Genomic DNA, 56775 nt, shown 5'->3' on the forward strand with positions numbered 1-56775 from the left:
TTTTAGGAGAAGCGAGATGGATGCCAAGAAAGTTCTTGAACGTGTGAAGGCGATCGCCGAAACCTTTGCGGCCGATCGGCCGGCTCGCCAGCAGCGCCGGTCGCTTGATCCGGCTGATTTCGCCGCGCTTCGCGAGGCGGGGTTCCTCCTGACCGGAGTTCCGGCTGAGTTCGGGGGTCTGTGGACGAACGCAGTCGGGTCGGCTCGGTCCGTCTGCGAGATTTTGCGCGCTCTGGCCCACGGCGATTCTTCGGTCGCGTTGGTCTCATCGATGCATCCGGCCGTGCTGTCCTTCTGGCTGTCTACGCCCAAGGTCCCGCCGGAATTTGCGGCCGCCTGGGCCGCTCAGAGGCGGGCCGTATTCGAATCCGCGGCTCACGAGCTGTGGGGAACGATCACCTCCGAGCCGGGCTCCGGCGGAGACGTGGGGCGGACGAAGGTGGCAGCCGTTCGCGGGAATGGGGCCAGTTACCTGACCGGCACGAAACACTTCGGATCAGGATCAGGAATCAGCTCGTTCATGGTGACCACGGCTGTTCCAGAAGGGGAGACCGACCCTGATTGGTTCTTCGTTGACATGCGCGGCGTTCCGTGGGACGGATCCCGGGGATTGCGGCTCGTCGCCGAATGGGACGGCCACGGGATGGCCGCGACGCAGAGCCACTCGATGGCCTTCGAGCGCTTTCCGGCCACCCGAATGGCCTGGCCGGGTCACTGGCGTGCGATCGCGGACGCGGCCGGCCCTGTCATCGGTTGCCTCTTCGCCGCGGTCGTTCTCGGCGTGGTCGAGACCGCGATGGAGGCGGCTCGTGCGTTGATTACAAAACGCCCGAACGATCTTCGTCCGTACGAACAGGTCGAGTGGATACGCGCGGAGTCCGAGGCATGGCTGGCCAAGCAGGCCTACGAGGGGATGCTCCGGGCCGTGGAGACAAGTCCGTCGCCTGGCCGCGAGGTTCTCCTGGGAAAGGAGTCGATGGCCGATCTTGCCGAATCTTGCCTGTTGCGGATCTGTCGTGTGCTCGGAGGCGGAACGTTTTCCCGCCGGTCCCCGTTCGGCCATTGGTTCGAGGACGTGCGCGCCCTCGGCTTCCTGCGTCCCCCTTGGGGCCTTGCGTACGACAATCTGTTCAGCGCGGTGCAAAGTCCGTTGGGTCTAAAACCCACCCGGCTTCAACCGTGAACAGTACGAAAAGGGGTCACCCTGATCTCGCCCTAGTTTGAACGGACACACCCAAAGGAGATTAACCCCAGCCTTAAGGATCCAGTGAGAATCAGGGGGGTCACATCTTTAATCTTTAGTTTTGTTTATTTGTAGAATGGGTTTGAAAGATCTCCAGTCTGAATTTTCTGTATTCCCGAAAAGGGAAGGTTGTTCCTCTCCAGATTTTTTCTCGGTTCCTGAAATTTAATTTATTTAAGAGAAAGGTCAAGTCCCGTTTTGACTCATTGTGTAGAGAGCGGCGTAGAGTTTTTTAAACAGCCTGTTTTTCGGTCAGTTCATCTACTTTGTCAATGACCCAGTTTTTTATCACGGATTGTCGGGTCATTCCACGTCTGGCTGCTTCCTGGTCAATTTTCTTTACCGCCCAAATGGGAAGATCAAAGGGAATTCGTTTGGTCGCATTTTCCCAATCAAGGTGTTCGGACAGATCCTCCCCCTTATCAAATTTGTCATCAAATTCATTGGCTGTGATCTTTTTATGAATTTCTGTAAATTTCTTCTTCTTCATTTCTTGCCCTCCTTACCGATATAATCCTGATTTGATCATTCCTGATGGTATAGCAAACCGTCCAGACTTTTTCTTTTAAAGTTCCGATTTGTAAGAATCTGGTTTCTCCTCCAATAACCTTAGCCGGAACAGAAATGGAATCAGAATCACTCCAAATCTTCCTGGCTTCCATGAAATCTACACCCCTGTTCTCTTTTGTCCATTCACTTTTGTTTTTATCAAAGGTATTGTCAAAGTCCATTGTTATAAGTATGTCAAAATAGCACTATTATGTCAACATTTTATTGTTATAAATATTTAAAAAACGGGGAAAAAGGGATCGAGTCTATTCTTGATTCATGTTTTAAAAAATACAAGATATGAAGAATTCTTAAAAGTTATCGGGGTAAGATCCGGTCTATTTTCTTGTTTTTGTCAGATCATTCTCTTTAACTGTACACAGGTTTACTTCCCGTGAACCGGACGGAATAAAAAGCTTTTTGAATTACAACCTCATCATCTATCCCATGTGGGGGTCCGGAAACGATTCGTGTAAAAACGTGATAAGGGGAATTGTCATTTCCTAAGCCACTGATTTTTTTCTATTTTTGAAATTCTCAGTTTTGAATCTAATACTTACTCCGATCGTATCTAGAAGAGTTAACAGCGTTTCTACCGTCGGATTACCTGTTTCTGAGAAAGCTTTATACAAAATCCGGCGACTTATTCCAGATTTTCGGGACAAAACAGTAAATCCCTGGGCTTCTATGACGTTCTTAATTCCCAGCAAAAGGTGTTTAAAATGTTGTCGAATTGAGTCACAGGTTAAAATCAGAGGACAAAAATGCTACATTGGTCCGGGTCAATTGACATATAAAATTTTTGTGTGTATTCTCACCAGAAAATCAGCCTTTTTGAATTTTAGTGAAGCAACCGGCTTAGCCGGTGCGTAACGCGGGGTTCGGGGGCATTGAGAGTATATTTCTCGAAGGCCCCTGAATATATGAGAGGAATGGATGTTTTTAATAAGTAAAAAAAGAGGAATGTTTCTTTTTCTTGGGCTTGTTTTTGTTTTTTTTGGGATTTTCGGTGGATGTCAAAAAAAAGAAGATACGATCAAAATCGGGATTGCCGGGCCGATGACCGGAGACCAGAGTAAGATGGGGATCGATGAGAAAAATGGAGCGGAATTGGCGGTTTCTGAATGGAATGAAAAAGGAGGGATTTTAGGGAAGAAAATCGGATTATTGGTTGAAGATGACCAGCATGACCCCAAACAGGCGGTGCTGGTCGCCAATAAATTGGTTAACTCCGGGGTCGTGGGAGTCATTGGTCATTGGAACAGCGGTTCATCCATTCCCGCATCGGATGTTTACCATCAGGCGGGAATCCCGATGATTACCCCCGCGTCGACCAACCCTCAATTAACCGAACGCGGGCATGACAATATCTTTCGTGTCTGCGGCCGGGATGACCAGCAGGGGAAAGTCGCCGCAGAATTTGTTTTAAACCATAAGGAATTTAAGAGAATCGGCATTCTCCACGATAAAACCACCTACGGTCAGGGCCTTGCGGATGAATTTAAGAAAAACTTAAAGGATCAGGCAGAAGTTGTTTATTTTACCGGTTTAACGCAGGGCGAAAAAGATTTTCGGGGGATTTTAACGACCCTTAAAGGGAAGAATCCGGATATGATCTTCTTTGGAGGAATTTACCCGGAAGCCGGGCAATTGGTGATGCAGGCAAAAGAATTGGGAATAAAAGCGCCATTTTTGAGCGGTGACGGCACCTTTGACCCCACCTTTCTCAAAATTGCCGGACCGGCGGCAGAGGGAACTTTCTTAACGTTTTCCGCGGACCCTTCGAAACAAAAAGAGGCCGCCGATGTCCTGGAAAAATACCATCGGAAATACGGAGAGCATGGTCCGTATTCCCTTTACGCCTATGACGCGACGAACGTTCTTCTCGAGTCGATTGCCAAAGGGGGTTCTACCGATGGGAAGTCTTTGGCGGCTCAATTGCACCAAATTCAATGGAAAGGGACAACAGGCCAGATTCAGTTTGATTCTAAGGGAGATCTTTTAATCTCTCCTTATGTGGTGTGGATCGTTAAAGAAGGAAAGTTTGTTGAATACTGGAAACCATAACAGACTGCTCAAAAAGCTCCAGGTGCTAGGCCGCAGAGTCGAGGTGATCGAGGCCATAAAAGTGAGAATCATAGCTTCGCTGCGGAATCGCTTGCGAGCAAGCTTTGTGGTACATCTCGGAAGCCGAGATTCGAGAACGCAGCAGATGGGCTTTTTCAGCGGTCTGCTGATTAAATGTTAGTTCAGCAGTTGATTAACGGCCTGACCCTTGGAGCCATCTATGCCCTGGTGGCCCTGGGATACACCATGGTGTATGGTATCCTGGAACTCATCAATTTCGCCCACGGTGAGATTTATATGATCGGGGCCTACCTCTCTATTATTTTTCTGGGTTTTTTTACCACGATTGGAATGACCCGTCATTTCCTGTTTCTTTCTCTCTTTTTGTCTTTTATTTTGAGCGCGGTTTTCTGCGGAGCCTATGGTTACACCATGGAAAAAGTGGCCTATCGCCCGTTGAGAAGCGCTCATCGCCTGTCTCCTTTAATTTCCGCCATTGGAATGTCAATCTTTCTCCAAAATTACGTGATGCTGACGCAAGGGTCAGGAGACGTGGTTTTCCCTCATCTTTTTCCAAATTCTGAAATCCTGTTTTCTGGAATCAGGCTTACATCGCTTCAGGTCGTGATTTTAAGTTCTTCTTTTATTTTGATGGGAGTTCTCTATTTTTTGGTTAAAAAAACTTTAATTGGAAAAGCAATGCGGGCAACGGCGCAGGATAAAAAAATGGCAAGCCTCGTGGGAATTAATATTGATTTTATCATTTCATTTACCTTTGTCATTGGATCATTTCTCGCGGCCGCGGCGGGAATGATGGTGGCCATGTATTATGGAACCGTTAATTTTTTTATTGGCTACATTGCCGGAATAAAAGCCTTTACCGCGGCCGTTTTAGGGGGAATTGGAAATATTCCCGGAGCGATGGCGGGGGGGCTTTTGCTGGGGATGGTGGAAAGTCTGGGGGCAAGTTATATTTCCAGTGAATATAAAGATCTGTTTGCCTTTCTCATTTTAACCCTGGTGTTGCTGTTAAAACCATCGGGTTTGTTGGGTGAAGCGTCTAAAGAAAAAGTTTAGGAAAAATTGATTAATAAACCTGTTTTGACTCTAATGATGGTTTCGCTTTGGTTTGGTCTTTTAGGCCTTCCTTTTATGGGGTGGATCAACGCGTTAAAATTGTCCGGGGTTCTCTTTGGCGGGGGGCTGATTCTTCGGCATGCGGCGAGGCTAAAACCGTTCTATTCAAAACTTGAAGAGGCTTTTGAAAGACTCCCCTATCGGAAGTCGCCCCGCTTTTTAAAGATCGCAAAAGGCGCAGGGGTCGTTATTCTGCTGGGACTCCCTCTCGGGCTCGATAACTATCAGCTTGATGTCCTCACCATGGCGGGCCTGTATATTGTCCTGGCTCTGGGTTTGAATATTGTCGTCGGTTTTGCGGGACTGCTCGATTTAGGGTATGCGGCTTTTTATGCGGTTGGAGCCTATAGCTATGCCCTGATTTCGACCCATTTTCATCTTTCTTTTTGGTTGGCTCTGCCGGTGGGGGCCTTTTTTTCAGGCTGTTTTGGATTTGCCTTGGGCGTGATCACTCTGCGGCTGAAAGGGGATTACCTGGCCATCACAACCCTTGGTTTTATCCAGATTTTACATTTGGTTTTAAACAACTGGGATTCGGTCACCCACGGCCCGAAGGGGATATTAGGCGTTTCCCATCCTCAAATTGGAGGGTTTAGCTTCACCCAGCCGGTCCATTACTATTATTTGATTCTGGTCATTGTTTTTATCGCCATCGTGTCTATTCAACGCATTAATTATTCCAGAATCGGGCGGGCATGGATCGCCATCCGCGAAGATGAAATTGCCGCTGAGTCAATGGGATTAAATACGACAAAACTTAAAGTTTTTGCCTTTGTGTTGGGAGCGTCCTGGGCAGGGATTGCCGGAACGTTTTTTGCCGGTAAGTTCGGATTTGTTTCTCCCGAAAGCTTTACCTTTTTTGAATCGATTTTAATTTTATCTATGGTAGTATTGGGAGGAATTGGCAGTATTCCGGGGGTGGTATTGGGCGCCCTGATTTTAATCATTCTTCCGGAGGCGCTGAGACAGGTCTCAGAATACCGGATGCTGGTGTTTGGTCTTGCAATGATTTTGATGATGGTTCTTCGGCCTCAGGGGATGATTGGAAATATCAGAAGAAAACTGGAAGGGGTTTAAAGGATGAACCTTAAAATTATTCATGGTGGAACGTGGACCGGTTAACCGGCACCGCCCCTTTGCTGGAAAAAGGAAACTCCTGTTTAATTAGAAACTTCGATAAGATGACGGTTCCATTTAATTCGTAATTGATTTCATCATTACCTAACAAAAGGGTCAGCGTTTTTGACATTCCCATAAAGGAAGATGAAAAGGGGAGCGTTACGATTTGAGAATCAGACGCGTTTATAAAAACGGGTTTTAAAAGTTCCCCGGAGCCTAATTCGGTATGATTTAGATCAAGGTGGTAAGAAAGTTTTTCTATCTTGACCCCTGCTCGATTTGGATTTGTGACTTTAACCTTGAACGCAAGGTCCATGGCGGAAAATGATACGCCGGTTAATTCTATTTCCTGGACCGAAAAATCAGGTTTAACCAGGGCTGGTGCGCACGACCCGGAAGAAAATGAAATCAAGAGCGCCATGCTGTAAAATAAAGCTTTCATAAGGCAACAGATTAGCAGATCAGCTTAAGCAAGTAAATAGTCCCAAGAACAGCGATAGGATTTGTAACTCCTTGTTTTGCCTGTCATCGCGAGCGCCCGCAGGGTGCGTGGCGATCTCGGTTCACGATGGCGAGATTGCTTCGCTTCGCTCGCAATGACAACTTTCTATCGCTGTTCTTGGGACAAACAGATCAAGCAGGCCATGCAATACGCGATGGCCGAACATTGGGACGAGGCGAAGCATCTCATCCGGCAGGTTATCGAATCCAGCCCTGAAGATCTTTGGGCAAAGGTGGTGCAGGCGGATATTGAAAATATTTCCGGAAATGAAAAAGAGGCCTTTCAGCAGTTGAGAATCTTAATGAGAAATTATCCTGAATTTGCGCCGGCTTACTATAGTATGGGAATTCTCCATAGCCGCCAGGGAAGGTGGGACCAGGCTAAAAATTTTTTCGAACAGTCGATTTCCCTTTTTGATCCCGGTCAAAAAGAAAGCCTTTCCGATGCCTATCTTCAATTGGGGATTGCCTGGTGGGAACAGCGCCATCCGGGAGATGCCCTGGAATGCTGGCAGAAATCCCTTGCCTGCAACCCGGCCCAATGGAAGGCCAGGGAGTATCTCGAAGATTTCACGTCGGATTACAGTAAGCCCAAAATTTTAGGAGACCCTCGCTTTTTTCAGCAATTTCAAGAGATTCATGTAAAAGCGTATCTTTCGGAGCATGGAAAATCTCAATTTGACAGTCTGGAAGAAACGGATGAAGTGATTCAAAAGATTGCCGCTTCGTGGAACGCGATTCCAGAAAAGTGGAAGATGGAAGACTTAACGGAGGAAGAGAGGTTCAACACCTTTAAATCAATCAAGCCTTTTCAATAATAAAAAAGGGAAAAGGTTGCCGTTGTGGGCTATTTACTTGAAATTAAAAAATTATCAAAGTCTTTTGGAGGGCTTTCCGCATTGGATGGAATTGAGGCTCACCTGGAAGAAGGCCAGATTGCCAGCCTCATTGGTCCAAATGGCGCCGGAAAAACGACTTTTTTCAATTGTATCACCGGATTAATCCCCCCTGGCGGGGGAGAAATTGTTTTTAAAGAAAAAAATTTAAAAGGGTTGCAGGCCAACGAAATCACCGGTCGGGGAATCGCCAGGACGTTTCAAAACATTCGCCTTTTTGGAGGGATGACCGCGCTTGAAAACGTTATGGTCGGGGGACACCTTCGATACCGTTACGGATTTCTGGGCGCTCTGGTCAGATCTCCAAAAGTCCGGCAATTTGAAAAAGAGCTGATCCAGAAGAGCTTTAGCCTTTTAAAGTTTGTCGGACTTGAATCCCAACACTCAAAATGGGCAAGAGAGCTTTCGTACGGCGATCAAAGGCGGCTGGAAATTGTTAGAGCGCTCGCCACGGAACCGACTCTATTGCTTTTGGATGAGCCCGCCGCGGGGATGAACCCAAAAGAAACCGCCGGCCTGATGGAATTGATGGTAAAAATTAAAGAGACCGGCGTGACCGTGCTGTTGATTGAACATGATATGAGGGTGGTCATGGGCATTTCCGAAAAAATTATTGTTTTAGATCATGGCGTCAAGATTGCCGAAGGAAAACCTCGCGAAATTCAGCAAAATCGGAAAGTGATCGAGGCCTATCTGGGCGCCGGATCTGTTTAATGCTTCGGATAGAAAAGATTCGTTCCGGTTACGGGTCGATTGAAATTCTAAAGGGAACTTCAATCGAGGTGAATGAAGGCGAGATTGTTTCGTTAATCGGCGCCAACGGGGCGGGCAAAACGACAACCCTGATGGCGATTTCCGGAATGCTCCCTTTAAAATCCGGAAAAATTTTTTTTAAAAATAAAGAAATTTCTGGGCTTTCTCCCCATAAAATTGTATTATTGGGAATTTCTCAAGTGCCGGAAGGGAGAAGAATTTTCCCCAGGCTGACTGTTTTAGAAAATCTCGAATTAGGCGCGTTCTCCCTTAAAAAAAATCTTCAAAAGGGCGCGATGGAAAATGTATTTGAATATTTTCCGGTTCTTTATGAAAGAAAATATCAGTTAGGGGGGACCTTAGCGGCGGGGAACAGCAGATGTTAGCCATTGGGAGAGCCTTAATGGCAAAACCCAAACTTTTAATGATGGACGAACCTTCCCTGGGCCTGGCTCCTATTATTGTTGAGAAAATTTTCGAATTGATTAAAAAATTAGGAGATGCCGGCTTAACCTTATTGTTAGTTGAGCAAAACGCAAGAATGGCCCTTTCGATCGCGAACCGGGGTTATGTAATGGAAACCGGCCAGATCATCATGCAGGGACATGCTTCTCAATTGCTATGTGACTCAAGAGTTAAATCCGCCTATCTTGGAGAAAGATCTGAATGAAAAGAACGCCCCTTTATGAAACGCACAGAAAATTAAAAGGAAAGCTCGTTGAATTTGGCGGCTGGGAAATGCCGCTGTTTTATCATGGCGTGGTTTCCGAACATAAGGCGGTCAGGGAAAATGCAGGTCTATTTGATATTTGCCATATGGGCCGGCTTAGCGTAAAAGGTCCCGATGCCGGGCCGTTTTTACAGGGTGTTACCGTCAACAACGTTGACATGTTAGTTCCGGGAAAAGCTCAGTATTCTCTGGTCTGCAACCCTCAAGGCGGAGTCAAAGATGATATCTTTATCTATAAAAAGGGGGACACGGACTTTTTTATTTGCGTGAATGCTTCAAACCGGGAAAAAATCTATCAGTGGTTTTTAAACCAAAAAGGAAAATTCATAGTCGAAATTAGGGATATCAGCGATCAGGTCGGGATGATCGCTTTGCAGGGGCCAAAAGCGCCCCGGGTTTTAGAAAAAATCCTCGGCAAGAGGTTTAAATCGTTAAAACATGCTGAATTTTACGAAGAAGAAATTTCAGGCGTTCCGGCGATGATTGCCCGAACGGGATATACCGGAGAAAGGGGATATGAGTTTTACTTTCCGGTCCAGTTTTCCGAAAATTTATGGAATCTGTTTTATGAGACCGGTCAGGATGAACAACTCGTTCCCGTCGGATTGGGCGCGCGCGATACGCTTAGGCTTGAAATGGGCTATGCCCTTTATGGTCATGAACTCACGGAGGAGATTTCTCCGCTCGAAGCCGATTTAGCGAGGTTTGTCTATTTTGGAAAAGAAAATTTCATCGGGAAAGAGGCGCTGTCGGCCCAGAATAAAAAAGGGGTGTCCCGTATTTTGGTCGGTTTTGAATTAAAATTTAAAAATGTGCCCCGCCAGCATTGTAAAGTTTTCCATGATGATCATGAGATTGGGGAAGTGACCAGCGGCAATCTCACTCCGTCGGTCCAGAAAGGGATTGGAATGGCCCTGATCCAATCGGATTTCAACAAACCAGGGGATGAAATCTTAATTGGCGTAAGGGATAAGAAGATCCCCGCGTTGATAAGAGATAAAAATTTCTATAAGAAAAAATAAAATTTAAAGGATTTAAAGATGCCGTATACTCCCCACACTCCCGAAGACATACAGTCGATGCTTCAAACCATAGGGGTTGATTCATTGGAGGCTCTCCTTGACGATATTCCAAAGACGGTTCGATTTAATGGAAGGTTGAAAATCGGACGGGCCCTGTCGGAATTAGAGGTTCGGTCCGAAATTAAACAGCTCAATGAAAAAAACGCCGATCTCGAACAATTCACCTGTTTCCTGGGAGCAGGTTCTTATGATCATTATATCCCCGCCGTCATCGGGCCTCTCCTGTTTCGTTCTGAGTTTTATACCGCCTATACGCCCTACCAGGCGGAATTAAGCCAGGGGATGCTTCAAGCGATTTATGAATTTCAAACCGGAATTTCCGAGCTGACCGGAATGGAAGTGGCCAACGCCTCGTTATACGATGGCGCCTCGGCTCTCGCGGAAGCTGTTTTAATGATGATTAGAATTTCAAAGAAAAAATCCGAGATCCTGCTTCCCAGGACCATTCATCCCTTTTACCGGGAAGTTATCCGGACCTATTGCCATGGGCTTGATTTAAAATTTGTCGAAATTCCTTATGTCAACGGCGTGACACCTCCCGGTGAAGTTCGCAGATTGATTACAGAAGATACGGCCGGACTTCTTCTCCAGTTTCCTAATTTTTTTGGAAACCTCGAAGAAGTGGACGAATTGATTCAAGCGGCCCATGAAAAGGGAGCAAAGGTGGCCGTTTCGATTGACCCGATTGCGATGGGGTTGTTTAAATCTCCCGGAGAAATGGGAGCCGATATTGTGGTTGGAGAAGGCCAGGCAATGGGAAATGCGATGAGCTACGGAGGTCCTTACGTCGGTTTTTTTGCTACGAAATTGGAGTATGCCAGACAACTTCCGGGAAGGATCGTCGGGGCGACCCATGACAAAAAGGGCCGCAAAGGATATTGTCTGACGCTTCAAACCCGGGAACAACATATCAAACGGGAGAGAGCCACGTCCAATATCTGTACGAATGAATCTTTAAACGCCCTTGCGATGCTTTTTTACATGGCGACGATAGGAAAGCAAGGGTTGGGAGAAGTGGCCGTCCAATCGACACAAAAGGCCCATTACCTCCAAAAAGAGTTAAGCCGACTGAAGGGGATCTCCGTTCCCTGGCCGGCTCCTTTTTTTAAAGAGTTTACTTTGAAAACGAGTAAGAGGCCCAAAGAGATCAACCAGCATTTATTGAAAGAGAAAATCGTCGGCGGCCTGGATCTTGGAGATTATTATCCGGAACTGGAAAACCACGTTTTGTTTTGCGTCACGGAAAAGCGGACAAAAGTCGAGATGGATCGTTTAGTTGAAACAATATCCAAAGTAAATTAAACTTAAAAAACCGAGTTTCGTTTCGGAGGCCTTCTTGACCCAAAAGAAGGGTCGGATACCTGCGGGCGAGCCCTATTGGAGAACATTTTTGGAAAGCACAGCACCCGGGAAACTTATTTTTGAAAAAAGCGTAAAAGGAAGAACAGCCTATGGTCTTCCTCCTTTAGATGTTCCTCAAACCGAGGTAGAATCCCTTTTTTCCCCTTCATTGTTAAGAAAAGAACCGCCAGGTTTGCCCGAAGTCAGCGAACAGGACATGGTTCGTCATTATGTAAAACTTTCCCAGAAGAACTTTTCAATCGATTCCGGGTTTTACCCGCTGGGATCCTGCACAATGAAATACAACCCAAAAATAAATGATGAAATGGCGAGGTTGCCGGGCATGTCGGCTCTTCACCCGCTTCAGCCTGTGGAAACGGCTCAGGGAGCGCTTCATCTCCTTTATGCCCTGGAAGAGCTGTTAAAGGAAATCCTTGGGGTTGACCGTGTTTCGTTCCAGCCCGTCGCGGGTGCGCAGGGGGAAATGGTCGGCTTAATGATGATCCGGGCCTATTTGCAATCAAAAGGGGAAAATCGACACAGGGTGCTGATCCCTGATTCCGCCCATGGCACCAATCCGGCGAGTGCAATGCTGGCCGGTTTTGAGGTCGAAGAAATCAAGTCAAATTCCCAGGGGTTGATTGACCTTGATGATCTCAAAAAACATCTGGACAGGGATTGTGCCGCCTTGATGCTGACAAACCCCAATACCCTGGGTTTATTTGAAAAAGAGATTTTAAAAGTATCTGAAGCGGTTCATCAGGTCGGAGGGCTCATGTATATGGACGGGGCAAATTTAAACGCTCTCCTGGGTGTGGCTCGTCCCGGCGACATGGGTTTTGATGTTGTTCACTCCAATCTTCACAAAACCTTCTCCACGCCCCACGGAGGCGGAGGGCCCGGAGCCGGCGCTATCGGGGTGAAAGCGGTTCTCGCCCCGTTTTTGCCGCGACCGACGGTTGAAAAGAAGGGAAAAGCTGTCTTTTTAGATGATGACCGGCCCCAATCGATTGGAAGAGTCAGCACCTTTTTTGGAAATTTTGGGAATCTCGTCCGTGCTTATGTTTATATTCGGTCCAATGGCGATGAAGGACTGGCCAATGTCAGCAAAATGGCCATTTTAAACGCAAATTATGTGCGTAAGAAACTGGATAAAACTTACAAAGTCGCTCAAGATCGTCCTTCTATGCATGAGGTGGTCTTTACGGCGAAAAAATTCAAATCAAAAGAGATTCATGCGCGGGATATTTGCAAGCGGCTGATGGATTACGGGTTTCATCCCCCGACGGTTTATTTCCCATTGATCGTCGAAGAAGCCTTAATGGTGGAACCGACTGAAACCGAGTCAAAAGAAACACTGGATTCATTCTGTGACGCCATGATATCGATCGCAAAAGAAATCGAAAAGGATCCCAATCTATTACTAAACGCGCCATTTACGACGCCTGTTGGAAGATTAGATGAAACCGAAGCGGTTAAAAAACTTAACGTCAGGTGGAAGAAAGAGTAAAGGGGAAAGTTTTTAATGAAAGGGATTGGAATTTTATTGAGCTTGATCGTCAGTGGAATCGTCCTTTATTTGACGCTTCAAAACGTCAGGTCTCATTCCAATGAGGGCGGCGATCCCCTGGGATTGATTAAGCCGATTGAAAAAGCAAAAAAAGTTCAGTCGATTATTGATCTTTCCGCGGTTCAGATGGCGGTTCAAACTTATCAAATCCAGCAGGGTGCGTTTCCCAAATCGCTGGATGATCTCGTTAATGCCGGACACCTCGCCGGCAGTCAAATCAAAAACCTGGATTATGATCCTGAATCGGGAAAAGTATCCGCCCATCCAGAGTAACAAACAGGACGGTAGGCCAACAGGGGATTTGTCTTGTAAGGGCACCCTTTGGGTTGCCCGGATTTCAGGCCTAAAAAAACAGTTTAAGGAGAAGTTTTGTTAAATTTCGACCTTATCATCGTTGGAGCGGGTCTGGCCGGAATGAGAGCGGCGCTGGCTGCGGATCGGGAGCTGAATGTTGCCCTGATCTCCAAGGTTCATCCCGTCAGAAGTCATTCTGTCGCCGCACAGGGTGGAATCAACGGAGCGCTCAATCCCAAAGATTCCTGGGAAAATCATGCCTTTGATACGATTAAGGGGAGTGACTATTTAGGGGATCAGGATGCCATTGAATTCATGTGTCAGGAAGCGCCGGGTGAAATTCTTGAAATGGAAAGACTAGGCGTCATTTTCAGCCGGGATGAAGACGGAAGAATTGCTCAAAGGCCGTTTGGGGGGGCGGGATTTCCCCGAACAGCCTATGCGCAGGACAGAACGGGGCACGCCCTTCTGCATGTCCTGTATGAACAGGTCTTAAAAAAGAAAACCAGAGTTTTTGAAGAATGGTACGTGACCTCTTTAATTGTCGAAGCCGGCATTTGCAGGGGAGTCCTTGCGCTTAATGTTTTAACCGGCGAACTGGAAATGATGAGTGCCAAAGCGGTTATTCTGGCGACAGGGGGGTATGGGCGGGTTTATTCCATCAGCACTAACGCGGTCATTAACACCGGCGACGGGATGAGCCTGGCCTATCGCTCGGGAGCGCCGCTGATGGATATGGAATTTGTCCAGTTTCATCCGACAACGCTTAAAAAAAGTGGTATCCTCATTAGCGAAGCGGCACGGGGTGAGGGCGGCTATTTAATAAACGCCCCGGGCGACCGCTTTATGTCCAAATATGCGTCGAAAGCATTGGAACTGGCCAGTCGGGATGTTGTCTCCAGAGCGGCGGGTCAGGAGATCGAAGAAGGAAGAGGCGTTGAAGGGTGCGTTTTTCTCGATCTGCGCCATTTAGGGAGAGAAAAGATTTTAGAGCGGTTACCCCAGATCCGAAGTCTCTCCATCAATTTCGCAGGGGTCGACCCTATTGAAGCGCCGATCCCTGTGCGTCCCGGCGCCCATTACTCGATGGGAGGAATTAAAACCAATGTCTGGGGTGAAACGGAAATTGAAGGACTTTACGCGGCCGGAGAGTGTGCCTGTGTCAGCGTTCATGGGGCAAACCGCCTGGGTGGAAATTCGTTATTGGACACCCTGATTTTCGGCAGGCAAAGCGGCCTGCGCGCTTCGGATTATATTAAAAAATCAACACCGCCTCCCCCCTCCGTCCAGTTTTATGAGCGGGAAAAACAAAGATTGTCGAAGCTGAAGAGTAAAAAAGACGGGGAGAAGATTTGGCCGATCAAGTCTGACCTGGGGAATCTCATGGGGAGTCATGCCGGGGTTTTTCGATTTCGCGGAAAACTGGCGGAGGCTGAAAAAGAGATTCAGCATCTGAAACTCCGATATCAGGATATCTGCATTCAAGATAAGGGAAAGGTGTTTAATACTGAATTTATTGCCGCTCTTGAACTGGGTTCGATTCTCGATCTTGCTGAGGTGATTGTCAAAAGCGCCTGGGCGAGGGAAGAATCACGGGGGGCTCATTATCGGTCTGATTTTCCGACACGAAACGATGAGCAATGGCTCAAGCACACTCTGGCTTACTATCATGAGGACACGCCTCGTCTTGAATATACGCCGGTGACCATATCCAAATACCCTCCCAAAGAGAGGTCTTATTAATGCGCATTCATTTAAAGATTAAAAGATATCATCCGGAATGGGACCGGGAGCCTCAATTAAAAGATTATTATTTGGATATTCGATCCGACTTAACGGTCCTGGAAACGCTGATTCAGTTAAAAGAAGAGGAAGAAGGGGGTCTTGCTCTTCGTTATTCATGCCGGAGCGCCATTTGCGGTTCCTGTACGATGCGGATCAACGGAAGTGAAAAGCTTGCCTGTCAAACTTCCGTGAGAGAAGAATACGAACGGTTTGAAGCCCTGAAAATTGAACCTCTTTCCAATGCCCCGGTGATTAAAGACCTGGTCGTTGACCAGGCCCCCTTTTGGGGAAAATTGGGGGAAGTTTCTCCCTGGCTTCATTCCGAAATCCTTAAAGAAACCCCGGCTGATCAAGCGGGTTTTCCGAAAGAGGCCTTCAATGAATTTCATAATGTGGACGCCTGTATCATGTGCGGAGCCTGCGCCTCGGCCTGCAACAGTCTTGAGGTTTCCTCAGGGTTTATGGGACCCGCGGCTCTTGCGAAAGCTTACCGGTTTGTTGCAGACCCCAGGGAGGCGGGACAGGAAAAGAAAAAACGACTGAGAGCGCTTGTCGAACCCAACGGAATCTGGGATTGCGTCAGGTGTAATTTTTGCGTCGAGGTCTGTCCTAAAGATGTAAAACCGATGGAGGCCATTATCCGGTTGAGAAGAGAAGCGTTGAAAGCCGGTCTGGGAGACTCGCCGGCCGGACGACATATTACAGCTTTTGTCAATATTGTGAAAAAAGAGGGCAGACTCAATGAAGGGCTGCAACCCTTAAAAATGCTCTGGAAGTCTCCGGAGAAACTTCTCCAGGTTTTTCCTCTGGCTTTGAAAATGTGGGTCCGGGGAAAGCTCCCTTTTATTTGGCATTGGCCCATTAAGGGAATCCGTTCCATTCGAAAAATCTTTAAGGTTCGAGGATTTTGACCATGAAATATGCTTTTTATACGGGATGCGCCGCAAAAGGAGCTACTCCTGAACTTTATGTTTCGACCCGTCTCGTCACTCAAAAATTGGAGATGGAACTGGTGGAACTTAAATCCGCGGCTTGTTGCGGCGCCGGTGTGATTACTGAAGCGGACCCTGAACTGGCGATCGCGCTTAACGCCAGAACCTTTGCGCTTGCGGAAGCGGAAGGTTTAGACCTCATGACCATTTGCGGTACCTGTCAGGGGGTCATGGCCCAAATCAACAAACAGCTCAAGGAAGACTCTGAGCTTTTAAAACGGATCAACGTTTATCTTGAAAAAGAAGGCCTCCATTACAAGGGAACGGTGAAGGTTAAGCATTTCCTTTGGATTCTTCTGGATGATATTGGCGTGGACCGGCTGAAAACCTATGTCACCCACCCGCTTCGAAATCTTAAAATCGCGCCGTTTTACGGTTGTTATATTTTAAGACCCTCGAGCGCCCTGGGATATGATGATCCCAATCAACCGACCTCCCTGGAGACCGTTATTGAAGCCCTTGGCGGTGAAGCCGTCGATTATGAAGGGCGGAATAAATGCTGCGGATTTCCGGTCATTTTGGAAAATCCCGATATCGGATTAGCCATGTCCGGAAAACGGCTGGAAGAAGCAAAAACAGCCCGCGCCGATGTGATGGTTACGCCCTGTCCGCTTTGCCATATGAATCTCGATCTTCAGCAGGAAAGGGTTGAAAAGCATATCGGGAAGCCTTTTGAGATGCCGGTTCTTCACCTTCCGCAACTGGCAGGGCTTGCCATGGGCTTTTCTCCGGTCGATATGCAGATGATGCGGCATTTCGTCCCCGTCGCCTCCCTCATTTCGAAACTCCAAACCTGAAGCTCAGTTCCGAATATACAACAGGGAGGTCGTTTTTAATTCGGAATCGGTCTGCTGTTCTGAGGCATTCCACTCGTAGAAGCCCGCTCGAAATACCATAGGAGATTTTGGAAAACTCTTTATCGATGAATCAATGTATGCCAACATTACCGGGATCCACGTTCTTCCAGCAAGAGGCTTAATGAATCAAATTTTGGTTTTATCTTCAGAGGATTTATTGTTATTTTTGCTAATTCGGAAAAACTCTTTTGGGGGAGAATGGACTTCAAGGTTGAGTCGGCCTCAAAAGGAATAATTTTAGCTATCGGTAGTTTGTGATCCAAGACCGTAACTTCTTTCCCGTTTTTTACGACTCTAAGAAATTCAGAAAATCGAGCTTTTAAAGTGGCGATATTAGCCGTGATTTCTTTTTTATTATTTGACCTTTTCATGACTATATGTATGATCATAATTTTTCAAAGAGTCAACTGGTTTTAGTTCTTCTAGGAATCGAGTGCTGAGTCAAAATTAAATTGATCCCACCTTCCAAATGCGATTTCTCAGATATCTGAACAGGATTTTGTTTTAAGACCATTTGATATATAAATAAAAGTATGATAAAGTAGAATACCAATGGAGATGCCTTATGCCGACCACAAAAGTTGCAATAACACTAGATGAAGAAATTCTTGAAGAAGTTGATCGATTGGTAAAAGAGAAGAAATACCCAAACCGCAGCAAAGCCATACAAGAAGCCATTCAATTCAGGTTGGAAAGATGGCACAAAACCCGAATGATTGAAGAGGCCAAGAAGTTTGATATTGAGGAAGAACAAACTATTGCAGAGGAAGGCCTGGTTGCGGAGAATGAAACATGGCCAGAATATTAAGAGGCGATATCTATTGGGCCGATCTCAATCCTACTCGAGGGCATGAGCAATCCGGTAAACGGCCTATATTAATTATCAGCCATAATGTTCTAAATGATCGATCCGGGACTGTCATAGCCCTGGCGTTAACCAGCAAACCTCAAAAAATAGGGTTTCCCTTTTCTTTTCAATTAAACGACTCAGCCCTTCCCAAATCCTCCTGGGTGAAAATCAACCAGATCCGGACCCTTTCAATTGAAAGAATTGAAAAGAAAATAGGTCATATTCAAGAAACTGAACTATCAAAAATCATTGAAGGTCTTTTTGAATTAGTCGGCTAAATGAATTAAGTGATTTTATTGCAAAACCCATAGGACCACTTTTGGATGTAATTCTCCGACGGCTTTTTTGGCAATGAAAAGAATAAGAAAATCGAGTCCTTCCTGAAATCCACAAGCTTGGGCTGTCCGGTCCAATACACGATTATAAATGGAATTCAACGCTCGAAGTTTTATGGGTAGAGCTACTCTTTCCTATACAATTCCAAGAGAAAAGAGTAAAATATTAAACATCGTTGAGCTCTGTCGCAGAGGCATTTTAAAGCAGGCGGAGACTCCAATTACGGTGATCATGATATTATTCGATCGTGTGTTTAATAGATGGAATTTGAGTGGGATGAAAAAAAGGCTACGACGAACGAAAGGAAACACGATATATCGTTCCATGAAGCCGCAACAATTGACCCGGAATGAAAGGAAAATTTATGAAGAAGGTTAAAGGCGAAGAACTTCGCACAGAGTACTTGCGAAAAGATCTTGGGAAGGGTATTCGAGGAAAATATTTGAAGGCATATCGATCTGGAACTAATCTTGTGTTACTTAAACCAGAAGTAGCCTCGGTTTTTCCAACAGAGCAGGCAGTAAACGAGGCTCTTAGCTCTCTTATTAATGTTGCGCAACACGCAGTAGTTCTAAAAAAGCATCCTACCAAAAGAGCAAAAGCAGCTCGCAGTTGAAACCTGTTTTTCCCATTGGTCGTAAATTACAACAAAGCTGAAAGTCTCAAGATATCGGCAATAATTTAGGTGCCGAGTACAATTGGAAATAGAGAACATCTTCTCCCAAGAATGGTGCTTCAACCATATCCAAGTGGGTTTTAGAAAGCAATAATATGAAAAAATCATTGTAACTACTCAGGAGTGTCAGGGAGGAAAAAGCATTTCAGGCAAGTACGGTTGACCTGTCAGGGACTGGGAAATGGATTGCAAGAGGTTCCAGCCGTTTTTACGAGCTGTGGATAGGTAGCTTCTGATGCGGGCAAAGCACATAAAAGTCTATGCTTCAGGGGAGTCCAGTTACAAACTCAAAGTTACATTTAAAGATGGAAACACATTAGAAGGAGGGGGTGGCTATGTAGAATCAGGCTATAAAGTAACGGAGCGAATAAAAGACAATAAAATTGAAACAGATATAAACTTACACTACTAATTTAATTTGCATCCTCATAAATCAATTACGTAATCCGATTACCAAGAGGTCTATTTCTCAAAACATTCAATGTAGTCAGTAGAGCGAATAGTTTCTTCCTCCTACCTACAGATATCTATTTTTAAAAAATCCTGCCCGTTATTGTACTGGATTATTTTAGTAATCCTTAATTTGCTGATTTTCAATTTTTAAGGACTGGTAGGTGAAAGCTTCGGAACATGGGATCAGTGATTTTTTGCAGACTAAGGCTTCCGATCCTTTCTAGGTCAATTGAGGATAGGTCACCTTGAGTGGTACGGCATGCGTTTCTTGATAATGTACTTTTTCTACTCGTCTCAACGCTCGTGTTTTGCGGATTTTACAGTCGGTTACGGCGGTCGAGGTTCCGGTAACCAATGGCTTCGGAAACGTGGTGAGTTTGAATCTTTTCTTGTTTATCCAGGTCGGCGATGGTGCGGGAGACTTTTAAAATCCGGTTATAAGCCCTGGCGGACAATCCCAGTTTTTCCATGGCTGTTTCGATCAGTTGCCGGGAAGCCGCGTCCAGCTCGCAATATTTCTTAAAATGCCTGGGTTTCAGCTGGGAATTGCAGAAAAATCCCTCTTTTTGGTAACGTTCTTTTTGAAGTTCTCTCGCGGCGAAAACCCGGCTCCGGATTTCTTTTGAACTTTCTTTTGCCCGGTCATTTGACAACTCCTTAAACCTGACTGCGGGCACTTCAATGTGAATATCGATTCGGTCAAGAAGGGGGCCTGAAACCCGGCTTCGGTAACGTTGAATCTGGATCGGGGTGCAAATACAGGGGTGCAGCCGGTCCCCCAGGTGGCCGCATTGACAGGGGTTCATAGCGGCAATCAGCATAAACCTCGCCGGATAGGCCAGGGAGGCAGCGGCGCGGGAGATGATGACCTGTCCCTCCTCCAGGGGTTGCCGAAGAACCTCCAGAACATTCCTTTTAAATTCCGGGAGTTCGTCCAGGAAAAGGATCCCGTTGTGGGCCAGACTGACCTCGCCGGGTTTTGGGACCTGTCCTCCACCGATCAGGCCGGCATCTGAAATGGTGTGATGAGGCGATCGAAAAGGACGGTGAATCAACAGGGGCTGGCTTTGAAGAATAAGCCCGGCAATGCTATGAATCCGCGTGGATTCTAGCGCCTCCTCGAAATGGAGGTGAGGAAGAATTCCGGGAATACGTTTGGCCAGCATCGTTTTTCCTGACCCGGGGGGCCCGACCATTAAAACATTATGAGACCCGGCCGCTGAAATTTCCAAAGCCCGTTTGGCAGATTCCTGACCTTTGACATCGATAAAGTCGTCAACCTCATGCTCCTGGTTTAAAAATAAGGAAAGGGGGTCAATTTGAAGGGGCGTTATTTTTTGATTCCCAAGAAGAAATTCTACCACTTCCGGAATGGTGTGAACGCCGAAAACATCAATACCGGAAACAACTGCGGCTTCTCTGGCGTTATCAATGGGAAGAATCAACCCTTTGAATTTCGCCTCTCTCGCCAGAAGGGCAATGGATAAAGCGCCTCGAATGGGCTTAATATTTCCGTCCAGAGAAACCTCGCCGACAATCAGATAATCTTTAATGACCTGAAGAGGAATCAGGCTGTCACTGGTCAGAATTCCAATGGCAATCGGCAGATCAAAAGCCGACCCTTCTTTTTTAAGGTCTGCCGGGGCCAGATTAATCGTGATTTTCTTGACGGGAAAATTAAACCCGGTATTTTTTAGCGCGGCACGGACGCGGTCTTTACTTTCTTTTACGGCGGCATCGGGCAAACCGACAATTGAAAAATTGGGGAGACCTTGGGAAAGATCGACCTCCACCTCAACGAGAAAGGCTTCCAGGCCGAATACTGCGCTGCTTAAGACCTTAGAAATCACGGGAGAGTCCTGTATAAAATTAAATTAAAAAGTACTATATGCCAGCGTGGCATGAAAGTCAATTTGGGATTAAGTGGATCGGAGGGCCTGAACAATATTCCTTCGGGCTGCCTGAACGGCCGGGAGCACGCCTCCCGCAAACCCCATCATAAGGGTAAAAAGGAAAGAAGCCAAAAAAATTGAGGGTGACAGGGAGAAAGAAAAAGCGATTTCAGAAAAGGTGGCAAAATTTGTTGTCGATACGGTGAGGGTTTGAAGGAAAGAAGCAAAAAAGAGCCCGGCTCCGCCTCCCACCAGGGAAAGAAAAAGAGATTCCATTAAAAATGCGGTGAGAATATGTCGTCGTCGAAAACCCAGCGCGCGCAAAGTTCCGATTTCAACGGTCCGGTTTGAGACTGAAGCATACATGGTAATCATCGCGCCGATGGTTGCGCCGAGACTGAAGATAACCGTTACGAAAATCCCGAGAATTCGGATAAACATCGCCAGAACTTTTGACTGCTTGGTGTAATATTCCTTCTCCCGTTCTGCCGTAACGGTCAGTCTGGGGTCGGCTTCGAGCCGGGTCTTGAGCGATGAAAAATCGTTTGGATTTTTGAGCTGGAGCGTGACAGAGGAGAAAATCGTCCGTTTGAAAGCCTGCATCAACTGTTCCGCATCGATCCAAATTTCCGATTCAAAGGCCGCCCCGCCGGATTCAAACAGACCGACAACGGTCCAGTCTCTCATGGCAACATGAATGCTTTCTCCGAGACCAATCCCTTGAAATCGTTTGGCTACAGAAGTCCCGACGATGATTTCCGATGAGCCTGGTTGCCAGAACCTCCCTTTTATCAATTTAACCTGGGACCGGAGGGGAATGGATTCCGGCAAAACTCCCCTCAGCTCAACGTTAGAAGGCCTGTTGGTGGCCCTTTTTGGGAGATTAATCAAAACGAGAACCTCTCCGGTCACCAAAGCCTTGCCGTCGGGCCCGGTCGAGATTTCGGGCTGGCTTTTCAGAATATTGACCTGATCGCGGGTAATCATACTCTGGACCTCGGAGTCCGAGCCTTTCCGGAGAATAATGGCATTCTGATCGGATCCCGTCGAAACCAGGGTCTTTTCCAGGCCGTTAGCCAGCATTAAAACCGCCGAAAAAACGAACACCACCAGGGCCATGCCGCCCGCTGTTAAAAGGGTGGTCATCCGGCGGATCCAGAGGTTTCTAAAACTATAACTCAAGGGGATCATATTTCCTTATCCGATCCTCCGTAGTCCGTCAGCAATTTTCAAGGTAATAGCCCGCCAAATCGGAAAGATGGCGGCGCCAAAGGCGACGCCGACTGCCGTCAACAGGCAGGCCAAATAGGTTGCCGTTTCAACCCTCAGAAGCGGAAAGAAATTTTCAAGTTTTTTCGCAAACACCGCAACGGCTGGCGCAGTCACGGCGATTCCCAATCCTCCTCCGAGGAGGGCGATTAAAAGGGATTCCCCTGCAATGAGGGTCATAAGGTGGCGTGGCCTGAACCCCATGGCCTTTAAAACGGAAAATTCCTTTAATCGTTCACGAACGGTCATCGCCATGGTATTACTTAAGACCACTAAAATGACCCCGATGATTAAAAAAGAGACAATTTTCAAGGCAATGAGAATCGATTCAGTCATGGAGACAAATCCCATCTGAAACGCTTTTTCCGATTCGGTCAAAGTCGCGGCAAGGGAATTCTTAAAACGCTGGTCAATGGCCTGGCTGACCGGTCCCGCCAATTCAGGGTTGGAAACCCGAAGGACATACCAGCCGACATGACCGGCCATGGGAGAATCGTTCTGCCGTTCCCGTTCTTCAACATATTGCCAGTGAAAGAAAAATTGCGTCTCATCCGTGGTCGGTTCGGCGCCCTTGTAGATTCCTCTGATGACAAAATCCCAGTCGCTTGGAAAAAAGGTCCCCCGCAAACGGACGGTATCGCCGATTTTCCATCCGTAACGGGTTGCCAGTTTAACCCCTACGATTGCCGCGTTCCGTTCACGCAAAAAGGCCTGCATCTGTTCGGGCGGGACTTTGAATTCCGGATAGAGATCAAAATAGGTTGGGGCGTCTATCGCAAATTGGGGAAAGAAGTTTTTTTCGTCAATGTAGACGCCGCCAAACCAGTCGCCGTAAGAAACACCGGTGACGCCTGGAATCCCCTGAAGAACACCTTTATAGGCAAGGGGAAGCGGAAACGCAAGGGAAATGGCGTTCCGGGTTATCAGTCGGTTCTGGGAAGAGGCCTCGACGCCTCCATACCAGCCTGAAATGACGGTTCGGAGAAAACTAAAGCCGAGAATAGCGATGGCAATTCCGGCGATGGTTAAAAACGCCCTGAGCTTTTGCCGGAAGGTGTTCTTTAAAATAAGTCTAAATAACGCCATCTAAAACCCTCTTTAACGCCCATTCGGCATTAAACAAGCTCTCCCTTGTCCAACCGTCGGATCTGATGCGCATGTTCCGCCGCACGGGGATCGTGTGTCACCATCAGGATGGTTTTTGAAAATTCTTTATTTAACCGGGAGAGGAGATTGAGAATTTCCTCGGCTGAAACCTTGTCCAGGTCCCCCGTAGGTTCGTCGGCAACTAAAAGGGTGGGATCGGTCACAACGGCCCGCGCAATCGCCACCCTCTGTTCCTGTCCTCCGGAAAGCTGTTTGGGCGTATGATGCATCCGGTCAGCCAGCCCGACAATTTGTAAAACAGCTTCGGCATGCTCCCTCCGCTCTTTTTTGGATAAAGGGGTCAGAAAAAGCGGCAATTCGACGTTTTCCAGGGCCGTTAAAACGGGGATCAGGTTATAGAATTGGAAAACAAATCCGATGTGTCTGGCTCGCCATCGGGCCAGGTCAGATTCTCCAAGCCGATTAATTTCGGTACCGGCCACCCGAATGTATCCTTTCGTCGGGTAATCAATTCCCGCGATCAGGTTGAGCAAAGTCGTTTTCCCCGAACCTGAAGGACCCATGAGGGCCAAAAACTCCCCTTTTGGAACCGTAAAAGAAATATCTTGAAGGACAGGAATCTCAATGCTATTCCGGTGGTAACTCTTAAAAACATTTTGAATCTCAATAAGAGGCGTTTCGTTGTTCATTGTTTTTCTATTCCTTTGATTGGATCATGATTTTTGAGCCGGACGACAATTTTCCGGAAGGATTAACCACCACGAGATCCCCGGGTTGAAGCCCCCTGGTTATTTCAACCCGTCCTCCTACCGGAGAGCCCGTCTCAACCGGTGTTTCAATGACTTTTTTATTTCGGATTAAAAAGACCACTTTTCGGTCATTTTTCGTGACCAGGGCCGCCGGTTCGACCGCAATGACCTGCCTGTCGGATCCGCTGCTTTTAACAGGGGTCAAAAACGAAACTTTCGCGCTCATTTCCGGAAGAATCTTGTCGTCTTGATTTAAAATTGCGATTTTTGTTAAAACGGTTGCTTTGGCTCTATCCGCGGTCGGAACGATTGTCTTGACTTTTCCTTTATACTGGAGCGAGGGATAGGCGTCCAGGACAATTTCACAAAGCTGTCCGGGGAAGACCTTTTCAATGTTGGATTCTGAGACATCCGCATCGACCTCAAGTGAAGAGAGGTCGGCTATCGTCAGGACGGCGGATTTCGCCGAAACCGAAGAAGCAAAAGGCGCCACCACCTCACCGACCTCAGCATTTTTTGCCAGGACCGTTCCATCAAAAGGGGCGCGGATAAAAGTATTTTCAACGTCGATTTCACCGGAACGAATAACGGCCTCCGCCATTCGAATTCCAGCTTCTGCGGAATTAAGGGATGCCTGAGCCCGAAGGTATCGGGCCTCAAAACCATCGAATTCCGATTTTGAAATGAGCCCCCCCTGAAGGAGGCTTTTTCCCCTTTGGAACGAAAGAGAAGCATCATTTATTTCCGCTTCTGCCTGTTTACGAGCGGATTGAGCCACCCCTAAACTGGCACGTGCTTTGGAAAGTTCGGCCATGACGTCCGCATTTTCCAGTTGGGCCAGGACTTCTCCCTTCTTAACCCGATCGCCTTCTTTAACTTTTAAAGAGATTAAACGGCCTGTTCCTTTGGAGGCGATGGCCGCTTTTCGTATGGCAATGACATATCCGCTGGCGTTTAAGACCGAAGAGGCCTGGAACGAAGCCATTGAAACGACCGTAGCGACTTGAACTTGTTGAACCGGCTCCTTGAAAAGAAAAAAAGCGCCAATCACCAGCAAAATGAGAAGGACGATTCCCGAGAGAATCGCTGATTTTTTCCGGCTTTTGGGTTGGGAAAAAATTTCGGAGCCAGGGTTATCCCGGTTAATTTTTAAACGGTTGAGGTCGTGTTGTTCTGCGGTAATTTCAACCCCTCTTGCGGCGCAATCCAGGTTTAGATCATTTTTTGGGTTTGTAAAGCCGATCTTCAGGAGCTGAAGACCAAATTAAGAAATGTGCAAGGGCATTGACAATAGAAACAATCAATGCGCCCATGAAAGCCGACCAATAGTCGGCGATAGCCATTCCTTTAACCACGTTTCCGATGAAGTAAAAAATAAAACCGTTTATGAAAAAAGTAAAAAGTCCCAGGGTTAAAATATTCAAAGGAAGCGTCAGGAAAATAATAACAGGGCGAATAAAAACATTGATGATGCCTAAAACTCCGGCGGCGACCAGTGCCGTGGACAGGTTTTCAATATAAATGCCGCGGACCAGATAACCCGCAAAAAGAATGCCGACGGATATGATGAGCCATCTTACAAATAACCTCAAAAAACCCCCTTAAACCGCGGACCCAAAAATCAACCTTGACTCGCTGTTGATTTCTCCTCATAATAATTTTTGCTGAATTAACCTTCTTTTTGTAAAGGTATACTCTATGCTATTGGGCGCTCACATGTCAATCAGCGGAGGCCTTCATCTGGCCATTGAACGGGGACAGCAGGTGCAATGCGAAGCTCTGCAGATTTTCAGCAAAAACTCCAATCAATGGAAATCCAGGCCGCTCCACGAAAAAGAAATCAGCCAATTTAAAGAATATCGCGAACAATGGGGGCGCTTTACCATTCTTGTCCATGATTCTTATTTAATTAATTTGGGAAGCCCTAAAGAACCCGACCGGAAGAAATCAATGGATGCGTTTTTGGATGAAATGGAGCGTTGCGAAATGCTCGATCTCCCCTATCTGGTCTTTCACCCCGGTGCCCATCTGGGAGTGGGCGAAGAAGAAGGGTGCCGTCTGGTTGCCGACAGTTTAAACCAGGTTTTTGAAAAGTCCTCCGGATTTCGCGTCAAAGTATTGATGGAAACGACCGCAGGCCAGGGAACCAATGTCGGGTACAAGTTTGAGCATCTGCGTCACATTATCGATCAGCTGAAATCCCCGGCCCGGGTTGGGGTATGTGTCGACACCTGTCATATTTTTGCCGCCGGCTATGACATTCGGACGCGGGAGGGATATGACCGGACCTTTGAGACCTTTGACCGCGTCGTTGGGACCGGTTTAATTCAAGCTTTTCATCTGAATGATTCGAAGAAAGAGTTTCTTTCACGGGTTGACCGGCATGAACATATCGGTAAAGGCTTTATTGGATTAGAGGCTTTTCGATTTTTAATGAACGACCGCCGGTTTGAATCCACTCCCATGGTTTTGGAAACTCCCAAAGAGGAGGCCTTAAAACAAGATGCGGAAAACCTGGCTGTATTGCGGCAATTGATCCAGGTTTTGAAAACGACAGGGCCGTAATAAAATAGAGCGAGGAACAGGCTTTGCCTGTGCGAGAGAGGGGTTCGGGGGCATCTGCCGAAAAAGAGTTATCGGTACTGCGGAAACGTGCCGAGAGCAAGCTTTATGGCACAGGCCCCTGAGTATAATAGATGAGTAAAAAGCTGACATGGGCCCTTGCCGGATTGCTTTCAATCGGACTGCTGACCTGGAGTTATTTTAAATGGGTCTATTCACCGATCATTTTTAAAATTTCTGCTCCGTTTGATAAACCCATTCCGCATCAAGTCGTTCCGGCCGGTATTTCCGGGATAAAAGCGAGCGATTGCGGGACCTGCCATACTGAAATCTATCAGGAGTGGCAGGCGTCTATCCATGGAAATGCCTGGAAAGATCCCTTCTTTCAGGCGTACTGGAAAAAAGACAAACAGATCTGGATTTGCCTGAATTGCCATACCCCGGTGGAAAACCAACAGGAATTTCTGATCCGCGGATTCCAAAACGAAGATATTGAAAAACCGGTTAAAGTTAAAAATTCCAACTTTGATCCTGCTTTTCAGGAGGAGGGAATTTCATGCGCCGCCTGCCATGTGCGGAACGGCGTGGTTTATGGTCCCTTTAAAGACATGCAGGCGCCTCATCCAACGGAGGTTGATCCTAAATTCCGGACCGCCCAGATCTGCCTTAATTGTCATCATGTCCCGAAAGAAAAATTTATGTTTTACCGGGGGAATCCGTGTAATACGCAGGTCGAATGGGAGGACGGTCCATATGCTAAAAAAGGAATGATCTGTCAGGACTGTCACATGCCAAAAATCGAAAGGCCTTTAGTGACCGGGGGGCCTGTGAGAGAGGTCCGTCGGCATTTATGGTGGGGCGGCCACCAGCCAGCAATGCTTCACCGGGCGCTTCAGGTTGACCTTAAGGCGTCTCAGGCCGAATACCGGCCGGGGGAGACAGCCCTTTACATTTTAACTTTAAATAATGGCGGGGCAGGACATAAGCTCCCAACCGGTGATCCTGACCGCTATTTTACAATAGAATTTAACGTTATGAATTCAGCAGGAAAAGTTATCCAGCACACATCAAAAACCATCGGCCGCTGGCTGATCTGGAAGCCGGTTATTTTTGAATATTATGACAACCGCTTAAACCCGCTCGAAAAAAGAGATTTCTTTTTTTCTTATCCTGTCCCTTCCGGAGGGGAAAAATTAAACCTTGAAGCTAAAGTGACCTATCACATTATGGCCCCAAAAGCGCATCAAAGGCTGGTCAAAAAATATGGCCTTTCACCCGCTGATCCCACTCCGATTGAAACCGTGCTTTTCGATGAATCCTTTTCGCTTGAAAAAGGGGCGCAGGCGGGGGTGGTTCAGGCAGGAAAAATTCACCCCGCATGCAGTTCATGACAGATTAACGATTATTTTATCGGTTGGAATTCATGTCTTTGTTGAAACTGAGGTCTTTGAGGACTGATTCTTCGCCCTGGATTATTTTTGAAAACTTAAACTGATCCTGAATGATCTGGGCGATCTCGCTTTCAAATTTCTTATCCCCTAAACCGCTTGAAAGAATTTCGCATTTCGCCACATGCCCGTCCGCGGCAATAATGATATTAACCTTCATCTTCCCTTTGAAATCTGGCCGGGTTTGAATGATTTTGTCATAAGTGGCTTTTAGGCGGCCTATGTAAGCATTAAAAGCCCGTTCAACGTCTTCAGGGGTTCTGGTGCTGCCGACCGGTCCGTTTCCGCCGCTTCCGTTTCCACCGCCCCCCCCGGAAAGGAGCTTGGTCTGATGTTCTCCGAGAGTGGCCTTTTTCCCTGTTTCCCCGCCCGGAATCCCTTTTAGAATTTGATCGATTCCTTGAAAATCGTTTGCGGAGATGCCGTCTGGATTTTCCTTCTTAACGAGAGCGGGGGCGCCTTTATTTGTAGTGATGACATTGGCCCCTTTGTTTCGAAGCACCTCTTCCGTTGTGTTTCCAAATACCGAGGCAAATTTATTTCTTGCGATCTCCTTGTTTTTTTCTAATTCCCTCGCCTGCTGGAGAGCCAACTGCGCCTGCCTCTTCCTTTCGATTTCTTCAGGCGATTCGGGAGGGGGCTGAGGTTTTTCTTTTGGTTGGATCATCGGCGGGGAGGATGGTTTTTTAGTTTTTTTAGGAACAATCGGGACAGGGAGAATCTTTTTAATTTCCGGCCGAACGGGAAGTGGTACGGGTTTTGCGGGAGGCGGAGGAATGGCCATGATGATTTTCCGGGGAGTGGAATATTTGGGTGAGGCAGGGCGGAGATTTTCAATGGGAATTTCGTAAATAATAAAAACCAGTAGGGCGTAGAATAAAAAGGACCCGATCAGAAAAAGGTGAAACTCCCGCTCCCCCGCAGAGTAAGAGACGCTTTGGCGGGAATTCAACCTCCCCCTCCTTTTTGGAATACAGCCAGGGAAATGTCGCTGAGGCCGTTTTGGGCACAGGTATAAATAACCTTTTTCAGCAGGTAATAAGGCGTTTTTTTATCTCCCAAAATCGTCACTTTTTTTTCTTTGGGAGGATTGGGGATTTTTTGAAGGAAGGAACTCAAGGCCTCGTTAAACTTTGGAATATCAGCAGTTTCTGGCGACAGAAAAGTCGAATCTTCAATCTTTGAATTTTCAAGAAAAAGGGCCTTTTCGGTTACTGTGACAACGATGGTCATTTCGGAGATCGTGCTGGCAGTCGAAACGGGGAGGTTGACCGGAACCGGTGCGGTTAAGTTACCTTCCGTCGCGTAGCTTTTTAATAAAAAGACGAGGAGGACGGTAAACACATCCACCATCGCCGTCAGATTTAAACGGGGGGGTTCCAGATGGCGCCGGGTTTTATTTCGTATCATGACAAAACCTCATGCCGTTAATTCTCGGCGGGGAGATCGTCTCCCAGGGAAATATTAGAAAATTGAGCTTCGCGGCATTGGTCCATGGCCTGGATGATGACTTCATACGGGATCCGGGACGAGCTTGATAAAGTAATATTTTCTTCTTTTGGATTTCGTTCTTTTAACTCCCGCAAAGCGGACGCCAGGACGTCGTAATCGTATCGGTTGGTTTGATTTGGAATAACCCTTTCCCAGGAAAGGCCCTGGCTTAACGTAAAACTGTTGGTTTTAATTATCAGGCGAATCGGTTCCTTCGGGGGAATTTCCGGCACCTTATTGGCGGGAGCCGCAAGAGAGGGCGAAGGAATCATCAAATTTAAAATGGAAGTTTGCGAAAAAGTCGCGGACAGGAGGAGAAACGGAATTAGAATCAGCATCAAATTCCAGAGGGCCACGATATGAATGGCCTCATCGGTTTGCATTCTTCTTTTTTTTCTTTTTTCACGGTCAATCATTTTAAGCCAGATTTCCTTTATTTCGCAAGCCGCTCGCTTAGCAGGTGGAGAAGTTTTAATGAATATTCATCAATTTCATCCTCCAGGGTAGCGCTTTTGGACTGCATTAAGGAGTAGGAGAGCATTAAAATAATGGCAATAAGCAAGCCAAAGGCCGTGTTATTTAAGGCGAGAGAAATTCCACTGGCTAAAAGCGCTGCTTTTTGATTCGGGTCTGCAATTGAAACCGCCGTAAAGGATTGAATGAGCCCGGTGACGGTTCCCAAAAGCCCAAGCAAAGTCGAGACATTGGAAAGGGCATATAAATAATGAATCCTTTTCTCAAGCGCCGGCTGAACCTCCAGGAGCATTTCTTCGATCGCGCCTTGAATCTCTTTTTCAGATGAGGATTCCATCCTTTTTTGAAGGCCGGAAGCTAAAATGCGGGAAAGGAATGTCCCTTTTTTTTCGCAAATTTCCAATGCTTCTTTTATCCGGTCCTTTTCCACCAGGGCTTTTACGGAAAGCCAGAGGGCCTTCCCACTCCCCCGGTTTCGGTAAAAAAGAGACAAGAGCCTTTCCAATATAATGGCGGTTCCGATTGCCATAACCCCTAAAATGGCATACATAAATATGCCGCCAGCTTTAAAACTTCCGATCAGGAAGGTTAAAATTTCCATAAGGACTCCTAGTTTTGTTTCATTTTTTGAGTTTCGTCTTCCAGGGGAGCCACGGGCCGGAAAATTTCTTTAATAAAACTCCGATGAAGGGGAGCCGCGTTTTCGTTTAAGCCTTCAGGACTTTTCCACGGAAGCTTGGTGGAAAGCTGAGGGTTTTCAAGCGTTCCCAATATTTCTGATTCCCTCAGGGTGGTTTTTCTTTCTTCGGTCTTGTCCCCTGAAGGTTGGGCCAAGTCCCTTTGAAATGCTTCAGCTATTCGGACTATTTCTTCCGCCTTTACGTCTCGAGGTAAAAATACAGCCCCGTTAAAAAAGAGGAGGCTTAAAGCGGTCAATATGAGTGTTTTTTTCATCCGCTATCCTTTTCCTTCGGCCTGCAGGCGGGAAAGCCGATCCGCGCTTTTTTTGATCCAATCATTATCACCTTGAAATTTAAGGGTAACATTTTTTTGATAGACTTCAACCGCTTTACGATAGAGAGGGTCAATTTGATTTCTTAAAAGTTGCTCATAGATTTCATTTTGTTCCGCGTTCAGATCCTTTGGTCTTTCAGAGTGAATTAAATCGTCGGCAAATTGTTCAAAAAGATTTCCAATATGGTAAATGGCTTCAGAAGAAATTTCCAGTTGTCGGGATTGAGCGGCTGTCGAGAATGCTTCCATCGCCTCTTTTAATTTTTCCTTTTTTAACGGAAGACTTTTCTGAAGAGGATCGGCTAACAAAATAGAACCAAATTGGATCGCCAGCATCTCTCCTTTTAACAGAGCCGATTTCATAACCCATTCTTCCTCTTCGGGGTCGTGGTCGTTTTTTTTGTTAAATGCGGTCAGGTTATTCTCAATTGCTGAAAACGCGTCTTTTTCTTTCTTCAAATTCATGGCGGCAGCCGCATAAAAATAAAGCCATTTGAAATTGTCGATCGATTTTGTTTTATTATCCCTTTCCAGCGTTTGATAAAGATCTGCCCAGTCGCTTGCTCTGAAATAAAGCGTGTAGAGTTTGTCTGCCAAACGGTTTTTTTGATCAGGGAGCCGGGCATTTTTGATCAGAAATTCATATTCCTGGGCGGCTTCCTTCCATTTATTTTCCCTTTCAAAAAGGTTTGCAAGGGCGGTCTTTGCTTCTGTAACAAAGGAAGATTGAGGATATTGGTCCCTGACAGCCAGAAAGGCTTTCTCAGCTGAAGGATAGTCCTTCACTTCAAGAAAAGCGCTTCCTGAATTCATCAAGGAAGCCAGCGCGATTTCACCGTCAGGGAACTCTTCATAGATGTGATAAAACGCTGCTGCCGCTTCCGCCCATTTCAGGCTGTTTTTTAAGATTTCCGCTTTTTTAAATTGAATGGAGGCGAGAAAAGTTTTCAATGTTTTGGCCCCGGGTCCTTCCGGATCATGATAATCTGCCCGGCTGGTCCAACGCATGGCTTCTTTAAATTCCATTTCGGCTTTATCATAATTTCTTTCCTCAAAATAACTTTTCCCTGTCAAATAATGGGCCTGAACCTGGGAATTCACCCCTGCCTTTTCGAGCGGGGCGGTGAGGACTTGCTGAGCAAAGACTCTTCCTTCCAACGGACGACCGCTTTGGAAGGAGAGCGTCATTGCTTTAACCAGCACGTTAAATTTTTTATCGGATCCGGGAAAGGCCTTTAAAAAGGATTGGCAGGATTTCAGGAAGTTTAGATTGAGTGTGTCATTCTTTTCGTGTTCCCTGGACAGGATTTTTTCATGGGAAATCAAGGCGGCAAGAGCGGCCTCCTCGCTATAGGTATGAAGCGGATATTGATAGGCAGCGGTTTCATATTCAACCGCGGCCTGTTCGAATTGGCCCGTTTCAAAAAACGCCTCGCCTAAAAAATATTCAATGCGAGGCGCTTCTCTTTCGCCCGGGAATTCCCGCAGAAAGGCCTGGTAACTCCTTATCGCCAAAAGGTAGTCGTCTTTTTTTTTGTTTTGCTGAGCTTCGGCATGGTAGGCTTGTGCCTGTTGAAAAAGAAGGTCCTTTCTGAGCAATTTTATCTTCGCATGAGCCGAAGCGTTGTTTCCGTTCCACCAGGCGCCTTCCGGCTTGTAATTCTCGATAAAGGCCATTCCCGCGCGTTTGACGTAGTCCCATTTTTCGGCTTTTCGATAGGTTTCAATCAAATCCATTTGAAAATTGGGCGCTTCCTCATGAGTGGGATAAAGGGATAGGAAGGTTTCAAACGCCAGGGCGGCTTCCTGAAACTTTCCCCGGTTTAAATATAGATGGCCCAGGGGACGATAGATGAGGTTTTCATAGGAGACATGCCCATGAAAATCAAAATAATTTCGGGTCTTGGAAACGCCTCCCCAGAAATCAAAGGAAAGGACCGCCAGGTGCAGAAGCTCCTTCACCTGGTCCCAGGTCGGTTCTGAAAGCGATTCAATATCAAGGAGGGTGGTTCCGTCCGTTTTTTTAGAGGTATAACGATTTAAGGTATTAACGGCCTGATTGATGGTTTTTTGATAGTTTCCCATTTTAAAGTAAGCCCAGGTCATTTTATAGGAGATTTTTTCCGTTAAAGGCCGGCCGGGGTTGGCCTCCAGAGCTTTGAAGTAAGCTTCCGAGGCTTCCGGATATTTCCCTTCGTCAAAATAAATTTCTCCGATTCTAAACGACGTTTCAGGGTAAAATCCGCTTTTTGAAAAACGGGTTGCCAGCTCATGGAGAGTGGCAAGGGCTTTCTCTTTTTGGTTTTCCTCGTAATACCCATGCGCCAGCTGATAAAGGACCTTGTCCATTCCTGGAGTCAGTGGATATTGGGAACGGATTCTTTCATAAATTCCGATCGAAAAACGATGAGCATCCCGCTGAAAGAGCAAGCCTGGATTCTGACGGATTTGTTCTTCTTCCATGATCATGAATAAATGACCCAGCTGCTGAAGCGCTGCAGCCTGCTGTTGGCTCTGAGCATCCAGTTGGCCAAGAAAAATCTCGAATTCCTTCGTTAGATCATCCTGTGAAACTCGAGAGGTTTGCGCGGTTGCTTTCTCTTCCATGACTTTAGAGACCACCCTCTGAATTTTTTCATTTTCGACCTTTCGGGTGTAGGGTTGATCAGCGCAACCGAATTCTAAAGAACAGAGGGTTAAAATGAGTGAACAGTAAATGACCTTCATGGAGATTCGCTTGTCTTGCCCGGCTCGGATTTTTCAAGAACCATATTCCTGGCCATTGCGATAGAAGTTTGAACCGAAAGATTTTCCAAAACTTTTTTTTGCTGGTGCAGTTGCTCCTGGATGTATTTTTGGAAAAGAAGATGAATCTTATTTCTGATTTGCAAAAGGTTTTGGCGGTTTTCAGGCGAAATTCGTTTAAAGTCAGGGTCCTTCTGTTTTAGCCGGCCTTCCATTTTCAGAAAGAGAGATGCCCATTGCATCATCGGGAATCCCTGGACATCTCTTTTCATATCAAGAAGGCTGTGCGCCCATTTCGTATCAGGTTGATTGAAAATGAATTCAAAATTAAACGGAATTGAGGAAGCCTGGGAGTTTATGAGGTCTTTCTGATCTTGAATCTTTCGGGTATAAACGTGAAGCGCTTTTTGATAACTTTCTGCGGCATTTTTAAAAGCGAGAAGTTTAGAATAACAAAATCCGATTCTAAACAAGCTTTCGGACGCGTACTCTCCGTTTGGAAATTCCGCGGTCAAATCTTCAAATAGAGCAATCGCTTTCACATATTCTTCCATTTCCATAAAACTCCAGGCGATTCCGAATCGAGCCTTTTCTTTAAAATCGGTTTCATCTTCAATTAAAATAAATTCCTCCATGGCTTCTTTAGGGCGTTTTTGTTCTAAAAAGATATATCCCAGGGTCGCGTGAATTTCTTTTTTTAAAAGTTCCGGAGTCTTTTTGGAATCCACGAGGTTTTCTAACGTTTGGATGGCGGAATAACCATCGCCGTTTCGGAAAAAGCTTAAACTGGTCTCATATTTCAGATAAGCCGGATCGGAGAGCATGGTCTGAAAAGGGGGTTCGTTTACGGCGGTTCTGTATCTTTCAATTTGAGCCCGGAATTCAGAAAAAATTTTGGAGGACGGGCCTGTTTCGTCCTGTTCTTCCTGAGCCTGAAGGGATGGGACGATCACTAAAAGGGAAAAGAGTAAAAAAAGAGGGAAAGCCTTCAATCGGTTAAATGGTCTCTGTTGTGGTTTAAAAGGGACAACGAATGATTTCAGCGTAGCGTAAAACATCAAAAAAATCAATGAATAACGTGTTTGCAAAAGCTGTTTTGTTTGGCATTGTATGTGTTTTATGGGTTTGCTATGATGTCCCTATGCTGTCGGTTCAACAGTTGAGACAACTTGAGGGAATTCTTCCCAGGCCCTGGACTTCTTCAGAAAAAGAAGATTTGATCTGTTACGGTTTTGACGCAACCCGGATTGAGTCCATTCCGGATGTGTTGGTACGTCCGACTTCCGCGCAGGAAATTTCAAAAATTCTAATCTTTGCCAACCGGGAAAAGATTCCTGTTGTTCCCCGGGGAATGGGAAGCGGATTTAGCGGCGGGACGGTTCCAGTGAAAGGGGGAATTGTTCTTTCTCTGGAACGGATGAATCGAATCCTGACAATTGATGAAGACAATTTAATGGCGGTTGTGGAGCCGGGAGTGATCACTGGCGAATTACATCGGACCGTTCAAGCAAAAGGGCTTTATTATCCGCCCGATCCTACGAGTTCTGATTTCTGTACGATCGGCGGGAACATTGCCGAGGCAGCGTCCGGTCCCCATTCTGTAAAGTATGGGGGGACACGTGACTATGTGCTGGGTCTTGAAATTGTTCTTCCGACAGGGGAAATGGTGCGGACCGGGGGAAAAACGGTAAAAAGGGCCGTTGCCTATGATCTGACCCGTTTAATGGTCGGGTCCGAGGGCACACTGGGGGTTGTGACCCAGGCCAATTTAAAACTTCTGCCGTTTCCGGAGTATCGCCAGAGTCTTCTTGCGGTGTTCCCGAGCATTCAGGCCGCCGCCCGGTGCATTTCACACATTATTCGTTCAAAATTCAGGCCCTCTGTCCTGGAATACATGGATGAAGCTTCTTTGAAAATTGTAGAAGCCCACAGCCGGTTTGGATTGCCAAAAGAGGCCAAATCGATCTTATTGATCGAAACCGACGGGTCTAAACGAACCGCTATGGATGAAGCGGAACAACTGACCGCGCTCTGCCGGGAAAACCATGCCATTTGGGTTGAAGTTGCTGAAGCGGAGGAGGATAAAAAGAAGATCTGGAAAGCCAGAAAAGCCTTATCTCAATCCCTATATCAATTAAAACCGGCAAAAATCAATGAAGATATCGTGGTTCCACGAAGTAAAATTGCTGAAATGGTTTGCGGATTAGACGGCCTGTCTGAAAAATACCGGTTGATCATCGTCAGCTTTGGGCATGCGGGGGAGGGCAACCTGCACGTGAATATCATGGCCGATCCAAAAAACAGAGATGAATGGGAAAAAGCTCAACAGGCCGTTAAAGAGGTTTTTGAGCTGACCCTCAAGCTGGGGGGGGCCTTATCCGGCGAGCATGGAATCGGGCTGACCAAAAGGCCTTATTTGTTCCTTGAAATGGGGCCGGCGGAGATTCAATTGCTAAGAAACATTAAAAAAGCCTTTGATCCGAACGGAATACTTAATCCGGGGAAAATCTTCTGAAGATAAGGGTAAAATAAAACGATGATCATGAAAGATCAAATCGAGATTTTAAGAGGACAACCGGTTGAAGTCATTTCCAATGGAATCCTTTATAAAGGAATACTCATGGGGGCTTCTGAGGAAAACCTTAGTCTGCAAACGCCTCTGCAATGGGTGGAGCTCCCGCTGGAGGACGTTTCATCGGTTCGGAAGAGCGGGTCATGATAAAAAGTCTAAAAAGTTTCCTCCCGGCCTCTGCGGTTGTTACCGAAAAGAAGAAAGAAAAGATAGGACTGCCACTTTTTCTTTTTGTCCTCACGATCATTACGACCTTATTCGCGGGAGCGTTTCTTGTCGGAGCAAATCCTCTTCAGCATCCGTGGGACATGACCAGGGGGATTTCGTTTTCGTTTACGCTGATGCTCATTTTGTTATCCCATGAGCTGGGCCATTATCTCGCCGCCCGTTATTACGGGGTTGATGCGTCGCTCCCTTACTTTATACCGGCTCCGCCGTACCTTTTTTTGCTTGGCACCTTTGGAGCCTTTATTCGCATGCGTTCTCCGATTTTATATAAAAACGCCTTGTTTGATATCGCCGTAGCCGGCCCCATTGCCGGGTTTGTATTGTCCTGCGCGGCGCTCGCGGTCGGCATTCCTCTTTCGGAGGTGATCAACAGACCTCCGGAACCGCACGACCTTTCTATAGGGAGTTCTCCCATTTTTTATTTTTTTGTCAATCAGCTGATTGGGTCTCTTCCCCAGGGTTATGGTATCGATTTCCATCCGATTGCTTTTGCCGGATGGCTGGGGCTATTTGTCACCAGCCTCAACCTTCTTCCCATTGGGCAGTTGGACGGAGGACATCTGATTTACGCGTTAGCCGGAAGAAGACATCGGCTGATATCAATTTTGACGGTCATACTTTTAATAGTGATCGGATTTTTGGGGTGGCCGGGTTGGTGGATTTGGGGGCTTTTGGGAGCTTTTATCGGCCTGCGGCACCCCCCTCTTGCAGATCAGGAAATTCGGTTAAATAAGACCCGAATCTTTATAGGGTGGGCGTCGTTATTTATTTTTATCGGGACGTTTATTCCAGTGCCTTTTTCCTAAACTGCAATGATCCTTCCTCATAATTCTCTGTGACCTTAATCAAACGGTTAAACGCCTATTCAAGTGAACTGACATTTCTTTAATTTTATGACAGCGTTATAAACGTTTTAAGTTGACAATATAACTGTCATCCAATAGAATAAAGATATTAATTGAAGGAGATGATTATGTCTACAGCCGCGAGGCAAAGACTCACGCGTGTAAAAAAGTCCGATAACCCTTTGGTTGAAATCCGTCACCTGTTAAATCCTTCGGATGAAGAGCTTTCCCTTTTGTTGAATACCGGCATCCGAACCGTATACCGCTGGCTTGAAGATGGCCCTCCAGGTCAACATTACCCTTTGATTAAATTGGAGGAGCTGATCGACCTTGCCAAAAAGTCCCTGAAACCCGAAGCGATCGCAGAATGGTTCCACGAATCCAACCGGGCGTTGGGAGGCTCAATTCCAATACGTCTTATCTTGGATCCTCACGGTTTTGATCTGGTCCGCCAGGAACTGGGGAATGCTGCATCCGGAATGCCGTTGTGACCCCTGAGCCGGACCAGCGGTTTTATTCCCAATTGAAAAATATTTCTCTTCGCTCTCTCACCGGAGTTTACTACCGCACTGTTCCGGAACAGGCAGCAGACTACATCCTTGAGGATGGCCCCTCCTATCTATTCAAAAACCGCTATAATATTTTTAACGAATTTGGCGCCCTTTACTTTGGCGACCGGGAAGAGGTGTGCAGAGCGACTTTTGAAAAACGGGGTCTCCTTTCCTCCCGCCGTCTCTCATTTGTTCTCGTCAGCTTTGATATAGAGGTAGACGGGCTCCTCGACCTAACAGATACTGATAACCTAAAGGTTTTAAAACTTCAGCGGGAGGATTTGGTTCAAACCCGGGAAAAACCAGCGGCTTACGATATTCCCCAGAGATTGGCAAAAGCGGCTTATCAGAGCGGCCGGATTCTGGGTCTTCATGTCCCCGACGCGTCTGAAACAGGAAATACCCTGGTCCTTTATCCTGGAAGAATTCTGTCTAAACAGATTGTCCGAGTTCGTGAAAAAGTTCTCTTAAAATAATGGAATTGAACTAAATTAAATCAATCCCCTTTACGCAATTGATTTGAAAAAAAAGATCCTTATCAGCAATCCGTTGTTTCTGTAATTAACACCTTTGCAGCCCTCAAAAATATTGAACACTTCAAATGGGATTAAATGATTTATTTCGTATAGCGGGATTTATTTCTCACAAACAATAGGCATAAATTTGACTTTTTTCCTCCCTTAGAATAAATTCTAGATTCATTTTCAAGTAATAAAGAGAATCTGTCTTTATGAATTCAAAAATTAAGATTCTGATTTTTGGTTTATTTGTTTGTTTTCTTGTTGTTTTAACATCATATCTTTATCTTAATCATTCAAATAATCAAGTTATCTCCACCTTAGAAAAACCGGATCAGCCATTAAAAAATCCTCTCTTACCAGATCTTCAAGAACGCATTAAACCTGACATTGCCAAACAAGGGAAAAAAATCGAAATTGATGAAAAATCTCCCCTGCAACAAAAATCTGCCAGTCCAAAAAAACATCTTTTGAAAGGAATAAAAAAAACCGGGGATACTGATCATTTGTTTCAAAATAAGATATTTCCTTCACAGGAGGCCTTAATTGCGAACCCATCGTCTTCCGGAGAGGAAAGAGAAATTTATACAGTCGTTGCTCCATATGTGGCCCTTGATGGATATGAAATCATGAAAAAAACATTAAAAATTAAAAGACCCAGAGATGAGTCTACTACGGTTACATTTCGTCTCATTTTCAAAGAAAAAGATGAAAAGAGTATTGTTACCAAACGATATTGGAAACAGTTTGATGAAAAAGATGACATCCAATCAAAAACTCTTATCTTAGTTGATGACGCTGGAAGTGCAGAGTTTAGATGGACTGTTTTAATGATGACCGCTTTTGTGGTCAATCCAGAGGATGAAATTTCTTGGATTCTTCCGTCTTTAAGGAAAAAGGAGCTTGAAATCACACATGCTAAGGATGGGAACTTTTTAGGTTCGGATTTTACTATTGAAGATTTATCAGACCAGAAACTTGGAGAAGGAGAACACCATTTCTTGAGACAAGAAGATTGCAGGAGTGGCGGTAGAGAAAAATGTTACCTTGTGGAGACAATATTTAAAAAAGGGCCCTATAGTAAACAGATTCGTTGGATAAAGGAGCAAGATTTTACGACGACGAAAATCGAGCACTATGATCAAAAAGGGAATCTTTTTAAAACTCAGTACATAGATTGGCAAACAATAGACGACTATAAGGTATGGCTCAGTTCGGAAATGGTAAATAATCAAAACATGCATAAAACAAAATATGATATTTCGTTTTTAAAAATAAATTCAAACTTAAAAGACAGCCTGTTTGATATAAAGTCATATACAACAAAAGGAAATTGGAAAAATTTGCCTTGAGTGGATTAAAAAATTTCCGACTTATAGGAAGAGGTTTTCTGATAACAATAGTTTTTGTAAAAATCAGAATAGGATTGTTCCTCCAAAAAATAGAAAGGTACTTCCTGAAACAGCCGTAACATCTATACCACGATACACTATTTCTACCGGCATTCAACAAAAAAGGTTATCCATTTTGTCAAGAATGACATTAAAGCGTTCAACGATTTCCGCTGGCATCAGCATTTCCATGGTTTTCTATCTTCGATTATAGATTTGCAAAGTTTATGGTTATTCATTAATATCCAGATACCAGATACTTAATTGTTGGGCTTGCTGTTTCATTGCAGTAGAGGTCTTTCATGGCCAAGAAACCGAAGCGCGACCCAGAGCGCGAGGAGCGCATCATGATGGAGATCGTCGTCGATGCCTATGGCGCACAAGAAAGGGCGATGGGGTGGTACTACTATCTGGAAGACCAGCTCCAGTTTCCGTTCACGGCGATTTGCACTACCAAGCGAGCTATTTCTCCTCTCCGCGTGAAAGATGAGGTCGAGGTCATCGGGACGTGCGGTGAGGATGAATGTGAACACGAGATATTTGTCACGATCCGCTGGGAGAAGGAGGGTCTGGCCGTGCCGTTAGCGCAGCTGAAGCCGATCAGCGAGACGGAAGAACGGACGAAGGAGGCGGTAGCAGATTGGCATTACTGGGTTCAGATGGGTTATGAGTTCTGAGAAAGGCGAGCCGATCGCATAAAGCCGTCGCATTTGAGGGGCATTATTTTGTGGCGGCTCACCCTAATCGTTGAGACTGTAGAAATGCCTCCCCGCGAAAACTTTTGGAGAAACTTGAAACACGAGACTGCGTAGAATGCCCTATATTGAACGATCGGATACCTGGGAAGGGTTCTCTCAGACACCCTCCCTAAATCGATTGTATGGATGCTCCAAGTACTTCTTCTACGGGCTCGTTATGAAGTATTTTCTCGGTAATCATCAAATTTTATGGTCTCCATTTTCGATAAATCAAAGGTGGACACTCCGCCGAGAGCTGCTTCCTGAAGTCGAGTAATTGGGAACATTCTTATTCGTTGTAGATTTCAAGTGGAAAGCGGAAGATCTTATGCTGATCCGCATATGACGCCATCATAACAAGGTCTAATTGATGCAAGTAGCCGAGACTTAGGAGGTTATGAGAGTTGTATTATCCGAATCGCCCGTATATTATATGGATCGGGAACCGATGTTTCGCAGATTATGCGGATCAATCTAACCATAGTTAGGCGGCTTAACAACCGGCGGCGGAGGTAGCAGATGGGACCTGATGAACGAGAAATCCGCGAGGTTCATTCGACCTGGATCAATGCCGTCAATGCCGGCGATCTGGTTCGCTTGCTCACGTTGATGGCGGACGATGTCGTGTTCCTCAATCCGGGCCAAGCGCCGTTCGGCCGGGATGGATTCTCCGCCAACTTCTCGGCCGCGCACCAACAGGCTCGGATCCGTTGCAGCAGCGAGTTGGAAGAGGTCGTAGTCATCGGCGAAGTCGCGTACACTCGGAGCCGGGACGCGTTGTCGGTGACCCCGCGCGCAGGCGGGGAAGCGACGCAGCTCGCCGGTCATCGGATCACGGTATACCGCAAACAGCCCGACGGCCGCTGGCTCTTGTCCCGCGATGCCCATACGCTGTCCCCGGTTGAGGAATTGAGATCGTAAGAAAGGCGTTCTCGGCGGCATAAAGGTACGCCGCCTAACAATTCATTCAAGCCGACGCCGCTTCGCGGCGCGGCTTAATTCAGACGTTAGGCCTCGGGTATGTCGCGCAATCGCATAACCATCCTCCATGACTCGTTCGGAAAGCGCGCCGACCTGACCAAGGATTGGGGTTTTGCCGCGCTGGTCGAGTTCGCCGGAAAGCGCATCTTGTTCGATACCGGCAACAATGCGCGGACCTTTGCTCAAAACACTGAGGCACTTGGCGTCGATCTGCGGAAACTTGACTTTGCGGCAATCTCTCATCGACATGGCGACCACACAAGCGGGCTGAACCACCTGTTTAAGCTAAATCCCGGCATAACGGTGTATACGCCCGACGAGACGTACGGAGTTTTCGGTTCCAGTCTTCCCGGCATCTTCTATCCGCGCTGCCATTCGCTTCCGGCATATATGCAGTACTACGATGGTCAGCCGCCGGAAACTATTCGCCACGGGACACCATGGCCGGAGGCCAAATTCGTCTGGGTCAAGGAGACGACTGAGATCGCCCAAGATGTCTGGCTAGTCGCGGTGGTTTCGGACATGCCGGGCACTCGCGAGATGCGTGAGCTGTCTCTGGCACTGCGGACACCTCGCGGATTGGTTCTAGTGGCGGGCTGCTCTCATCCAGGAATCGAGAATATTCTCGCAGCGTCGCGTGCGGTCTACGACCACCTCTACTGTATTTTCGGAGGCCTTCATCTAGTTTTGACAAAGGAGCCAGAAATTCGACGCATCGCAAATGCTCTACGCGAGCAATGGCGCGTGGATCAGATTGCGCCCGGACACTGCACCGGCGAGCCCGCATTCCTGGCACTAAGCGAAGCGTTCGGAGAAAGATACATATGCGCTGGTTTGGGAGACACAATTGATCTTCCCTGACCCGACGACTTCACTAGGCCTAACCACGCTTTGCAGCCGACGCGCAAACGGCGCGGCTGAATGCGGACGTTATGCACCCTTTCTTTCCGAAATCCTTATATTCCCAGGATCTTCTTCCTTGAGGATTCGTAGGTGCTATCCTCAAAAGATACAGGTTTTTAGACACTAATATTTATTTTTTATTTCGACATTTTTTAAAAGGGTTCCACCTAAGTTGTGGGGGAACAAACCAGAGACTCCTTCTGGCTACCGCGGCAGTATCGCCACTTTCTGGACGGCCGTTGCAAACCCCGGCTTGAAGAGGACCCGCAGGTTATGGTGTCTTTATTACAAAGAGGGGGGTGAAAGAAGGGAATTTTAAACTATGAAGCCTAAGGTAAGGGTTGTTTTTTCGTTTGGATCGTCTGGAGCATCTGAACCATTGAGGCATGAATACGTCCGTTTGTTGCTAAAATATTTTTTGAATAAATAGAATAAGGTTCCCCATTAAATCCGGTGAGTTTTCCCCCGGACTCTTCAACGAATAAACTTCCTGCGGCAACATCCCAGGGGGAGAGTTTCATTTCCCAGAAACCGTCAAAATGACCGGCGGCAACGTAGCAGAGGTCTAAAGCGGCAGACCCTGTTCTTCTGACGGCCTGGGCCGAACGGCTAAAATGATAGAAATGGTCAAAGTTATTATCTGGACTTTCCCGAAAATCATATGAAAATCCGGTGACCAGGAGGGCCTGACCAAGTTCGGAATTTTCAGATACATGGAGGGGATTTCCGTTAAGGAATGCCCCTTTCCCTTTCTCACCGTAAAAAAGATCATTTCGGACAGGGTCATGAACGACTCCCGCAATGACCGACCCTTCAAACTCCAGAGCGATAGAAACCGCGAAAAAAGGAAATCCATGAATATAATTGGTGGTTCCATCCAGGGGGTCGATAATCCATTTGTAGGAAGAATCTTTTTGCTGAAGTCCTCCTTCTTCGGCCAGGACTTGATGCTTTGGATAATGTTCTTTGATAAGATCGGTAATCACCTTTTCAGAATCGACGTCGATATTGGAAACGACGTTGTGTTTTCCCTCCCCCTTGAAATTAACTCGAATTTGGGACGTCCCTCGAAGGAGGACTTCTCCGGCTAATCGTGCGGCTGCCATGGCGACATCTAAGAACGACTTCATCGGGATCTATTCTCTCTTTTTTCCAAAGACATCTTGAGATGGTGAATAAAATTTAAAGCCTCCAGAGGGGTTAGATTTAAAGGGTCGATTTTCTTTAATTGATCAATAATTTGGTCGTGGGGGTCTTCCTGGTTTGAAAGAAATAAATCGACCTGGGTATCTTTTAAGGGAGATTCTTCCCCGGCGTGAGAATGGGAGATTTTAGGGAGACCGTTTGGGTCCAGCGTTTCCCCTTCCAGATTTTCTAAAACTTCTTTAGAGCGTTGAATGACCTCAGGGGGAATCCCGGCCAGCCGGGCAACCTGAATTCCGTAACTTCGATCGGCGATTCCCGTAACAATTTTTCTCAGAAAGATAATTTCATCATTCCATTCTTTAACAGAGATATTGTAGTTTTGAACATTGTTAAAAGAAAGGGCGAGGCCCGTGAGTTCGAGGTAATGTGTCGCAAAGAGGGTTCGAGTGTGGAGATTTTTCAGAATGTATTCAGCGATGGCCCAGGCGATGCTGATGCCGTCATAGGTGCTCGTTCCTCTCCCGATTTCATCCAGAATGATCAGACTTTTTGAGGTAGCGCTGGTTAAAATATTGGCTGCCTCCGTCATTTCGACCATAAAGGTGCTTTGTCCCTGGGTTAAATAGTCCGCCGCGCCAATTCGGGTGTACATCCGGTCGACCATTCCAATGGCACACTCCCTGGCTGGAACAAAGCTCCCCATTTGAGCCATGATAACGATTAAAGCGACCTGACGCATATACGTTGATTTTCCCGCCATGTTAGGACCGGTAATGATCATCATCTGGTTGTTTTCGCTCAGAAACGTATCATTCGGGACGAATTGTCCGGTTGGGAGGATTTTTTCAATGACGGGATGCCTTCCCTCGACAATTTTTAACCCGTTTTCCCACTTGATAACAGGCCGGACATAATGATTTTCCCTGGCAATTTCCGCAAACGTGTTCAGGAGGTCCAAAATGCTCAGCGTGTCGGCCATGGCCAGAATCCTTGCCGATTCTACGGAGATTTGGCGCCTTATTTTTTCAAAAAGAGCCTGTTCCACCTCTTTAATCGATTTTTCGGCCTCATTAATTTTAATCTCAAATTCCGATAATTCAGAAATAGTGTAACGTTCCGCATTCGTAAGCGTTTGTTTCCGTTGATAGTGAGCGGGGACACGATCGAGCTTTCCCTTTGGAATTTCAATATAGTAGCCAGCCACCTGGTTATACCGGATTTTTAAAGAGTCGATTCCAGTTTGCTCCTTTTCCCGAATTTCCAGAGAGGTGATAAAAGATTTCATATTTCGGCCTAGCGATTTTAATTCATCTAATTCCGATGAATAGCCCTCTTTAAATAAAAAACCCTCTTTTGTTAAAAAAGGCGGCTCCTCAGAAATCGCTTCATCAATCAGACGATAGAGATCTTCGAGATTGTCCCACTTTTTCACAAGGTCTTCTATCAGGAGCGGGAGGGGGATTTGAAGGAGCTTTTGAATGGATTTTAAAGGGGGGAGGGAGGCTTTTAGCGCAAGAAAATCCCTTCCGTTACAGCCCTTCAAGGTGATTCGGCTCACGATTCTTTCAACATCATGGATAGACTTTAGTTCGCTTTTGATCCGTTGCGACGACTCGAAATGGGTATAAAAAAACTCCACGGCCTCGTATCTTCCTTCAATTTCTTCTTTGTGAATCAATGGTCGAGTCATCCATTTCTTTAAGAGCCGGCTTCCCATAGGGGTCTGGTTTTGGTCAAAAACCCACAATAAAGAATGCTCTCTTTTTCCGTCATAGGTGTTTTGGAATAAGTCGAGGCTTTTGTGAGTGGAAGGGTCCATGACCATAAAGGTTTCAGATCGAATCCGTTTAAGCCGGATGACATGGTCTAAAGGGGATTTTATCATGTTCAGGAGGTAAGACAGAAGGGTTCCCGCGGCGCAAAGAGCGGTTTTTTGATTCTCACAATCGAATCCCGACAGGTCGGTAAGGTTAAAATGTTGAAGGAGGGTTGAATATGATTTTTCAAAAGCAAATGAATCGGCGGGGAGTCGATGAATCTTCCAATTCTGATTTATTTTGATCCATTGAAAGCCGGGATTGGAATCGGACTCTTCCGGCATCAGGATTTCTTTAGGGAGAAGCGCGTTAAGTTCCTTGCACAAATCCGAATCTGAGGATTCTTCTTTAAATTCAACGCAGTTAAAATCTCCCGTGGAAATGTCGAGATACGCCAGGCCGATGATTCCCGCGTTAAAACAAACGCTGGCAAAATAATTGTTAGTCTGGCTTTCCAGAAGTTCGGATTCAATCAGGGTGGCTGGTGAAATGACCCTTACCACTTCTCTTTTAACAATTCCTTTGGCCAGGCGGGGATCCTCGATTTGCTCACACAAAGCGACCTGGAGCCCCGATTTAATGAGTTTGGCGAGATAATTGTTTAAAGCATGGAAGGGAATGCCGCAAAGGGGGACCGGGTTTTCTTTCGACTTATCTCTGGAGGTCAACGCGATGTTTAAGATTTTTGACGCAGAAACCGCATCTTCAAAAAACATTTCGTAAAAATCGCCCACGCGAAACAGGAGAATCGCATCGGGATAATTTTTTTTTATCTCCAGGTATTGTCTCATCAGGGGCGTATTATCCATCAAAACACCTCGGGGAATTGACGCTAAAAAGGGTTGGGAGGTTTGACGCTATTTCTCAATTGTCCCGCCTCTTCCTCAAGCGAATCGATTTCTTTTTTTTGGCGCCGGGACTCAAGCTTTAACTTTAACCAGCTGGGAAAGAGGAGAATGACAGCCGTCCCCAGTCCTGAAACAAACGTCCCGAGAAAAAGGAGATACAAAGGGATTGGGTCGCTGCTTTTCCCGAAGGTATAATGAATTTGAACGACCTGATCCTTGTTATTGAACAGGATAAAAAAGAGGATAAACAAAATAAGCATGAAAAAAATCATTCGAATCATCGGACCCCTCTCATTTATAGGGGCTCACGTCGCCCCCTTCATCGGCAAAGCCGAGTGAAGCTTCCCCCTCACGCTTGCTTTGCTCGCTGGGTTTCGCACTGACAAAGTCAGGTGCTTCACTTATTTAAAAAAAGGAAGAATTTTACGATAGGTTAACTCCAAATGTTCAGGCATCGCTTTTACTTCGGCAAGGAGGGGCATGAAATTCGTGTCTCCCGTCCAGCGCGGGACGATGTGAATATGTACGTGATCTTCGATTCCTGCTCCGGCGGCTTTTCCCATATTAACGCCGATATTAAAACCGTCAGGATGAAAAGCTTGCTTGAGAGCGGAAATTGAAAGCTGAACCGTTTCCATCATTTCCGCGGCTGTTTCTTTGGATAAAAGATCGAGTCCGTTAACATGGTCATAGGGGCAAACCAGCAGATGGGCATGATTATAGGGGTAAATATTCATCATGACAAATGACCGCTTGTTCTTAAAAAGAATAAAATTGTCGAGGTCTTTGCTTTCTTTGGGTTTTACACAAAATATGCACTCATCCGTTTTTTGACTTTTGATGAACGTCATGCGCCAGGGGGCCCATAATTGTTTCACTTGTCTTTTCCCTTTCTCACTTCGAGGTTGAGTTCTTTCATAATGGTTTGAATATCTTCCCAAACGGTTTTCTTTTCCACCGGGTTTCTTAATAAATAAGCCGGATGGTAGGTTGGCATCACCTTGATACCGTGATATCCATGAAATTTCCCCCGCAATTTTGAGATTTTTTCTTCCGTATTTAAAAGAGTCTGAGTGGCAAAAGTTCCCAGGGTACAGATGACTTTCGGTTTCAACGCGTATAGCTGGGCAACCAAAAAAGGGGAACAAGCGCTGATTTCATCCGGTTCGGGATTACGATTTTTTGGAGGCCGGCATTTGACGATATTGGCAATGTAAACATCTTCCCGCCTTAACCCCATGGCTTCAATCATTTTAGTCAGGAGCTGACCCGCTCTTCCCACAAACGGTTTCCCCTGAAGGTCTTCCTCTTCGCCGGGGCCCTCCCCGACGAAGACCAGATCGGGATGAGGGTTGCCGGTTCCAAACACAATTTGGGTTCGGGTCGAATGAAGCTTGCACCGTCGACAATCACCCAGCCAATTCCTAACTTCTTCAAGAGTTTCACAGATCGTTTTTTCGGAGTGGACAGGAGGGGGAGTCGGAAGGGCCGGGACTTCTTCAATCCCCGTTTCCTGAGCATAGCGGAGATGATCTTCAACCGATTTCAGGATCGATAAATATTCTTCTTGCAGGTTTTTGGGCGGTTTTTTCATACAGTCTCTGTTAAAAGATAGCGGTAACTGTTTCCTCTTGCCGTGAAATCCAGTTTTCTTTTATCTTTCCCTTCCACGGAAAATTCAATTTCGATTCGATCTGCAGGAAGAATATTTTTTGCCTTTTCAGGCCATTCGATGACCAAAACGGTCCGGGTTTCTTCCTGTTCAAACAAACCGAGCGTTCGTATTTCCTGCGAGTCCTCCAGGCGATAGAGATCGACGTGGGCCAACGGAAATTTCCCGGAGTAATCCGCCCTCAAAATAAAAGTGGGACTGGAGATTTTTTCGGGAACGATTCCGAGAGCCATCCCGATTCCTTTGACAAAGGAGGTTTTTCCGGCTCCAAGAGGCCCGGACAGGGTGATGACCTCATTCCCCTTAAATTTTTCCCCAAAGTGTCTCCCGGCCGAGACCGTTTCCTCCTGGCCGTTCGTTTCTATGAAAAACCGGGCGCTCAAGGAACCGATTCAATCGCTTCGGCTAAATTGCTTAATAAATCAAAACCCTCTGAAACCGCTTCGGGCAGGGTATCTTTAACGCCATCGTAAGGCTTGCTGATAATAATGGCATCCGGACCACATTGAATTGCGGAATACTTTTCAAGTTGAGGAAGCGCTTTGAGGAGCGTCTCATTCTTAAAAAATATTTGAGTTCGCTCCTGGTCATTACTCCGGACTTCAAAGCGGGGGTCGAGATCCGGAATGACCTTCCCGGCATTTTTTTCGATCCGGTTGTTCTGAACGGGTCTGAAAAAATCTTCTTTTTTTAGAAAAAAAGAAAATGGCGCTCTCGTTTCAGCGGAACTGGTAAAGTAGATGACGCTGGTCTGTTTCCCTTCCGCGGTATGGAAAAAGGCGGAAATTTTCCGGTTCCGGAATTTTCCCTCAAAAGATGGGAACGATAAAATATTTTTCCGGATTGCCTTTCCTTCCATTCCCTTGAATCGGGAAGTCAATCTTTGAAGATTATTGAAAATTTTACTCCGGCTTCGGTAGGTATGGGTAAACATGCTGAGCGCCAGAGCCACCATCAAAATGCTGAATAAAACAGAGAGTTGAAAAATCATAATGGGTTTTTTCCTGTCGTTAGGTGTTGTACGGCCAATGGAATTTTTTCTATCATATCACTGGCCATTAAACTGATCTCCCCCTTTTCTTCAAGAGCCAGATCGCCTGATAACCCGTGTAAATAGACGCCGATTTGAGCGGCTTCCGGAAAAGGGATACCCTGCGCGCAAAAACCCGCAATCATTCCTGTTAACACGTCTCCTGTTCCCGCTGTGGCCATTCCCGGATTGCCGGTCGGGTTGATCCAAACCGAATGATTCGGGTCCGCAATGAGACTATAGGCTCCTTTTAAAAGGATCGTACATCCATATTGGCTGGCGGTTTCGGACAAAAGGGCTACTCTTTCTTTTTGAACCGCCCTGGCGTCCAATCCCAGAAATTTTCCAAATTCTCCCGGATGAGGGGTCATCAGAACCGGGACCCGGATCTTTTTCAACAGCCCTTTTTCTTCCGTCAGAAGAGTGATCCCATCGGCATCAAGAATGATCGGGCAGGTGATCTGCGGGAGGAGGCGTTTGATTAATTCCCGGGTTTCAGGGTGGGTAGAGAGTCCAGGTCCGATGGCAACGGCATTTTTGTTTTTGGCAAACGATAAGAGGGGTTTTTCCGCTGCGAGACTCAGGGTTCCTTCGGCTGTTTCCGGGAGCGGAAGCGTCATGGCCTCAGGGATAAACGAGTCAGGAATATCCAGTCGTTCAGGGAGGGCCCAGGTGACCAAACCAGCCCCGGAACGCAGAGCGGCTTTACAACAAAGAGCGCCGGCGCCCCGCTTCCCTCGTGAACCTGCAATCACCAGGAGATGACCGAAAATGCCCTTATGGGAATCCTGAGGCCTTTTCCTGGGGAAAATTTTTTGAATGAAGGGACGCTCCAGGATCTCTGTTTTAAAAGATTCTTTTTCAATCAGAGTCGATGGGATGCCAATTTCTTCGACATACAATTTTCCGCGAAAAGAAGCCCCGGGAAATAAAAAATGGCCCTTCTTGGGAAGGCCATAAGTCGAGGTCAGATCGGCCTTCACAGCCCCGCCCCATAGCGCTCCAGTATCTGCCGAGACGCCGGAAGGAATATCAAGCGCCACCACCTTTTTCCCTGAGGCGTTTATTTTTTGAATCGTTTCGAGAATTTTCACCTCCATGGGCCGGTTAAGCCCGGTTCCAAATATGGCATCGACCAGGATATCGGAATTCTGAATGAGGGAATCAAGGGCGCTCGGGCTGCCCTTTCCATCAAAAATCCGTCCGCCGATTTTTTTGAAGATATCGTAATTAACCTTCGCCTCTTTTTTTAAAGAGAGATCTCCTGAAACCAGGTACACCGCAGGGTTTGATCCGGTCTGAAGGAGATGCCGGCCCAAGACTAATCCGTCTCCACCGTTGTTGCCGGCGCCTGCGAAAATCAAGATGGATTTATCCTTTAGAGAGCCAAAGAGGGAGTTTAACCGGGAAAAGGTTTTCTGACCGGCGTTTTCCATGAGCAAAAGGGCCGGGATCCCGTATTCCTGAATGGTCAACTGATCCAGCCTTTGCATTTCTCCGGAGCTAACGACCTTCAAGAATAACCTGTCCTAACGAATAATCGGCGTCATGGGTGATGGAAACATGAATCGCTTCCACTTTTTTTTCCTCCAGGATTTCTTTAATCCTTCCAAAAACACGCACCATTGGCTGACCGCCGGGGAGATGATCGACTTCCACATCTTTCCATTTTATTCCGGCCCGCCAGCCGGTCCCCATGGCCTTAAACATCGCCTCTTTGACAGCAAACCGTCCCCCCAGGAATGGGTGCGGATCTTTATGCCGAAAACAGTAGTCCTGCTCTCCAGGCGTGTAGACCCGGTTGAGGAACCGTTTTTCCCATTTTTCAATTGCCTCTCTGATCCGGTAAGTTTTAACGATATCGATTCCAATTCCTATAAGCATCTTTTTAATTAAGCTTTCTCATAAGGGCTGACCCGTTTCTTCATTTCGCTGACCGCCTGCTGTAAACCGACCAGGACCGCTCTTGAAATGATACTATGTCCTATATTAAATTCCTCGATTTCTAGCATTTTTGCCAGCGGGGCGATATTTCGATAGTCTAATCCATGGCCGGCATTGATCCCTAAACCCAGCTTCTGCGCCATACTGAGGATTTGGGAAATTTTCTTAAGTTCTGCTTCTTTTTCAGCCGGTTTTTTTGCTTTGGCAAATTGTCCGGTGTGAACCTCAATGAGATCGGTATTTATTTTGTGCGCCATTTTTAACTGTTCAAGGTCAGGATCAATAAAGAGACTGACTCTGATATTGCTGTCGTGAAGGAGGTCAATGGCATTTTTCAAAGAAATCTTGTGAATCAAAACATCCAGCCCCCCTTCTGTCGTAAGTTCCTTTCGTTTTTCCGGAACAAGCGTCACGAGATCAGGCTGTATCGAGACAGCGAATTTTACCATTTCTTCCGTTGCCGCCATTTCTAAATCGAGAGGGACGTTAACTGTTTCCCGAAGACGGCGGACATCTTGATCCTGAATGTGCCGGCGGTCTTCGCGTAAATGCACCACAATACTGTCTGCTCCGCCAAGTTCTGACAAAATGGCAGCAGCCACGGGATCGGGTTCAGCGCCGCCGCGAGCCTGACGGAGTGTCGCAACATGGTCAATATTTACTCCTAGTTTAGCCATTGATTCCTCATCAGAAGTCCAGGTCATTTATTCCCCTGATTATGACAAAAAGATCACAGGATGGCAAGGCTGTTAGGGAATAAGGATTTTGTTCTTTAAATTGGAGGAAATGAGAATTTTCCCATTTTGATCGACGATCACTCCGCCAATGTGAGGGAGCTTTTCAATGAGCGCCATTCCTTTTTCCGGCCCCATAATAAAAATACCGGTTGAAAGGGCGTCGGACATTGTTCCATCACCGGCAATGATTGAAACCGATTGACACCCCCGTGCGGGTTGCAGGGTTTTCGGATCCAACAGATGGTGGTACCGGATGCCGTCTTTAATAAAAAAGCGTTCATAATCCCCGGAGGTCGAAATGGCCTGGTTAGATAAATCTATCGTTGCCAGAACTTTTCCGGGTTGGCGGGGATGTTTAATTCCCACGCGCCAGGGGAGCCCATTGGGTTTTATCCCAAAGACCTTCACGTCTCCCGCCATTGCGACCATTCCGGCCTCAATTCCATGACGTTTTAAAACTTTTTCGACCCGGTCGGCCGCATAGCCTTTTCCAATTCCTCCCGAGTCTATTTTCATTCCTTTATCTTTTAAAAACACGGAATGAATTTGAGGATTTAGAATGATTTTGTCCAAATTGACCAAAGGTCTGATTTGATTAAGTTCTTCCGGAGTGGGAACATGCTGTGACTCAGTGACTCCCCAAAGCTTGACCGCAGGCCCAATCGCCAGATTGAAGCCCCCTTCGGTCAGTCTGCCGGTCTCTAACCCTTTTTGAATAATGTCATACACTTCCGGGCTGACCGAAACCTCTTGAATTCCGGCCATCTGGTTGATTTTCGAAAATTCACTGGTTTCTTGATAAACACTCATCAGCTGTTCAAGCCGTTTAATTTCCGCAAACCCCGCAGTCATCGCCTCTTCAGCCTTTTTCTCTGAAGAAGAAACGACGGTAAGCTCAACAATCGTTCCCATCTGGTACCGGCTTCTGTCAAAAATTTTCAGCCGGGGTGTGCAGGAGGAGGAGAACAGCGCCAAACAGATGAGGGAAGCGATCCATTGAAGAAGAATCCGCTTCATGGCGTCGGGGGCAGAGTTATGATGGTGATTGAGACGCATAGGTATTTATGATATAAATAAAAACTCGGAAAAATTTTTTTAGAAAACGGCCTGATTTAAAATGAAATATACCATAAAAAAACATGAAGGCGCCAATCCGTTTTTAATTGATTACCAATGTCTGTTTATCAGGAACAGGGAGTTTTTATGAAACTCATTTTAAAATTTCTTCACCTTTCTTCGTTAACGGTATGGTTTGGAGGCGTGGTTTTCTTATCCTTTTTTGTCGCCCCGATCATGTTTAGAACTTTTCCCAGAGACCACGCGGGGGATGTCATGGCGGCGATTTTTCCGTGGTTTTACATGATGGGTTATATTGCCGGATTCACCGCGTTTTTTACCTTAATTCTTTTATATAAAAAAAGAGCCCGGTTTCGTTCCTTTTTAATTTTGGTCATGCTTTTGGCCACTTTGTATGGCGGGTTGGCGGCAGGGAAAAAGGCCGATCATTTGAGACAGGAAATCAGGCATGAACAGGATAGCAGCCGGTTGAAGGTTCTGAGGGATAATTTCCATATCCAACATCGCTTGTCGATGATTTCAAATATGGTAGTATTGATTTTAATACCGGCTGTTCTTCTGTTAACCGCCAGAAATCTGTCGGAGTCGTAAACCCGCGTGAGATTAAACAAAGGATGAATGAATAATTTTATTCTGCACAATCCGACCAAAATTGTATTTGGGGTCGGGGAAATTGAAAAAGTTGGTCTGGAAGCAAGGCGCCTGGGGAGGCGGGCTTTTATTACCACCGGTAAAACCGCTGTTCATCGTTTTGGAATCCTGGAACGTGTGGTTAAAACGTTGAAAACTTCCGGTATCGAGTCGGTGGTTTATGATCAAATCGAACCCAACCCGCGAACAAAATCCATTGATGAAGGGGGAAAACTTGCCAAAAAAAATCAGTGTGATTTTGTCATTGGCCTGGGGGGCGGGTCCTCCATGGATGCGTCCAAGGGGATTGCCGCAATGGCGGTTTTGGAGGGCTCCATTTGGAACTATATCAAAAGCGGTCCAGGGGGTCATCGGAAAATTACGGGGGCGCTGCCGGTGATGACCATTCCCACTTTCGCGGGAAGTGGATCGGAAGCGAACTCGTATGGTGTTGTAACCCATTGGGAACTGCGTCAAAAAGCTGTTTTTGCCGGGGAATGCCTGTTTCCGAAGGTCGCAGTTGTCGATCCCTCCCTGACGCTGACCGTTCCTCCCGCTTCAACGGGGGAAGGGGGGATCGACATGCTCTGTCATCTTTTAGAAAGCTATTTTACAGGGAATGATTCCTCTCCCGTTCAAGACCGGCTCACCGAAGGCCTTGTTGCGATTGTGGTTGAAAATTTAGGAAAAGTCATTCAAAACCCAAACGATCTGGAAGCCCGTACAGCCCTCTCCTGGACCAGTACGCTCGCACTTTCGGGTTTTATTGATGCGGGAAGGGCCGGAGGATTCCCGATTCATTGGCTTGAGCATTCGTTGAGCGCCCATTACGATATCCCCCATGGCCGGGGTTTGGCGATTCTGCTTCCGCGGGTTGTGGCGTATACCCTGGAGGCCAGGCCCGGTCGGTATGCCCAATTGGCGAAACGCGTTTTTGGCCCCCATGTTGTCGGAACCGGAAGGTCCAATCTCGAAGCCGCCTATATTTTTCATCAGGAGTTAATTAAATGGATGGCGGAAGTTAAAATGTATTCCTCCCTCAGGGAGGTGGGTATTGATGCCGCGTTATTTGACCGAATGGCCGATGACGTCCTTTATCTCTACGGAAAGGGACAGGACTTTTTGGAGAACCCCCGCAGGATCACTAAAGAGGGGATTTTGGAGATTTTCAATAAATCGCTGGACGTTCACGGGTCTTGAATGTCCAGAAAACCCGAATATTTTCTTAAATTCATTATCTGGGAACGTTTGGTAAAAGGCACGCTCCTTATCCTGATTTCTCTCAAGGGGTTTTCCCTTATAAATCGGGACCTCCATCAGGTTGTGGATCAACTGATTGCCCAGTTTAACCTGGATGTTGACCGGTCTTTGATTGCAATTTCTTTAAAGAAAATCGGAATGATTAATGGACATTTTTTGTTCATGATTTCGATTGCCGTTTTTTTATACGGCGTTTTGGATCTTGTAGAAGCCTATGGGCTTCATAAACGGAGAAAATGGGCGGAGTATCTGACGGTTTTTGCAACAGCCCTGTTTATTCCGTTTGAAATTTACGAGGTGCTGGAAAAAATCACAATCATCCGGACCGGAGCTCTGATCCTGAACTGCATGATCGTTGTTTTTCTCATTCGTCACAAAGAGTTGTTTCCCAATGCTCCGTTTCTGGGTAAGAAACGGACGGTTCAGGAATAATTTTACTTCCGTTGTGAAACACCGGAGGCGACCGCCGCTTTAAGAACCTCCTGTGCCACTTTTTCACCCGCCATTTTATTGAAAATACTTGGGATAATATAATCATTTGACAGCTGATCATCTTGAACGATCGACGCAATTGCATAGGCGGCGGCCATTTTCATGGGTTCGTTAATTTCGCGTGCCCGGCAATCAAGGGCGCCCCTGAAAATACCGGGGAAACAAAGGACATTATTAATTTGATTCGAATAGTCTGACCGGCCCGTGGCCATGATCCGAACATAGGGCTCGGCCTCTTCCGGCATGACCTCAGGAGCCGGATTTGCCAACGCGAACACAATAGGGTCTCTTGCCATCCTTTTAATCCATTCCGCTTTCATTGCGCCAGGTCCCGAAAGTCCCAAAAACAGGTCGGCGCCCTTAAGGGCTTCAAACAAGCCTCCGGTCAGACGGCCGGAATTTGTATTTTCTGCCAGCCATGATTTCTGACGGTTCATGTTTTCTGTTCTCCCCCGGTAGATGATCCCCTGGCGGTCGCACCCAATGATATCCCGGACACCCGCCGATAGTAACATTCTGGCGCAGGCTGTTCCCGCGGCGCCTGCTCCGTTGATTACGACCTTAATTCCCTTCATCGGCTTTTGAACGATTTTCAAGGCGTTCATCAATGCAGCCAGGACGACGACGGCTGTTCCGTGCTGGTCATCATGGAAAACGGGTATGTCCAGGGTTTCCCGAAGCCTCTCTTCAATTTCAAAACATCGGGGAGAAGAAATATCTTCTAGATTGATGCCCCCAAAAACGGGTGAAATGGCTTTCACGGTTTTAACAATCTCTTCCGGGTCCTGAGTCGCCAGACAGATCGGAAAAGCGTTGATCTCTCCGAACTCCTTAAAAAGCATGGCTTTACCTTCCATGACCGGTAGAGCGGCCTTCGGGCCGATATTCCCTAAACCGAGGACGGCGCTGCCGTCCGACACGATTGCCACGCTGTTTTTCTTAATCGTCAGATGATACACCTCTTCGGGGTTTTTGACGATGGCCTCGCAAATCCGGGCAACGCCTGGCGTGTAAACTCTGGACAAATCCTCCCGGGTTTTTAAAGGGGTTTTGCAAACGATTTCAATTTTTCCACCCTGGTGAAGTAAAAAGGTCTGGTCGGAGACATTTAATAATCTGACCCCTTCAATGGTTTTTAACTTTTCAATGATTCCATCCCCATGGGTGGAATCCCTTATATTGATCTTAATATCGCGGATTAACCGATTGGAGTAGGCCGAAACAATATCGACGGACCCGATGTCTCCGTCTAGTTGTCCAATGGCTGAAGTAATTTTTCCCAGCATACCGGGCTTGTTATGGATTTCAAGACGGAGGGTCAGGCTATAGCTGGGATTAATATGGGACACTGGAGTGCTCCTTTGAGGATTCCTGATTTTCCCGCGCGATTTCGAGGTTTCTCGACAATCCCTGG

Annotated in this window: 60 protein-coding genes and 1 pseudogene (2 of these 61 cut by a window edge); 31 read left to right on the forward strand and 30 right to left on the reverse strand. The window is 46.5% G+C overall.

From position 1 onward, the window contains the following. Positions 1-16 precede the first annotated feature (16 nt). Entirely contained in the window at positions 17-1183 is a 1167-nt protein-coding gene (locus HYR79_01280; GenBank protein ID MBI1820319.1) for an acyl-CoA/acyl-ACP dehydrogenase, read from the forward strand. A 292-nt stretch (positions 1184-1475) separates the two neighbouring features. Here the strand turns inward: HYR79_01280 and HYR79_01285 are convergent, their stop codons facing one another. From HYR79_01285 to HYR79_01295, 3 genes are all read right to left on the reverse strand, one after another. After that, positions 1476-1697, reverse strand: a complete 222-nt coding sequence (locus tag HYR79_01285) for a CopG family transcriptional regulator (protein MBI1820320.1) — start codon at positions 1695-1697, stop codon at positions 1476-1478. Positions 1698-1701: 4 nt separating this feature from the next. Next, on the reverse strand, positions 1702-1974 hold the full coding sequence (locus tag HYR79_01290; GenBank protein ID MBI1820321.1) for a BrnT family toxin: 273 nt from the start codon (positions 1972-1974) through the stop codon (positions 1702-1704). Positions 1975-2295: 321 nt separating this feature from the next. Continuing rightward, positions 2296-2457: a helix-turn-helix domain-containing protein gene (locus tag HYR79_01295; protein ID MBI1820322.1), complete on the reverse strand. Its 162-nt coding sequence runs from the start codon at positions 2455-2457 to the stop codon at positions 2296-2298. Between the two features lie 271 nt (positions 2458-2728). On the opposite strand from HYR79_01295, the gene HYR79_01300 reads away from it, so the two are divergent. The 3 genes from HYR79_01300 to HYR79_01310 all read left to right on the forward strand — a co-directional run bounded on the left by HYR79_01300 (position 2729) and on the right by HYR79_01310 (position 6073). Next, entirely contained in the window at positions 2729-3859 is a 1131-nt protein-coding gene (locus tag HYR79_01300; GenBank protein MBI1820323.1) for a branched-chain amino acid ABC transporter substrate-binding protein, read from the forward strand. Positions 3860-4033: 174 nt separating this feature from the next. Next, positions 4034-4936 carry a branched-chain amino acid ABC transporter permease gene (locus HYR79_01305; protein MBI1820324.1) on the forward strand — a complete coding sequence of 301 codons (903 nt, stop codon included), beginning with the start codon at positions 4034-4036 and terminating at the stop codon, positions 4934-4936. Between the two features lie 33 nt (positions 4937-4969). After that, positions 4970-6073 (forward strand): branched-chain amino acid ABC transporter permease, encoded by a 1104-nt coding sequence (locus tag HYR79_01310; protein ID MBI1820325.1) that lies wholly within the window; start codon positions 4970-4972, stop codon positions 6071-6073. Positions 6074-6089: 16 nt separating this feature from the next. Here the strand turns inward: HYR79_01310 and HYR79_01315 are convergent, their stop codons facing one another. After that, positions 6090-6557 carry an LEA type 2 family protein gene (locus tag HYR79_01315; GenBank protein MBI1820326.1) on the reverse strand — a complete coding sequence of 156 codons (468 nt, stop codon included), beginning with the start codon at positions 6555-6557 and terminating at the stop codon, positions 6090-6092. A gap of 202 nt (positions 6558-6759) precedes the next feature. On the opposite strand from HYR79_01315, the gene HYR79_01320 reads away from it, so the two are divergent. The 13 genes and pseudogenes from HYR79_01320 to HYR79_01380 all read left to right on the forward strand — a co-directional run bounded on the left by HYR79_01320 (position 6760) and on the right by HYR79_01380 (position 18718). Beyond that, entirely contained in the window at positions 6760-7434 is a 675-nt protein-coding gene (locus HYR79_01320; protein ID MBI1820327.1) for a tetratricopeptide repeat protein, read from the forward strand. 24 nt (positions 7435-7458) lie between these two features. Then, complete coding sequence (locus tag HYR79_01325; GenBank protein MBI1820328.1) at positions 7459-8226, forward strand: ABC transporter ATP-binding protein; 768 nt, start codon at positions 7459-7461, stop codon at positions 8224-8226. Next, positions 8226-8935, forward strand: a pseudogene (locus tag HYR79_01330) (ABC transporter ATP-binding protein). The gene HYR79_01325 and the pseudogene HYR79_01330 overlap by 1 nt, the downstream one beginning before the upstream one ends. Beyond that, complete coding sequence (gene gcvT / locus HYR79_01335) at positions 8932-10017, forward strand: glycine cleavage system aminomethyltransferase GcvT (protein MBI1820329.1); 1086 nt, start codon at positions 8932-8934, stop codon at positions 10015-10017. The pseudogene HYR79_01330 and the gene gcvT overlap by 4 nt, the downstream one beginning before the upstream one ends. A gap of 18 nt (positions 10018-10035) precedes the next feature. Next, complete coding sequence (gene gcvPA / locus HYR79_01340; protein ID MBI1820330.1) at positions 10036-11379, forward strand: aminomethyl-transferring glycine dehydrogenase subunit GcvPA; 1344 nt, start codon at positions 10036-10038, stop codon at positions 11377-11379. An 88-nt stretch (positions 11380-11467) separates the two neighbouring features. Further along, the gene (gene gcvPB, locus HYR79_01345; protein ID MBI1820331.1) at positions 11468-12928 is read left to right on the forward strand and encodes an aminomethyl-transferring glycine dehydrogenase subunit GcvPB; all 1461 of its coding nucleotides are present in this window, start codon (positions 11468-11470) and stop codon (positions 12926-12928) included. Between the two features lie 15 nt (positions 12929-12943). Further along, positions 12944-13261 carry a hypothetical protein gene (locus HYR79_01350; protein MBI1820332.1) on the forward strand — a complete coding sequence of 106 codons (318 nt, stop codon included), beginning with the start codon at positions 12944-12946 and terminating at the stop codon, positions 13259-13261. A gap of 96 nt (positions 13262-13357) precedes the next feature. Continuing rightward, entirely contained in the window at positions 13358-15025 is a 1668-nt protein-coding gene (locus HYR79_01355) for an FAD-binding protein (protein ID MBI1820333.1), read from the forward strand. After that, positions 15025-15978 (forward strand): succinate dehydrogenase iron-sulfur subunit, encoded by a 954-nt coding sequence (sdhB, locus tag HYR79_01360; GenBank protein ID MBI1820334.1) that lies wholly within the window; start codon positions 15025-15027, stop codon positions 15976-15978. Before HYR79_01355 ends, sdhB begins: the two co-directional genes overlap by 1 nt. A 2-nt stretch (positions 15979-15980) precedes the next feature. Continuing rightward, positions 15981-16856 (forward strand): CoB--CoM heterodisulfide reductase iron-sulfur subunit B family protein, encoded by an 876-nt coding sequence (locus HYR79_01365; GenBank protein ID MBI1820335.1) that lies wholly within the window; start codon positions 15981-15983, stop codon positions 16854-16856. A gap of 625 nt (positions 16857-17481) precedes the next feature. Beyond that, positions 17482-17724, forward strand: a complete 243-nt coding sequence (locus tag HYR79_01370; protein ID MBI1820336.1) for a ribbon-helix-helix protein, CopG family — start codon at positions 17482-17484, stop codon at positions 17722-17724. Continuing rightward, positions 17709-18044, forward strand: coding sequence for a type II toxin-antitoxin system PemK/MazF family toxin (locus HYR79_01375; protein ID MBI1820337.1), 336 nt, complete (start codon positions 17709-17711; stop codon positions 18042-18044). Before HYR79_01370 ends, HYR79_01375 begins: the two co-directional genes overlap by 16 nt. Positions 18045-18466: 422 nt before the next feature. Beyond that, positions 18467-18718: a hypothetical protein gene (locus HYR79_01380; protein MBI1820338.1), complete on the forward strand. Its 252-nt coding sequence runs from the start codon at positions 18467-18469 to the stop codon at positions 18716-18718. A gap of 830 nt (positions 18719-19548) precedes the next feature. Here HYR79_01380 and HYR79_01385 read toward each other — a convergent pair. The 6 genes from HYR79_01385 to HYR79_01410 form a co-directional block, all read right to left on the reverse strand. After that, entirely contained in the window at positions 19549-21081 is a 1533-nt protein-coding gene (locus HYR79_01385; protein ID MBI1820339.1) for a YifB family Mg chelatase-like AAA ATPase, read from the reverse strand. A 69-nt stretch (positions 21082-21150) separates the two neighbouring features. Beyond that, entirely contained in the window at positions 21151-22314 is a 1164-nt protein-coding gene (locus HYR79_01390; protein ID MBI1820340.1) for an ABC transporter permease, read from the reverse strand. 6 nt (positions 22315-22320) lie between these two features. Further along, positions 22321-23478 (reverse strand): ABC transporter permease, encoded by a 1158-nt coding sequence (locus HYR79_01395; protein MBI1820341.1) that lies wholly within the window; start codon positions 23476-23478, stop codon positions 22321-22323. A gap of 29 nt (positions 23479-23507) precedes the next feature. Next, on the reverse strand, positions 23508-24188 hold the full coding sequence (locus HYR79_01400; GenBank protein ID MBI1820342.1) for an ABC transporter ATP-binding protein: 681 nt from the start codon (positions 24186-24188) through the stop codon (positions 23508-23510). A gap of 7 nt (positions 24189-24195) precedes the next feature. After that, positions 24196-25305 carry an efflux RND transporter periplasmic adaptor subunit gene (locus tag HYR79_01405; protein MBI1820343.1) on the reverse strand — a complete coding sequence of 370 codons (1110 nt, stop codon included), beginning with the start codon at positions 25303-25305 and terminating at the stop codon, positions 24196-24198. A gap of 160 nt (positions 25306-25465) precedes the next feature. Continuing rightward, on the reverse strand, positions 25466-25840 hold the full coding sequence (locus tag HYR79_01410; GenBank protein MBI1820344.1) for a phage holin family protein: 375 nt from the start codon (positions 25838-25840) through the stop codon (positions 25466-25468). A gap of 106 nt (positions 25841-25946) precedes the next feature. On the opposite strand from HYR79_01410, the gene nfo reads away from it, so the two are divergent. Both nfo and HYR79_01420 read left to right on the forward strand, forming a co-directional pair. Beyond that, positions 25947-26813: a deoxyribonuclease IV gene (gene nfo / locus HYR79_01415; protein ID MBI1820345.1), complete on the forward strand. Its 867-nt coding sequence runs from the start codon at positions 25947-25949 to the stop codon at positions 26811-26813. Between the two features lie 131 nt (positions 26814-26944). Beyond that, a complete protein-coding gene (locus HYR79_01420; protein MBI1820346.1) occupies positions 26945-28201 on the forward strand; it encodes a hypothetical protein in 1257 nt (418 codons plus the stop codon). Between the two features lie 16 nt (positions 28202-28217). Here HYR79_01420 and HYR79_01425 read toward each other — a convergent pair whose 3' ends face one another. Genes HYR79_01425 through HYR79_01455 form a run of 7 tightly spaced genes read right to left on the reverse strand, consistent with a single transcriptional unit; the run spans position 28218 to position 34974 of the window. Further along, complete coding sequence (locus tag HYR79_01425) at positions 28218-29210, reverse strand: AgmX/PglI C-terminal domain-containing protein (GenBank protein ID MBI1820347.1); 993 nt, start codon at positions 29208-29210, stop codon at positions 28218-28220. Then, positions 29207-29668: a biopolymer transporter ExbD gene (locus HYR79_01430; protein MBI1820348.1), complete on the reverse strand. Its 462-nt coding sequence runs from the start codon at positions 29666-29668 to the stop codon at positions 29207-29209. The genes HYR79_01425 and HYR79_01430 overlap by 4 nt, the downstream gene beginning before the upstream one ends. A gap of 17 nt (positions 29669-29685) precedes the next feature. Next, positions 29686-30165 (reverse strand): biopolymer transporter ExbD, encoded by a 480-nt coding sequence (locus HYR79_01435; protein ID MBI1820349.1) that lies wholly within the window; start codon positions 30163-30165, stop codon positions 29686-29688. A 17-nt stretch (positions 30166-30182) separates the two neighbouring features. Then, entirely contained in the window at positions 30183-30824 is a 642-nt protein-coding gene (locus tag HYR79_01440) for a MotA/TolQ/ExbB proton channel family protein (GenBank protein MBI1820350.1), read from the reverse strand. 8 nt (positions 30825-30832) lie between these two features. Next, positions 30833-31177: a hypothetical protein gene (locus HYR79_01445; GenBank protein MBI1820351.1), complete on the reverse strand. Its 345-nt coding sequence runs from the start codon at positions 31175-31177 to the stop codon at positions 30833-30835. Positions 31178-31180: 3 nt separating this feature from the next. Beyond that, entirely contained in the window at positions 31181-33964 is a 2784-nt protein-coding gene (locus tag HYR79_01450; GenBank protein MBI1820352.1) for a tetratricopeptide repeat protein, read from the reverse strand. Beyond that, positions 33961-34974 (reverse strand): tetratricopeptide repeat protein, encoded by a 1014-nt coding sequence (locus tag HYR79_01455; protein ID MBI1820353.1) that lies wholly within the window; start codon positions 34972-34974, stop codon positions 33961-33963. The genes HYR79_01450 and HYR79_01455 overlap by 4 nt, the downstream gene beginning before the upstream one ends. A 149-nt stretch (positions 34975-35123) precedes the next feature. Between HYR79_01455 and HYR79_01460 the strand changes: the two genes are divergently transcribed. The 9 genes from HYR79_01460 to HYR79_01500 all read left to right on the forward strand — a co-directional run bounded on the left by HYR79_01460 (position 35124) and on the right by HYR79_01500 (position 42666). Continuing rightward, positions 35124-36497: an FAD-binding protein gene (locus HYR79_01460; protein ID MBI1820354.1), complete on the forward strand. Its 1374-nt coding sequence runs from the start codon at positions 35124-35126 to the stop codon at positions 36495-36497. Positions 36498-36518: 21 nt separating this feature from the next. Beyond that, positions 36519-36701: a hypothetical protein gene (locus HYR79_01465; GenBank protein MBI1820355.1), complete on the forward strand. Its 183-nt coding sequence runs from the start codon at positions 36519-36521 to the stop codon at positions 36699-36701. Continuing rightward, complete coding sequence (locus HYR79_01470; protein ID MBI1820356.1) at positions 36698-37588, forward strand: site-2 protease family protein; 891 nt, start codon at positions 36698-36700, stop codon at positions 37586-37588. The genes HYR79_01465 and HYR79_01470 overlap by 4 nt, the downstream gene beginning before the upstream one ends. A gap of 167 nt (positions 37589-37755) precedes the next feature. Continuing rightward, complete coding sequence (locus tag HYR79_01475) at positions 37756-38118, forward strand: DUF2384 domain-containing protein (GenBank protein MBI1820357.1); 363 nt, start codon at positions 37756-37758, stop codon at positions 38116-38118. After that, positions 38115-38654 carry a hypothetical protein gene (locus HYR79_01480; GenBank protein ID MBI1820358.1) on the forward strand — a complete coding sequence of 180 codons (540 nt, stop codon included), beginning with the start codon at positions 38115-38117 and terminating at the stop codon, positions 38652-38654. The genes HYR79_01475 and HYR79_01480 overlap by 4 nt, the downstream gene beginning before the upstream one ends. Positions 38655-38908: 254 nt before the next feature. Continuing rightward, the gene (locus HYR79_01485) at positions 38909-40048 is read left to right on the forward strand and encodes an outer membrane lipoprotein-sorting protein (GenBank protein ID MBI1820359.1); all 1140 of its coding nucleotides are present in this window, start codon (positions 38909-38911) and stop codon (positions 40046-40048) included. A 341-nt stretch (positions 40049-40389) separates the two neighbouring features. Then, positions 40390-40764: a calcium-binding protein gene (locus tag HYR79_01490; GenBank protein MBI1820360.1), complete on the forward strand. Its 375-nt coding sequence runs from the start codon at positions 40390-40392 to the stop codon at positions 40762-40764. A 579-nt stretch (positions 40765-41343) separates the two neighbouring features. Continuing rightward, a complete protein-coding gene (locus tag HYR79_01495; GenBank protein ID MBI1820361.1) occupies positions 41344-41745 on the forward strand; it encodes an SgcJ/EcaC family oxidoreductase in 402 nt (133 codons plus the stop codon). Between the two features lie 99 nt (positions 41746-41844). Next, complete coding sequence (locus HYR79_01500; protein MBI1820362.1) at positions 41845-42666, forward strand: MBL fold metallo-hydrolase; 822 nt, start codon at positions 41845-41847, stop codon at positions 42664-42666. Between the two features lie 371 nt (positions 42667-43037). Here HYR79_01500 and HYR79_01505 read toward each other — a convergent pair whose 3' ends face one another. The 11 genes from HYR79_01505 to HYR79_01555 all read right to left on the reverse strand — a co-directional run bounded on the left by HYR79_01505 (position 43038) and on the right by HYR79_01555 (position 52958). Further along, positions 43038-43838, reverse strand: a complete 801-nt coding sequence (locus HYR79_01505; protein MBI1820363.1) for an inositol monophosphatase — start codon at positions 43836-43838, stop codon at positions 43038-43040. Next, entirely contained in the window at positions 43835-46480 is a 2646-nt protein-coding gene (mutS, locus tag HYR79_01510) for a DNA mismatch repair protein MutS (GenBank protein MBI1820364.1), read from the reverse strand. The genes HYR79_01505 and mutS overlap by 4 nt, the downstream gene beginning before the upstream one ends. Before the next feature lie 23 nt (positions 46481-46503). Continuing rightward, positions 46504-46791 (reverse strand): LapA family protein, encoded by a 288-nt coding sequence (locus HYR79_01515; GenBank protein ID MBI1820365.1) that lies wholly within the window; start codon positions 46789-46791, stop codon positions 46504-46506. Positions 46792-46920: 129 nt separating this feature from the next. Continuing rightward, the gene (locus tag HYR79_01520) at positions 46921-47397 is read right to left on the reverse strand and encodes an HIT domain-containing protein (protein MBI1820366.1); all 477 of its coding nucleotides are present in this window, start codon (positions 47395-47397) and stop codon (positions 46921-46923) included. Then, complete coding sequence (locus tag HYR79_01525) at positions 47394-48113, reverse strand: uracil-DNA glycosylase (protein ID MBI1820367.1); 720 nt, start codon at positions 48111-48113, stop codon at positions 47394-47396. Before HYR79_01525 ends, HYR79_01520 begins: the two co-directional genes overlap by 4 nt. Next, complete coding sequence (gene tsaE / locus HYR79_01530) at positions 48110-48574, reverse strand: tRNA (adenosine(37)-N6)-threonylcarbamoyltransferase complex ATPase subunit type 1 TsaE (protein ID MBI1820368.1); 465 nt, start codon at positions 48572-48574, stop codon at positions 48110-48112. The genes HYR79_01525 and tsaE overlap by 4 nt, the downstream gene beginning before the upstream one ends. Continuing rightward, positions 48571-49182 (reverse strand): hypothetical protein, encoded by a 612-nt coding sequence (locus HYR79_01535; GenBank protein ID MBI1820369.1) that lies wholly within the window; start codon positions 49180-49182, stop codon positions 48571-48573. The genes tsaE and HYR79_01535 overlap by 4 nt, the downstream gene beginning before the upstream one ends. Continuing rightward, the gene (locus tag HYR79_01540; protein ID MBI1820370.1) at positions 49179-50738 is read right to left on the reverse strand and encodes an NAD(P)H-hydrate dehydratase; all 1560 of its coding nucleotides are present in this window, start codon (positions 50736-50738) and stop codon (positions 49179-49181) included. Before HYR79_01540 ends, HYR79_01535 begins: the two co-directional genes overlap by 4 nt. After that, a complete protein-coding gene (gene acpS / locus HYR79_01545) occupies positions 50725-51105 on the reverse strand; it encodes a holo-ACP synthase (GenBank protein MBI1820371.1) in 381 nt (126 codons plus the stop codon). The genes HYR79_01540 and acpS overlap by 14 nt, the downstream gene beginning before the upstream one ends. 8 nt (positions 51106-51113) lie before the next feature. Further along, entirely contained in the window at positions 51114-51842 is a 729-nt protein-coding gene (locus HYR79_01550; protein ID MBI1820372.1) for a pyridoxine 5'-phosphate synthase, read from the reverse strand. 72 nt (positions 51843-51914) lie between these two features. Next, positions 51915-52958: an FAD:protein FMN transferase gene (locus HYR79_01555; protein ID MBI1820373.1), complete on the reverse strand. Its 1044-nt coding sequence runs from the start codon at positions 52956-52958 to the stop codon at positions 51915-51917. 147 nt (positions 52959-53105) lie between these two features. On the opposite strand from HYR79_01555, the gene HYR79_01560 reads away from it, so the two are divergent. Genes HYR79_01560 through HYR79_01570 form a run of 3 tightly spaced genes read left to right on the forward strand, consistent with a single transcriptional unit; the run spans position 53106 to position 55301 of the window. Then, positions 53106-53570, forward strand: a complete 465-nt coding sequence (locus HYR79_01560) for a DUF4149 domain-containing protein (protein MBI1820374.1) — start codon at positions 53106-53108, stop codon at positions 53568-53570. Between the two features lie 27 nt (positions 53571-53597). Further along, a complete protein-coding gene (locus HYR79_01565; protein ID MBI1820375.1) occupies positions 53598-54809 on the forward strand; it encodes an iron-containing alcohol dehydrogenase in 1212 nt (403 codons plus the stop codon). Then, positions 54810-55301, forward strand: a complete 492-nt coding sequence (locus tag HYR79_01570) for a DUF2127 domain-containing protein (GenBank protein MBI1820376.1) — start codon at positions 54810-54812, stop codon at positions 55299-55301. A 2-nt stretch (positions 55302-55303) separates the two neighbouring features. Here the strand turns inward: HYR79_01570 and HYR79_01575 are convergent, their stop codons facing one another. Next, positions 55304-56775, reverse strand: partial view of an NAD-dependent malic enzyme gene (locus HYR79_01575; GenBank protein ID MBI1820377.1) — the 3' portion only. Its footprint extends 40 nt past the window's final position; the window shows 1472 of its 1512 coding nt (coding positions 41-1512); its start codon lies beyond the right edge, outside the window — the gene reads right to left on this strand; it ends in the stop codon at positions 55304-55306. Beyond that, positions 56697-56775: the 3' end of a tRNA epoxyqueuosine(34) reductase QueG gene (queG, locus tag HYR79_01580; protein ID MBI1820378.1), read on the reverse strand. Its footprint extends 863 nt past the window's final position; only the last 79 of its 942 coding nucleotides appear in the window; its start codon lies beyond the right edge, outside the window; its stop codon occupies positions 56697-56699. Before queG ends, HYR79_01575 begins: the two co-directional genes overlap by 119 nt.

Source organism: Nitrospirota bacterium, from assembly GCA_016178585.1.
Classification (GTDB): Bacteria; Nitrospirota; Nitrospiria; order JACQBW01; family JACQBW01; genus JACOTA01.

What these genes read in the sequence shown, in the direction of transcription:
- HYR79_01320 (MBI1820327.1), top strand. Translation starts at nt 6,760, where the DNA reads ATGCAATACGCGATGGCCGAACATTGGGACGAGGCGAAGCATCTCATC.
- acpS (MBI1820371.1), bottom strand. Translation starts at nt 51,105, where the DNA reads ATGCTTATAGGAATTGGAATCGATATCGTTAAAACTTACCGGATCAGA.
- HYR79_01475 (MBI1820357.1), top strand. Translation starts at nt 37,756, where the DNA reads ATGTCTACAGCCGCGAGGCAAAGACTCACGCGTGTAAAAAAGTCCGAT.
- HYR79_01300 (MBI1820323.1), top strand. Translation starts at nt 2,729, where the DNA reads ATGTTTTTAATAAGTAAAAAAAGAGGAATGTTTCTTTTTCTTGGGCTT.
- HYR79_01560 (MBI1820374.1), top strand. Translation starts at nt 53,106, where the DNA reads ATGAAACTCATTTTAAAATTTCTTCACCTTTCTTCGTTAACGGTATGG.
- HYR79_01500 (MBI1820362.1), top strand. Translation starts at nt 41,845, where the DNA reads ATGTCGCGCAATCGCATAACCATCCTCCATGACTCGTTCGGAAAGCGC.
- mutS (MBI1820364.1), bottom strand. Translation starts at nt 46,480, where the DNA reads ATGGATAATACGCCCCTGATGAGACAATACCTGGAGATAAAAAAAAAT.
- HYR79_01450 (MBI1820352.1), bottom strand. Translation starts at nt 33,964, where the DNA reads ATGAAGGTCATTTACTGTTCACTCATTTTAACCCTCTGTTCTTTAGAA.
- nfo (MBI1820345.1), top strand. Translation starts at nt 25,947, where the DNA reads ATGCTATTGGGCGCTCACATGTCAATCAGCGGAGGCCTTCATCTGGCC.
- HYR79_01435 (MBI1820349.1), bottom strand. Translation starts at nt 30,165, where the DNA reads ATGATTGACCGTGAAAAAAGAAAAAAAAGAAGAATGCAAACCGATGAG.
- HYR79_01565 (MBI1820375.1), top strand. Translation starts at nt 53,598, where the DNA reads ATGAATAATTTTATTCTGCACAATCCGACCAAAATTGTATTTGGGGTC.
- HYR79_01400 (MBI1820342.1), bottom strand. Translation starts at nt 24,188, where the DNA reads ATGAACAACGAAACGCCTCTTATTGAGATTCAAAATGTTTTTAAGAGT.
- HYR79_01495 (MBI1820361.1), top strand. Translation starts at nt 41,344, where the DNA reads ATGGGACCTGATGAACGAGAAATCCGCGAGGTTCATTCGACCTGGATC.
- HYR79_01430 (MBI1820348.1), bottom strand. Translation starts at nt 29,668, where the DNA reads ATGATACGAAATAAAACCCGGCGCCATCTGGAACCCCCCCGTTTAAAT.
- HYR79_01370 (MBI1820336.1), top strand. Translation starts at nt 17,482, where the DNA reads ATGCCGACCACAAAAGTTGCAATAACACTAGATGAAGAAATTCTTGAA.
- HYR79_01440 (MBI1820350.1), bottom strand. Translation starts at nt 30,824, where the DNA reads ATGGAAATTTTAACCTTCCTGATCGGAAGTTTTAAAGCTGGCGGCATA.
- HYR79_01310 (MBI1820325.1), top strand. Translation starts at nt 4,970, where the DNA reads ATGATGGTTTCGCTTTGGTTTGGTCTTTTAGGCCTTCCTTTTATGGGG.
- gcvT (MBI1820329.1), top strand. Translation starts at nt 8,932, where the DNA reads ATGAAAAGAACGCCCCTTTATGAAACGCACAGAAAATTAAAAGGAAAG.
- HYR79_01550 (MBI1820372.1), bottom strand. Translation starts at nt 51,842, where the DNA reads ATGGCTAAACTAGGAGTAAATATTGACCATGTTGCGACACTCCGTCAG.
- HYR79_01350 (MBI1820332.1), top strand. Translation starts at nt 12,944, where the DNA reads ATGAAAGGGATTGGAATTTTATTGAGCTTGATCGTCAGTGGAATCGTC.
- HYR79_01305 (MBI1820324.1), top strand. Translation starts at nt 4,034, where the DNA reads ATGTTAGTTCAGCAGTTGATTAACGGCCTGACCCTTGGAGCCATCTAT.
- HYR79_01365 (MBI1820335.1), top strand. Translation starts at nt 15,981, where the DNA reads ATGAAATATGCTTTTTATACGGGATGCGCCGCAAAAGGAGCTACTCCT.
- HYR79_01505 (MBI1820363.1), bottom strand. Translation starts at nt 43,838, where the DNA reads ATGAAGTCGTTCTTAGATGTCGCCATGGCAGCCGCACGATTAGCCGGA.
- HYR79_01375 (MBI1820337.1), top strand. Translation starts at nt 17,709, where the DNA reads ATGGCCAGAATATTAAGAGGCGATATCTATTGGGCCGATCTCAATCCT.
- HYR79_01420 (MBI1820346.1), top strand. Translation starts at nt 26,945, where the DNA reads ATGAGTAAAAAGCTGACATGGGCCCTTGCCGGATTGCTTTCAATCGGA.
- HYR79_01445 (MBI1820351.1), bottom strand. Translation starts at nt 31,177, where the DNA reads ATGAAAAAAACACTCATATTGACCGCTTTAAGCCTCCTCTTTTTTAAC.
- gcvPA (MBI1820330.1), top strand. Translation starts at nt 10,036, where the DNA reads ATGCCGTATACTCCCCACACTCCCGAAGACATACAGTCGATGCTTCAA.
- HYR79_01470 (MBI1820356.1), top strand. Translation starts at nt 36,698, where the DNA reads ATGATAAAAAGTCTAAAAAGTTTCCTCCCGGCCTCTGCGGTTGTTACC.
- HYR79_01485 (MBI1820359.1), top strand. Translation starts at nt 38,909, where the DNA reads ATGAATTCAAAAATTAAGATTCTGATTTTTGGTTTATTTGTTTGTTTT.
- HYR79_01525 (MBI1820367.1), bottom strand. Translation starts at nt 48,113, where the DNA reads ATGAAAAAACCGCCCAAAAACCTGCAAGAAGAATATTTATCGATCCTG.
- HYR79_01460 (MBI1820354.1), top strand. Translation starts at nt 35,124, where the DNA reads ATGCTGTCGGTTCAACAGTTGAGACAACTTGAGGGAATTCTTCCCAGG.
- HYR79_01395 (MBI1820341.1), bottom strand. Translation starts at nt 23,478, where the DNA reads ATGGCGTTATTTAGACTTATTTTAAAGAACACCTTCCGGCAAAAGCTC.
- HYR79_01280 (MBI1820319.1), top strand. Translation starts at nt 17, where the DNA reads ATGGATGCCAAGAAAGTTCTTGAACGTGTGAAGGCGATCGCCGAAACC.
- HYR79_01535 (MBI1820369.1), bottom strand. Translation starts at nt 49,182, where the DNA reads ATGATTTTTCAACTCTCTGTTTTATTCAGCATTTTGATGGTGGCTCTG.
- HYR79_01390 (MBI1820340.1), bottom strand. Translation starts at nt 22,314, where the DNA reads ATGATCCCCTTGAGTTATAGTTTTAGAAACCTCTGGATCCGCCGGATG.
- HYR79_01315 (MBI1820326.1), bottom strand. Translation starts at nt 6,557, where the DNA reads ATGAAAGCTTTATTTTACAGCATGGCGCTCTTGATTTCATTTTCTTCC.
- HYR79_01465 (MBI1820355.1), top strand. Translation starts at nt 36,519, where the DNA reads ATGATCATGAAAGATCAAATCGAGATTTTAAGAGGACAACCGGTTGAA.
- HYR79_01490 (MBI1820360.1), top strand. Translation starts at nt 40,390, where the DNA reads ATGGCCAAGAAACCGAAGCGCGACCCAGAGCGCGAGGAGCGCATCATG.
- HYR79_01380 (MBI1820338.1), top strand. Translation starts at nt 18,467, where the DNA reads ATGAAGAAGGTTAAAGGCGAAGAACTTCGCACAGAGTACTTGCGAAAA.
- HYR79_01555 (MBI1820373.1), bottom strand. Translation starts at nt 52,958, where the DNA reads ATGCGTCTCAATCACCATCATAACTCTGCCCCCGACGCCATGAAGCGG.
- sdhB (MBI1820334.1), top strand. Translation starts at nt 15,025, where the DNA reads ATGCGCATTCATTTAAAGATTAAAAGATATCATCCGGAATGGGACCGG.
- HYR79_01515 (MBI1820365.1), bottom strand. Translation starts at nt 46,791, where the DNA reads ATGATTTTTTTCATGCTTATTTTGTTTATCCTCTTTTTTATCCTGTTC.
- HYR79_01570 (MBI1820376.1), top strand. Translation starts at nt 54,810, where the DNA reads ATGTCCAGAAAACCCGAATATTTTCTTAAATTCATTATCTGGGAACGT.
- HYR79_01290 (MBI1820321.1), bottom strand. Translation starts at nt 1,974, where the DNA reads ATGGACTTTGACAATACCTTTGATAAAAACAAAAGTGAATGGACAAAA.